This is a genomic window from Streptomyces venezuelae (assembly GCF_008642355.1).
In the GTDB taxonomy this organism is placed as follows: Bacteria; Actinomycetota; Actinomycetes; order Streptomycetales; family Streptomycetaceae; genus Streptomyces; species Streptomyces venezuelae_B.
Genome location: NZ_CP029193.1, coordinates 6,867,769 through 6,925,168, shown reverse-complemented (window position 1 = coordinate 6,925,168; position 57,400 = coordinate 6,867,769). Strand labels below are relative to the sequence as shown.

Sequence of the window (57,400 nt, the reverse complement as noted above, 5' to 3'; positions counted from 1 at the left end):
GGGTGCGACGAAGCCGCCGAAGCCGACGACAAGATCGGTCTACCGCGCCCCGGTCGCACGGACAAGCGCCCGCGCATTCCTTCACCGTGCATTCGATACGTCGATGCCCCGAGGCCGCCGACTACCGCCGCGGCAGCGCCAGTTCGCACCACACCGTCTTGCCCGTCCGCGTACGGCTGGTCCCCCATTCCTTCGCGAGGCCGCTCACGACGCGCAGGCCACGCCCGAACTCGTCCCCCGGGCCCGCGCTGAGCAGCGTCGGCAGGGTCTGGTCCTCGTCCTCGACCTCGCACACCAGGACGCCGGAGCGGACCATGCGCAGGTCGATCCTGCTGCTGCGGGAGTGGCGCACGACGTTGGTGACGAGCTCGCTGACGACCAGCTCGGCGGTGTCGCTCAGCCCCTCCAGGGACCAGCCGCGCAGCTGGGCGCGGACCATGTCGCGGGCCCTGCCCACCTCGGCGGGGTCGACGGCGAGCCGCCAGTGCGCGACGTTCTCGGCGGGGATTCCGTTGAGCCTCGCCATCAGGAGCGCCACGTCGTCCTTGCGGCCGCCGCGCGTGTTGAGGGCGCGGATGATCGTGTCGCAGGCGTCGTCCATGGAGGCGGCCGGGTGCGCGGCGGACTCGGTGAGCGTGGCGAGGCCGACACCGATGTCCTCGCCGCGGACCTCGACCAATCCGTCCGTGCACATGAGCAGCCGGTCGCCGGGCGCCACCCGCAGCGTCACCGACTCGAAGGGCACACCGCCGACGCCGATGGGCGCCCCGGTGGGCAGGTCGAGGAGTTCGCTGCGGCCGTCGGCGGCGCGCACCAGGACGGGTGGGATGTGTCCCGCGTTGGCGAGGTGCAGCTCGCCCGCGATCGGGTCGTAGACCGCGTACAGGCAGGTCGCCAGATAGTGCTCGCCGAGGCGCTGCGCAAGGTCGTCGAGGTTGCGCAGGAGCTGCTCGGGCGGCAGGTCGAGGGCGGCCATGGTCTGCACGGCCGTGCGCAACTGGCCCATCATGGCGGCCGAGTTGAGGCCGTGGCCCATCACGTCGCCGACCACGAGTGCGGTTCGGGAGCCGGGCAGCTTCACGGAGTCGAACCAGTCGCCGCCGACCCGGCCGAGGAGCGTGCCGGGGAGGTAGCGGGTGGCGATGTCGCAGCCGGACATCCGTGGCTGGATGTGCGGCAGCATGCTGTCCTGGAGGGTGTCGGCGACGCTCTCCTGGTACGTGTACATGCGGGCGTTGTCGAGCACGAGGCCCGCACGGGCGGCCAGTTCGGCGCCGGTGACGCGGTCCATGTCGTTGAAGACGGGCCGCTCCCGGTGCCGCAGCAGGATCATGAAGCCCAGCACCACGTTGCGCGCCTTGAGCGGGACGACGAGCATCGAGCGGTGGTTGATCAGCGGCCGGATGTCGCGTTTCTCGAACTGGGAGGCGATGGCGTTGCCCATCTCCTCGCTGATGCGGGGCACGAGCACCGGGTCGCCCGAGGTCATGCACTGGAAGAACGGCGTGTGGGCGGGGAACGGCATGGACTCGCCGACCGGCACCACGTCGTCCCAGCGGCCGGGCTCGTCGGTGTGCTCCACCGCGACCCGGTGCCACATCGTGGTCTCGTCCGGCGGTCCCTCGGGGAACCCCTCACCGGCGACGACCTGCTCGCGCAGATAGGTGCCCGCGACATCCGTGAAGCGCGGCACGACGGCCCTGCTGACCTCCAGGATGGTCCGCGACAGGTCGAGCGAGGAGCCGATGCGCCCGCTGACCTCGTTGAGGAATTCGAGGCGTTCGCGCACGGCCGCGTACTCGAGGTCCTCGCCCTCGTCGTCGACGGCGTCGGGGGCCACCGGGAGTCCGCGGGCGGCGGCCTGCGCGGCGCGCTGCCTGCGCTCCTTGCGTTCGGCACGGCGGGCGACGCCCCAGTCCGGGGTGACGGGCACCCGGTCGTGGTGGCTGAACTCCAGGACCGGGTAGCCGAGTTCCAGCACCTGGGCGACGATGCGGGCGCTCTCCCCCACGCTCATGCTCGGCAGGATCTCGGGGAGGCGGGCGGCGAGTTCGTCCGCGCCGGGGAAGTCCGTGTGGAGGGCGAAGCCGGGTGCGATGCGCTCGACCTGCACGTCTCGTTCGGTGCGCGCGCCTTCGGGTCCGTCGTACGCCGCCAGTCGCGCGGCGTCCGCCGCGAGCACGAGGAGCCGCTCGGGTCCCGGCCCGATCAGGGGGTACGCCCACCAGAGCACGTCGACCCGGCAGTCGCCGCCGGTCCTCGACCCGGTGAGCCGCGCGCGCCCGGCGGCCGGGTAGGAGATGCGCCGGTCGAGGGAGGTCTCCAGGTCGGGCCCGAGACCGTCGAACGCTCCGTAGGACTCGCGGTCCTCGGGGATGGCGCCGTGCACCGGAAGCAGGTCACCCACCGGGCGGCCGACGGCCTCCTCCTTCTCGTACCCGAAGAGGCGGCGGGCGCCGACGCTCCAGTGCGAGACGAGTCCGGCGCCGTCCACGACGACCACGGCGAGCGGGATGCGGCCGGACGCGGCACTCTGCGTCGGCGGCCCGCCCGGAGTGCCTTGTTCCATGGCTCATGCTCCTTCCCGCGGCAGCGCAAGATCTGAGCCGCCACCAACCACCGTACGGGGGTCGCGGGTTGCCGTGCGGGGCATTGCGGGAATTGGCCCGGACCGCGCGGGGCACCGGCGCACGCCCCCCGGGGGCGCCCCGCCGGTGCCCGCCTTCCGGACCCGCCGACGGAACCCCTCAGTCCTCGTGACCCAGCTGCAGGTCCCGCTCCGTGCGGCCGCCGCCGGCGACCTGGAGGACGGTGGCGACCGGCGGGTAACCCGCCGCGATCACGGTGTACTCGCCGGACGACAGGTCGACGAAACGGAAGGTGCCGTCCGCCTGGGTGGTCAGGGTGTCGACGACGTTCCCCGCCGCGTCGAGCAGGGTCACGCGGGCGTCCTCGACGGGTCGCCCGCCGCCGGCCCGCACCGTGCCGCGCAGCACGGCGCCGCCCGCGAGCTCGACGTCCTGGCGCGTCTCGCGCGAGGCCTGCACGGTGACGGGGAGCGCGGCGGGGCGGAACGCGGGGGCGCTCGCGGCCAGGGTGTACTCGCCCGCCACCAGCTCGGTGATGACGTAGCTGCCCTCGCGCCCGCTGCGGGTGGTGGCGACGACCTCGCCGCGGACGTCGGTGAGGGTGACGGCGGCGTCCCTGACGGGCGTCCCGTCGGCGGTCACCACGGTCCCGGCGAGGCGGCCCGCCCCGCCGAGGACCACGTCGAGCTCGACGGGCCGCTCCCCGACGGTGACGGTGACGGCCTGCGGCTGGTGCCCGCCGGCCGCCGCGATCAGTACGAACGATCCGGCGCCCGGCGTGGCGAGGGCGTACCGCCCGTCCTCACCGCTCGCGCCGCGTCCGATCTGCTGTCCCGCCACGTCGATGAGAGTGAGGGCGGCGCGCGGCACCACGGTGCCGTCGGGGTGCTGCACGGTGCCGCAGACCGGGACCCCTGCGGTGTACGCCGTCGCGCGGGCCTGCGGGACGGCGCCGAGGGTCGCGGTGTCGGCGGCGGGTGCGTTGGTGGAGGTGGCGCTGGACAACAGGGGGGTCTCCTTGAGGAAGAAGGCGAGCAGCATGCCGAGGACGAGCACCGGCACCAGGTAGAGGAAGATCCGCGGCATCGCGTCCGCGTAGGCCTGGATGTAGCCGTCGCGCAGCGGCGCGGGCAGCCCGTGGACGAGCTGCGGGGTGATGGACTCGGCGTCGGGCACGGCCGCGCCGGAACCGGCGGGGAGCCGGTCCGCGAGCGCGTCGGCGAGCCGGTTGGCGAAGAGCGTGCCGAAGATCGCGGCGCCCACGCTGCCGCCGATCTGCCGGAAGTAGTTGTTGGCGCTCGTGGCGGTGCCGAGGTCGGTGGGGCGGACCGCGTTCTGCACGGCGAGCACCAGGACCGGCATGACCAGGCCGATGCCCGCGCCGAGCACCGCCATCCAGATGCTGTACTCCAGCCGGGTCGTGTCCACTTCCAGGCGCGAGAGGAGCCACATGCCGACGACGGAGAGGACCCCGCCGAGGATCGGGTAGATCTTGTAGCGGCCCGTGTGACTGATGAGCTGCCCGGAGATGATCGACGCCCCGACGATGCCGCCCATCATCGGCAGCATGAGGAGTCCTGACTCTGTGGCGCTCGCGCCGTCGACCATCTGCAGGAAGGTCGGCAGGTAACTGGCCGCTCCGAAGAGGGCGATGCCGACGACCATGCCGATGAGACCGGTGAGGTTGAAGACCGGATCACGGAACAGGCGCAGCGGGATGATCGGTTCTGCCGCGAACTTCTCGGCGACGAGGAAGAGCACGCTCGCCACGACCGCACCGGCGCCGAGCCCGAGGATGACGCGGTCGCCCCACGCGTACTCGGTCCCGCCCCAACTGGTCAGCAGGACGAGGCAGGTGGAGGCGGCGGCGAGCAGCAGCGCGCCCAGGACGTCGATGCGGGCCTTCGCGGTGGGCTTGGGCAGCTTCAGGACGAGCGACACGACGAGGAGGGTGACGAGCCCGAAAGGCACGTTGAAGTAGAAGCACCAGCGCCAGGAGGCGTGGTCGGTGAAGAAGCCGCCGAGCAGGGGGCCCGCGACCGAGGCGAGGCCGAACGCGGCACCGATCAGACCCATGTAGCGCCCGCGCTGCCGGGGCGGCACGATGTCCGCGATGATCGCCTGGACGCCGATCATGAGGCCGCCCGCGCCGACCCCCTGGAGGGCGCGGAAGGCGATCAGCTGGTCCATCGTCCGTGACCAGCCGGCGAGCGCCGAGCCGATGACGAAGACGACGATCGCGAACTGGAAGACGCCCTTGCGCCCGAAGAGGTCGCCGAGCTTGCCGTAGATCGGCAGGCCGATGGTGGAAGTGAGCAGGTAGGCGGTGATCGCCCAGGACATCTTGTCGAGGCCGTGCAGCTCTCCGACGATCTTCGGGAGCGCGGTGGCGACGATCATCTGCTCCAGCGCGGCGAGGAGCAGCGCGAGCATGAGCCCGACGAACACCATCCGGACGCGGCCGGGGCTGAGGTGTTCGGCCGCGGAGTCATGGGGCGCGGGTGGCGGGGGTGGCCCGGGTGGCACCTCTCCGGCGCTCCGGCCATCCGTCCCGCCGTCCGACCGGCCGCCCGGCGAGGGGGCCGGCCCGGCCGCCTCGTTCCGCCGTTCGTCCCGCTCGGCGACCTGCACCAGCGTCGTCCCGCCCACGTACTGCTCCCCTCGTCGCGCTTGCGCCGCCCATTTCTCGCATTACGCGACAACTGGGAGCAAGCGCGACGAGTCGGCGTCGCGTGGGGCCCCGCGGGCGTATGCGCCGGTCGGAGCCCTACGGCGTACAACGGAGCCGAACAGAAAACCACTCGAAACGGTGAGCGTGACAACAACCCTGATGGCGTAGGCGGGAGTTGGCGGCTCACCCCGTCCGGGAGCTACTTCTCGACCTCGGCGGCGAGGTTGGTGAGCACGGCGTCGTAGATCCGCCCGAGGCCCTTGGGCGCGAAGGTCTTCTCGAAGAAGCCGCCGATGCCGCCCGCGCCGTTCCACACGGTGGTGACGACCACGCGGGACTTGCCCTCGCCCGCCGGGGTCACCGTCCAGGTCGTGACCATGGAGGAGTTGCGGTCCTTCTCGACCAGTTCGCCGTCGGTGGGCTCGCTGACCTCCAGGAGGCAGTCGCGGATGCGCTTGCTGGTGGCCTGGAGCTTCCAGTGGACGAGGGTCCCTTCGCCGTCGCCGCCCTCGCGCACCTCGTACTCGCTGAAGTGCTCCGAAAGGAGCTTCTCCCGCGTGCCGTTGTAGTCGGCCAGCGCGTCGAAGACATCGTCCGGCTGTGCCGTGATGATCCGCTCGGTGACCGCCTCGACCTGCGCCATTGCACTTCCTCCAGCAGTTGTGACTCGGGGACTTCGCGGAAAGCCAACCACCCGCCGCACCGGCCTCCCAAATCGGGGGTCCCGCGAGGGCCGTGCTCAGCCGGGCAGGAGGCGCAGGGAGACCCAGAGCGCGAGGGTGGAGAGGACGAGGGCGGCAGGGGTGGTGAGGAGTCCGAGGCGGGTGAACCGCACGAGGCTGACGTCGTGTTCGTGCTGGTGGGCGATGCGGCGCCACAACAGTGTGGCGAGCGATCCGGCGTAGGTGAGGTTGGGTCCGATGTTCACGCCGATGAGCACGGCGAGCACGGCTCCGGGTCCCGCCGGGGCGGCCAGCGGGACCAGGGCGAGGACGGCGGGCAGGTTGTTGATCAGGTTGGCGAGCAGCGCGGCGACGGCGGCGGTGCCGAGCAGCGCGGGCAGCGCGGTGCCGTCGGGCAGGACGTGGCCGAGGGCGTCGCCGAGGCCGTTGTCCACGACGGCCCTGACGACGATGCCGAGGGCGAGGACGAAGGCCAGGAACGGCAGCTGGGCCGAGCGCAGGAGTGCCACGGGGGTCGTACGACGGCGCAGCAGGGCCCGTACCGCGAGGACGGCCGCACCGGCCGCGGCCGACCAGGCGGGTTCGATGCCGACGGCGGAGGCGACGGCGAAGCCGGCGAGGGTGGCGGCGACGGTCACCAGGGCGAACCGCGGCATCCGCGGCGGTTCGGTGGGCTCGGTGCCCTCGGCGGGCGCGTCGAGGTCGGTGGCGAAGAACCGCCGGAAGACGACGTACTCGACGGCGATGGCGACCAGCCAGGGCAGCGTCATGAGCAGCGCGAAGCGCGTGAAGCTCAGCCCGGTCGCGGTGAAGGCGAGGAGGTTCGTCAGGTTGGAGACGGGGAGCAGCAGCGACGCCGTGTTGGAGAGGTGGGCGCTCGCGTAGACGTGCGGCGCGGGGCGGGCCCCCATGCGGGCGGCGGTGGCGAAGACGACGGGGGTCAGGAGGACCACGGTGGCGTCCAGGCTCAGGGTCGCGGTGATCAGTGAGGCCAGGGCGAAGACGGCGCCGAGCAGGGTGCGGGGCCGTCCCGCGGCACGGCGTGCCATCCAGTTGCCGCAGGCGCGGAAGAGCCCGTCGTCGGCGCAGAGCTTGGCGAGGACGAGGACGCCCGCGAGGAAGCCGATGACGGGCCCGAGCCGGGCGGCCTCCTCCCGTACGTCGTCGAGCGGGATCGCCCCGGCCAGGATCACGGCACCGGCGGCGGGCACGGCGAAGGCGGCCTCGGGCCAGCGGAAGGGGCGGACGACGGCGCAGACGAGGACGACGGCCAGGGCTGCGACGGACAGGGACTCGACGAGCATGCTTCCGATCATCCATCGCGCGGCGGGACCGCCCGACGGCGGACCGGTCGTAACGGGTCCGGCGGCGGTCCGCGCCGCCGCCGGGCCCGGGATCCGCTGCTTCGAGGACGGTGCCGGTTCGAGCGACTCGTGCGGCCCGGCGCGGGGTCGCGCTTGGCGGAACGCGGTGAACGGCCGAGGGTCGCACGATCAAGGGAACGTATGTTCTATTCTGTGGTCAGTGCTACCGAGGAGGCGTCATGCGCTGGGAGAACCTTTCCGACGGGCCGCGCCGCGGCACCGCGGACGCCGCGCTGTTCGGCGCGGACGCGGTGACGACGAGGGTGTTCGACACCCCGGAGTTCAGAGGGATCACGTTCCACGAGATACGGGCCAAGTCGATCGTGAACCGCGTGCCGGGCGCGTCCCGCATGCCGTTCGAATGGACGGTCAACCCGTATCGGGGGTGCACGCACGCGTGTGTCTACTGTTTCGCGCGCAAGACGCACAGCTATCTGGACCTGGACACGGGCCTCGGATTCGACAGCCAGATCGTCGTCAAGGTCAACGCCGCCGAACTGCTGCGGCGCCAGCTCGCCTCGCCGCGCTGGCACGGCGACCACATCGCCATGGGCACGAACGTGGACTGCTACCAGCGCGCGGAGGGCCGCTACCGGCTGATGCCGGGGATCATCGCGGCCCTGCGCGACCGCGGGAACCCGTTCTCCATCCTGACCAAGGGCACCCTGATCCTGCGCGACCTGGACCTGCTGCGGCAGGCCGCCGCGGTGACCGACGTCGGGATCTCCGTGTCCGTCGGCTTCGTCGACGAGGAGCTGTGGCGCACGGTCGAGCCGGGCACCCCGGCGCCCGAACGCCGCCTCGACGCCGTGCGCACCCTCACCGAGCACGGCATCGGCTGCGGCGTCCTGATGGCGCCGGTCATCCCCTTCCTGGGCGACCATCCGGACCAGCTGCGCGCGACGGTGCGGGCCGTGGCCGAGTCGGGGGCGACCTCGGTGACGCCGCTGGTGCTGCATCTGCGGCCCGGGGCGCGGGAGTGGTTCATGGCGTGGCTGGGTCGGCACCATCCGCACCTCGTGCGGCGGTACGAGCGGTTGTACGCGGAGGGCGCGTACGCCCCCAAGTGGTATCAGCGCCGTATCACCCGCCACGTGCACGAACTGGCCGAGGAGTTCGGCATCGGTCCCACGCGCGCGGGCGTCGCCCGCCGGATCCGGGTCCCGGAGGAGCCCGAACCCGCCGCGGGACCCACTCAGCTCACGCTGCTCTGACCGGCTTGCCCCGTTCGGGTTGTTCCCGGCGGGGACGGGCGCTCTTCAGGGAGGCGGTCCGGGAGGATGCGCCGGAGATCGCGGCCCCCCCGGGGCGCGAACCCGCCGCTCTGGGAGGCCGGATGAAGAAGAGTGCCCTCGTACTGTGCGCGGTCGCCGCCGTGACGGCGACGCTGGCCGCGGCGGTGCCGTCCGCGTCGGGAGCACCGGCGGAGCGCGGCCCGCTCGCATGGCAGGAGTGCGCCACCAAGAGATATCCGACGCTCCAGTGCGCCTCCCTGAAGGTGCCCCTCGACCACCGGGCGCCGCACGGGCGCCAGATCACCCTCGCCCTGTCCCGCGTCCCGCACACCGCGAAGACCTCCCAGGGGCCACTCCTGGTCAACCCCGGAGGCCCCGGCGGCAGCGGCCTTTCGATGGCGGGGTTCGTCGCGAAGTCGCTGCCCGAGAAGACAGCCGCGCAGTACGACATCGTGGGCTTCGACCCGCGCGGGGTCGGCAGGAGCAGGCCCGCACTCAACTGCAGGCCGGGCCACTTCGACCCCGTGCGCCCCGCCTCCGTCCCGGCAACGGCCGCCCTGGAGCGCGAGAACCTGCGCAGGGCGCGGGCGTTCGCGACGGCGTGCGGCACGAAGTACCGCGACGTCCTGCCCTTCATCGACTCGGTGAGCGCGGCCCAGGACATGGACGCCATCCGCGCGGCACTCGGCGCGGAGCGCATCAACTTCTTCGGCTACTCCTACGGCACCTACCTGGGCGCCCTCTACGGACGGCTCCATCCGCACCGCGTGCGGCGCATGGCGCTCGACTCCCTCGTCGACCCGACGGGTGTCTGGTATGACGACAACCTCCGCCAGGACCGCGCCTTCGACGACCGCCACAAGGCGTTCATGGCCTGGATCGCCCGCCATGACGCCACCTACGGGCTCGGCAAGGACCCCGGCGGCGTCGAGGCGAAGTGGTACGCGATGCGCGGGGCACTCGCCGAGAAGCCCGCGGGCAAGAAGGTGGGCGCCGCCGAACTGGAGGACACGTTCCTGCCGGGCGGTTACTTCAACGGCTACTGGCCGCGCCTGGCCGCCGCGTTCGCCGCGTACGTGAACGACGGGGACAGCGCACCGCTCGTAGCGGCGTACGACACGTTCGGTGCGGTGGACGCCGCGGGCGAGAACGGCTACAGCGTCTACAGCGCGGTGCAGTGCCGGGACGCGCAGTGGCCGCGCGACTGGCGGACGTGGCGCGACGACAACGTCCGGATGCACGCGAAGGCCCCGTTCACGACCTGGAACAACGCCTGGTACAACGCACCGTGCGCGTTCTGGCCGACGCACCACCTGAGCCCGCCGGACGTCGCCAACACCGAACTCCCGCCCGTCCTGCTGTTCCAGGGCACGGACGACCCGGCCACCCCGTACGACGGAGCCGTGAACCTGCACCGCAAGCTGCGGGGCTCACGCCTGGTGATCGAACAGGGCGGCGGCAACCACGGCGTCACGCTCAGCGGAAACACCTGCCTCGACCGGCACTTGGCGGTCTACCTGACGGACGGCAAGGTGCCGACCGGCGACGGCGAGGCCGCGGCGGTGTGCGAGGCCAGGCCGGCCCCGGAGCCGCAGCCCTCGCGGAACGCGAGGCCGAGGGCACTGTCACACCCGTGGTCCACGATGGGCACATGAGCCGACTGACCCACATCCACGCCCCCGAGGGCGTCGCCCCCGCCACCGCGTACACGCACGTCGTCACGGGATCGGGCCGCTTCGTCGCGATCTCCGGCCAGTTGGCCCTGGACGAGGACGGCAGGCCGGTCGGCGAGGGCGACCCGGCCGCGCAGGCACGGCAGGTCTTCGAGAACCTCCGGCGGTGCCTCGCGGCGGCGGGCGCCACCTTCGACGACGTCGTGAAGTTGACGTACTTCGTGACGGACATGGCGCACCTGCCCGCCGTGCGCGCCGCGCGGGACGCCTTCCTCGACCCCGAGCGACTCCCCGCGGCCTCGGCGGTGCAGGTGGCGTCGCTCGTGGGGCCCGAGTTCCTGATGGAGATAGAGGCGTTCGCCGTGGTGCCCGAGTAGCCGTCGCTCCGCACCAGTCGTCAGCCGGAGCAGCCGACAGCCGGAGCAGCCGTCAGCCGGTGCGGTCGTCGTCCTGCGGGAGGCGGGCCAGGGCCGCCGAGGCCGCCGCCGCCAGGCGGGGGTGGCCACGCGCGGCCATCAGGACCGGCCTGGCGCGGGCGTCGCCGAGCGCCCCGAGTCCCTCCACGCAGGCCAGCGCGATCTTGCCGAAGGGGTCGTGCGGGGCCAGTCTGCGCTGGAGCGTGGTGATCAGCGCGGGCGCCGACTCCGGGGCGCGCAGCTCCGTGAGCAGCCGCACGGGATACAGGGCGTAGGCGACGCGGAGTTCGTTCGTGGCCAGAGCGGCGGCCGCGCGTGCCGTGCGCGGGTCGCCGAGGCGGGCCAGGGCGTGGGCCGCGGCGGCGCAGCGTGGTGGGTCCCGGTGGTTCAGGAGGAGGACGAGCGACTCGAAGGCTCTGCGGTCACCCGCGACGCCGAGTCTGACCGCGGCCAACTCCCTGGCCCACAGGGGCTGCCCCGGCGAGACGAGCACCTCGGCGAGCTCGTCGGGATCCTCCGCGGCGAGCAGCCTCTCGTACTCCTTGGATCCGCCCGCCTCGGCCCGTAAGCGTTCCGTCACCGTCCGCAACTCCTCATCCATGGTCGCGAGCCTAAGCCTTACCGGTGGTCGCGATGTAGATCACAGGCACGGGAAAACACCGCGGGCTGGCGCGCTCGTTACTCGCCGGTTAGTCTCATGTGAGCGGGGCACACTCCCCGTAGCAGTTCTTTCCTCGCGGTGGCCTGGTGACGCAGCCGCCGTGAGTGTTGGTCGGTTCGGTACTTCACGTACCTCAGTACGACGTGGCTCCGGGACAGAGCCGGTCGACTTTCTTCACCGGGCGTGCCCTGCGTGCCGCCCGGACACGACACGCACCACCTCCCGCCCGCCGTGCGGCAGTTGCCGTACCCGCGCGCCCCTCAGTCGTCACTCTCTTCCTGGAGTCCACGCATGGACGCTCCCCTGAATGCTCCCCTGAACACCGTCGCCGTCATCGGCCTGGGCACGATGGGCACCGGCATCACCGAGGTCCTGGCCCGCGCGGGCCGCGAGGTCATCGGCATCGACATCTGCCAGGCCGCGGCCACCCGCGCCGTCGAGTCCCTGGAGGCCTCGACCGCCCGCGCCGTGCGCCGAGAGCGCCTCACCGAGGAGGAGCGCCGCGGCGTCCTCACCCGCTTCCGCACCTTCACCGACCTGCGCGCCGCCGCCGACGCCGACCTGGTCATCGAGGTCGTCCCGGAGTCGTACGAGATCAAGCAGCAGGTCGTCCGCGAGCTCGACGCCGTCGTGCGCCCCGAGACGATCATCGCGACCGGCACCAACGCGCTGTCCGTGACCCGTCTCGCTGCCGAATCGGCGCGCCCCGAGCGGGTGTTGGGCCTGCACTTCTTCAATCCGGCGCCCGCGATGAAGCTGGTCGAGGTCGTCTCGTCCGTGCTGACCGCGCCCGCCGCCGTCGCCGCGGTGACCGATCTGGCGATCGCCCTCGGCAAGGAGCCCGTCGCGGTCGGCGACCGGCCGGGCTTCGTCGCCGACGGGCTGCTCTTCGGCTACCTCAACCAGGCCGCCGCGATGTACGAGGCGAAGTACGCGTCCCGCGAGGACATCGACGCGGCGATGCGGCTCGGCTGCGGCCTGCCGATGGGCCCGCTCGCGCTGCTCGATCTGATCGGCGTGGACACCGCCCGCACGGTCCTCGACGCCATGTACGCCGAGTCGCAGGACCGGCTGCACGCCCCCGCGCCGATCCTCAAGCAGCTGAGCGAGGCAGGTCTGACCGGGCGCAAGGCGGGCCGCGGCTTCTACACGTACGCGGAAGCGGGCAGCTCGGAGGTGGTGCGCGACGCGCTCACCCCCGTGGAGGACGAGGAGCGCGCCCCGGGCCGCACGGTCCGCTCGGTCGGTGTCGCGGGTTCGGGGACGATGGCGTCCGGCATCGCGGAGGTCTTCGCCAAGGCGGGCTTCTCCGTGGTGCTCGCCGCGCGGACCGAGGAGAAGGCGGAGACCGCCAAGTCCCGCATCGGGAAGTCCCTGTCCCGCTCCGTGGACAAGGGCAGGATGACGGCGGAGGCGGCGGCGCAGACGCTGGAGCGGATCACGCCCGCGGGGTCGTACGAGGCGTTCGCGGACGTCGATCTGGCCCTGGAGGCCGTCGCGGAGGACCTGGACATCAAGCGGCAGCTGTTCGCGACGCTCGACAAGGTCTGCAAGCCGGGCGCGATCCTGGCGACCACGACGTCCTCGTTGCCGGTCGTCGCCTGCGCCCGCGCCACGTCGCGGCCACGTGACGTGATCGGCATGCACTTCTTCAACCCGGCTCCGGCCATGAAGCTGGTCGAGGTCGTCCGCACGGTCGTGACCGGGGACGACGTGCGGGCCACGGTCCGCGAGGTGTGCACGAAGATCCGCAAGCACCCGGTGGACTGCGGCGACCGCGCCGGCTTCATCGTGAACGCGCTGCTGTTCCCGTACCTCAACAACGCGATCAAGATGGTCGAGGAACACTACGCGTCGCTGGACGACATCGACGCCGCGATGAAGCTGGGCGGCGGCTACCCCATGGGGCCCTTCGAGCTCCTGGACGTCGTCGGCCTGGACGTGTCGCTGGCCATCGAGAAGGTCCTGCACCGCGAGTTCCGCGACCCGGGCCTGGCCCCGGCGCCGCTGCTCGAACACCTGGTGGCCGCGGGCTGCCTCGGCCGCAAGACGGGCCGTGGCTTCCGCGAATATGCGCGGCGCTGAGCAGGCCGAGGAGCGACCGGGGGAACGGACGGACTGGGGCGGGCTGCTCGAACCCTCGGGCAGCCCTGTCCCTCAGGAGCACCGTGGCGCGCATATGCAGTACGTTCATGGCATGTCCAAGGCCGCCAAGTCCTCACGCAACGCAACCCCCGACGCTCCCGAGAGTGCCGCGGGCAGCCGTGCCGCCGCTCAACGGCTCAAGATGCGCAGGGAGCTGGCGGCCGCTGCCATGGAGCTCTTCGCGTCCAAGGGGTACGAGGCGACGACGGTCGACGAGATCGCCGCGCAGGCCGGGGTGGCCCGCCGGACCTTCTTCCGGCACTTTCGCTCCAAGGAAGAGGCGATCTTCCCTGACCACGACGACACCCTGATCCGCGCGGAGGCCGTCCTCAACGCGGCCCCGCCGCACGAGCACCCGCTGGACACGGTGTGCCGGGGCATCAAGGAAGTCATGAAGATGTACGCGGCGTCGCCCGCGGTCTCCGTGGAGCGCTACCGCCTCACCCGTGAGGTCCCGACGCTCCGCGAGCGCGAGATCGCCTCGGTGGCCCGCTACGAGCGGCTGTTCACGCGCTATCTGCTGGGCCACTTCGACGAGCAGGCGCACCACGACGGCAACGACGACCCGCTGCTCGCCGAGGTCGCCGCGTCGGCGGTCGTCACCGCCCACAACCACGTCCTGCGGCGGTGGCTGCGAGCGGGCGGCCAGGGCGACGTGGAGACCCAGCTGGACCACGCCTTCGCGATCGTCCGGCGGACCTTCGGCACCGGGATCGGCGCGGGCCGCGACACGATGCCTGCGTCCACGCCCGCGGCGGTGTCCGAGCAGGGTGAGGTGCTGGTCGCCGTGGCGCGTACGGACGCGCCGCTGGACGAGGTCATGCGGACCATCGAGAAGGCGCTCAGGGAGCGTTCCTGACGTCTTCACGGGGGCTCCCGGCGCGTTCGTTCGGGTGTTCCTAGGCAGGTTTTGATCCGCCTTCATGCGTGGCTTAGAAGGGGGCGCTACCGTTCGGTAGCGCCCCCTTCGTCGTGCACGCCACCCCCTCTGACCTGCGGTGATCGATCATCGGTCAAAAAATAATGGCACCCAGTGTCTTGCCCGTTGGCACGCGGTGCCATACGTTGATGTTGTCCGGGCGGCCGGCGTGCAGAGATCTCGCGTACGTCGGCTGTCCCCACAAGCCACGGCTTGCGCGCCCGGACGCCTGCGTCACAGGCACCTCCCGCGCCACACCAAGGCGTTGCCGAGCACCACCCTTCGCCGAACCGACGGCACACCCCTCCAGAGCATCGCAACAAACCCCGACGTATCCCCCTCGAAAAAAGCGCCCCCTCAGCGCTTCCGCCGGAGGTAAACCGTGAAGGAAATCCTGGACGCGATTCAGGCCCAGACCGCGACCGCGAGTGGCTCGGCCACGGTCACATCCGCAGATTTCGCCGCTCTCCCGCTGCCCGAGTCGTACCGCGCGATCACCGTGCACAAGGAGGACGCGGAGATGTTCGCGGGCCTCGAGACCCGCGACAAGGACCCCCGCAAGTCGCTCCACCTCGACGACGTGCCGATCCCCGAACTCGGCCCCGGCGAGGCCCTGGTGGCCGTCATGGCCTCCTCGGTCAACTACAACTCCGTGTGGACCTCGATCTTCGAACCGCTGTCGACCTTCAGCTTCCTGGAGCGCTACGGCAAGCTCAGCGAGCTCACCAAGCGCCACGACCTGCCGTACCACATCATCGGGTCCGACCTCGCGGGCGTCGTCCTGCGCACCGGACCCGGCGTGAACGCCTGGAACCCGGGCGACGAGGTCGTCGCGCACTGCCTGAGCGTCGAACTCGAGTCGTCCGACGGCCACAACGACACGATGCTCGACCCCGAGCAGCGCATCTGGGGCTTCGAGACCAACTTCGGCGGCCTGGCCGAGATCGCGCTGGTCAAGTCCAACCAGCTGATGCCCAAGCCGGGCCACCTCAGCTGGGAGGAGGCCGCCTCCCCCGGCCTGGTGAACTCCACCGCCTACCGCCAGCTGGTCTCCGGCAACGGCGCCGGCATGAAGCAGGGCGACAACGTGCTGATCTGGGGCGCGAGCGGCGGACTCGGGTCGTACGCCACGCAGTTCGCGCTCGCCGGCGGCGCCAACCCCATCTGTGTGGTGAGCAGCCCGCAGAAGGCGGAGATCTGCCGCGCCATGGGCGCCGACGCGATCATCGACCGCAACGCCGAGGGCTACAAGTTCTGGAAGGACGAGCGGACCCAGGACCCCAAGGAGTGGAAGCGCTTCGGCAAGCGCATCCGCGAGCTCACCGGCGGGGAGGACATCGACATCGTCTTCGAGCACCCCGGCCGCGAGACCTTCGGCGCCAGTGTCTACGTCACCCGCAAGGGCGGCACCATCACCACCTGCGCGTCGACCTCGGGCTACATGCACGAGTACGACAACCGCTACCTGTGGATGTCCCTCAAGCGGATCATCGGCTCGCACTTCGCCAACTACCGCGAGGCGTGGGAGGCCAACCGCCTGATCGCCAAGGGCAAGATCCACCCGACGCTCTCCAAGGTCTACTCCCTGGAGGACACCGGACAGGCCGCCTACGACGTCCACCGCAACCTCCACCAGGGCAAGGTCGGCGTCCTCGCCCTCGCGCCCGAAGAGGGCCTGGGAGTGCGCGACCCGGAGATGCGCGCCGAGCACATCGACGCGATCAACCGCTTCCGCAACGTCTGAACGCACTGAGGAGCAGCGCAAGATGACAGAGCGTCAGAAGGACCGGCCGTGGCTCATGCGGACGTACGCCGGTCACTCCACGGCGGAGGCGTCCAACGAGTTGTACCGGCGCAACCTCGCCAAGGGGCAGACGGGCCTCTCGGTCGCGTTCGACCTGCCCACGCAGACCGGCTACGACCCCGACCACATCCTCGCCCGCGGCGAGGTCGGCCGGGTCGGTGTGCCCGTCTCGCACCTCGGTGACATGCGTCGGCTGTTCCAGGACATCCCCCTGGAGCAGATGAACACCTCGATGACGATCAACGCCACCGCCATGTGGCTCCTGGCGCTCTACCAGGTGGTCGCGGAGGAGCAGGGTGCGGACATCACCAAGCTCCAGGGGACGACACAGAACGACATCGTCAAGGAGTACCTGTCGCGCGGGACGCACGTCTTCCCGCCGGGTCCCTCCCTGCGCCTCACCACCGACATGATCACGTACACGGTGGCGCGGATCCCGAAGTGGAATCCGATCAACATCTGCAGCTACCACCTCCAGGAGGCGGGGGCCACACCGGTCCAGGAGATCGCGTACGCGATGTCCACCGCCATCGCGGTTCTCGATGCCGTACGCGACTCGGGGCAGGTTCCCGAGGAGAAGTTCGGGGACGTCGTGGCCCGCATCTCCTTCTTTGTGAACGCGGGAGTCCGGTTCATCGAGGAGATGTGCAAGATGCGGGCGTTCGGGCGGATCTGGGAACAGGTCACGCGCGAGCGGTACGGCATCGAGAACCCGAAACAGCGCCGGTTCCGCTACGGCGTGCAGGTCAACTCCCTCGGTCTGACCGAGGCCCAGCCGGAGAACAACGTCCAGCGCATCGTGCTGGAGATGCTGGCCGTCACCCTCTCCAAGGACGCACGCGCGCGTGCCGTGCAGCTGCCCGCCTGGAACGAGGCGCTGGGTCTCCCCCGGCCCTGGGACCAGCAGTGGTCGCTGCGCATCCAGCAGGTCCTGGCGCACGAGAGCGACCTGCTCGAGTACGAGGACATCTTCGCGGGCTCGCACGTCGTCGAGGCCAAGGTGGCCTCGCTCGTCGAGGACTCCCTGGCGGAGATGGACCGCATCGAGAAGATGGGCGGCGCGATGGCCGCCGTCGAGTCCGGCTACCTCAAGTCGCAGCTCGTCTCCTCGCACGCGGAGCGCCGGGCCCGGATCGAGTCCGGCCAGGAGAAGATCGTCGGCGTGAACTCCTACGAGTCCACGGAACCGAGCCCGCTCACCTCCGATCTGGACGCCGCGATCATGACGGTCGACCCGGCGGTCGAGGCCCGTGTCGTGGACGCGCTCAAGCAGTGGCGCGACACCCGCTACCAGCCGCCGTTCAACCACCCCCGCCCCTGCAAGGCCCTGGAGCGGCTCAAGGAGGTGGCAGCCGGGACGGGCAACCTCATGGAAGCCACCCTGGAGTGCGCACGCGCCGGTGTGACGACCGGCGAGTGGGCGGGGGCACTCCGGGAGGTCTTCGGGGAGTTCCGGGCCCCTACGGGCGTCTCCAGCGCCCCGGTGGCCGTCGCCGCCGAGGAGGGCACGCCGCTCGCCCTCGTCCGCGAGAAGGTCGCACGGACGGCCGAGGACCTCGGCGGCGGCCGGCTCCGCTTCCTCGTCGGCAAACCGGGCCTCGACGGGCACTCCAACGGCGCCGAGCAGATCGCGGTCCGCGCGCGTGACGCCGGCTTCGAAGTGGTCTACCAGGGCATCCGGCTCACGCCCGAGCAGATCGTCGACGCGGCGCTCGCCGAGGACGTCCACGCGGTCGGCCTGTCGATCCTCTCCGGTTCGCACGCCGAGCTCGTCCCCGACGTCCTGGAGCGGCTCCGCAAGGCCGGCGCCACCGACATCCCCGTCATCGCCGGCGGCATCATCCCCAACAGCGACGCCGAGGCCCTGAAGGCGGCGGGCGTGGCCGCCGTCTTCACCCCCAAGGACTTCGGCATCACCGAGATCATCGGCCGTATCGTCGACGAGATCCGGAAAGCGAACAACCTCGACCCCCTGGAGGTCCCCGCATGACTGCGCCCACCGCGCCCATCAACCGCCTGCGTCCGCGCCGCTCCTGCCTCGCGGTCCCGGGGTCGAACCCCCGCTTCCTGGAGAAGGCCCAGGGCCTCCCCGCCGACCAGGTCTTCCTCGACCTGGAGGACGCCTGCGCGCCGCTCGCCAAGCCCGAGGCGCGGCACACCATCGTCAAGTTCCTCAACGAGGGCGACTGGACGGGCAAGACGCGCGTCGTGCGCGTCAACGACTGGACGACCGAGTGGACGTACCGCGACGTCGTGACCGTCGTCGAGGGCGCGGGCCAGAACCTCGACTGCATCATGCTGCCGAAGGTGCAGACGGCCGAGCAGGTGGTCGCCCTCGACCTGCTGCTCACCCAGATCGAGAAGACGATGGGCTTCGAGGTCGGCAAGATCGGCATCGAGGCGCAGATCGAGAACGCGCAGGGCCTCAACAACGTCAACGCGATCGCCGAGGCCTCCCAGCGCGTCGAGACGATCATCTTCGGCCCGGCCGACTTCATGGCGTCCATCAACATGAAGTCCCTGGTCGTCGGCGAGCAGCCGCCCGGCTACCCGGCGGACGCCTACCACTTCATCCTGATGAAGATCCTGATGGCCGCCCGCGCCAACAACCTCCAGGCGATCGACGGCCCCTACCTGCAGATCAAGAACGTCGACGGCTACCGCGAGGTCGCGAACCGCGCCGCGGCGCTCGGCTTCGACGGCAAGTGGGTCCTGCACCCCGGCCAGGTGGAGGCCGCCAACGAGGTCTTCTCGCCCTCGCAGGAGGACTTCGACCACGCCGAGCTGATCCTGGACGCGTACGAGTACTACACGTCCGAGGCGGGCGGCAAGAAGGGCTCGGCGATGCTCGGCGACGAGATGATCGACGAGGCCAGCCGGAAGATGGCCCTCGTCATCTCCGGGAAGGGCCGTGCGGCAGGGATGACCCGCACGTCCAAGTTCGAGGCCCCGGAGGCGTAAGACACATGCAGTTCGGCCGCACCTACGAAGAGTTCGAAGTCGGCGCCGTGTACAAGCACTGGCCCGGAAAGACGGTCACCGAGTACGACGACCACCTCTTCTGCCTGCTCACCATGAACCACCACCCGCTCCACATGGACACGAACTATGCGGAGAAGACGACGGACTTCGGGAAGAACGTCGTCGTGGGCAACTACATCTACTCGCTGCTCCTCGGCATGTCCGTGCCCGATGTCTCCGGCAAGGCCATCGCCAACCTGGAGATCGAGTCGCTGAAGCACGTGGCTCCGACCTTCCACGGCGACACGATCTACGGCGAGACGACGGTCCTGGACAAGACGCCGTCGAGGTCCAAGAGCGACCGCGGCATCGTCCACGTGGAGACCAAGGGCTACAAGCAGGACGGCACGCTCGTCTGCGTGTTCCGCCGCAAGGTGATGGTGCCCACAGAGACGTACATCAAGGAGCGCGGCGGCGAACAGCCCGGCCGCCCGGAGCTCGACGCCCCGTCGAAGAACGCGGAGAAGTGACCCCATGAGCCGACTCGCGCAGACCGCCGGTCTCACCGACATCCAGCAGGAGATCCTCGCCACGGTCCGGGACTTCGTCGACAAGGAGATCATCCCTGTCGCGACCGAGCTGGAGCACCGTGACGAGTATCCGCAGCAGATCGTCGACGGCCTCAAGGAGTTGGGTCTCTTCGGGCTCATGATCCCGGAGGAGTACGGCGGTCTGGGCGAGTCGCTGCTCACATACGCGCTGTGCGTCGAGGAGATCGCGCGTGGCTGGATGTCGGTCTCCGGCATCATCAACACCCACTTCATCGTCGCTTACATGCTCAAGCAGCACGGCACGCAGGAGCAGAAGGAGACGTTCCTGCCGCGGATGGCGGCCGGCGAGGTGCGGGGCGCGTTCTCGATGTCGGAGCCGGGGCTCGGCTCCGATGTGTCGGCGATCACGTCCAAGGGCGTGAAGGAGGGCGACGAGTACGTTCTCAACGGTCAGAAGATGTGGCTCACCAACGGCGGAACGTCGACCCTGGTGGCCGTTCTGTGCCGGAGTGACGAAGGACACCCGGAGGGCACGGCACCCCACAAGTCGATGACGACCTTCCTCGTGGAGAAGGAGCCCGGCTTCGGAGAGGTCCGGCCCGGCCTCACCATCCCCGGCAAGATCGACAAGATGGGTTACAAGGGCGTCGACACGACCGAACTCATCATGGACGGACTGCGAATTCCGGCCAATCGTGTGCTCGGCGGGGTCACCGGCCGAGGGTTTTACCAAATGATGGACGGCGTCGAGGTCGGACGCGTCAATGTCGCAGCTCGTGGCTGTGGAGTCGCTCAGCGTGCCTTCGAACTGGGTGTCTCGTATGCCCAGCAACGTCACACTTTCGGCAAGGCGATCGCCCAGCACCAGGCCATCCAGTTCAAGCTGGCCGAGATGGCTACCAAGGTCGAGGCCGCCCATGCGATGATGGTGAACGCAGCGCGCAAAAAGGACTCCGGGGAGCGAAACGACCTCGAAGCAGGCATGGCGAAGTACCTCGCCTCCGAGTACTGCAAGGAAGTCGTGGAGGACGCGTTCCGGATCCATGGTGGATACGGCTTCTCGAAGGAGTATGAGATCGAGCGCCTCTACAGGGAGGCACCCATGCTGCTGATCGGTGAAGGTACCGCCGAGATCCAGAAAATGATCATTGGCCGACGGCTACTCGAAGAGTATCGATTCCAGGGCTAGATGCCCGGTTTGGGCCACTTTCGCCGAGAAGAAGATCACACCCTGTCAACACTCTTCAGCCGCGGACTCGGCTTCCTGGCTTGCCCAGTTGTGGCTCGCAACCGATAACATCCGGAAAAGCCGCCGTCCCCCATTCCCTGCGCGGCCTCATCCGCTACGAAGGTCATCCATGCCCCACAGCCAAACCTCTGCACCACGCGACGGCATTCTCCAGGGACGCCTTGCCCGCGGAGCATCGCCGTGGCTCCTGCCCACCGTCGCCACCGCGGCACTCAGCCTCGCCCGCGCTCGCCGTTCCAAGGGCGCCGCGGCCGTAGCCGTCCCTGCCACCGCTCTCGCGGCCGGCATGCTGTGGTTCTTCCGCGACCCCGAGCGCGAGATCGCCCAGGGCCGCGTCATCTCTCCGGCCGACGGTGTGGTGCAGAGCATCATGCCGTGGAAGGACGGGCGCACCCGCGTCGCGATCTTCATGAGCCCGCTGAACGTCCACGTCAACCGCGCGCCCCTGGCGGGCACCGTGACGTCCGTGGAGCACATCCCCGGCGGGTTCGTCCCGGCGTTCAACAAGGAGAGCGAGAACAACGAGCGCGTTGTCTGGCACTTCGACACCGAGCTCGGCGACATCGAGATGATCCAGATCGCGGGCGCGGTCGCGCGGCGCATCGTGCCGTACGTGCCGCAGGGCACGAAGGTGGAGCAGGGCGAGCGGATCGGCCTGATCCGTTTCGGCTCGCGCGTCGACATCTACCTCCCCGAGGGTGTCGAGGTGGACGTCGAGGTCGGTCAGAAGACCGTGGCTGGGGTGACTCGCATTGACCGTGGTTGATCCAGAGACACAGGCGGGCTGGGTGCCCGAGGCGGTGGAGGACGAGGCCGACGAGGAGATGCCTCTCTCACTGCGCCTCTCGATAGCGGACACCCTCACGCTCGGCAACGCCACGTGCGGGTTCATGGCGGTGTACTTCACCACCACGGGCATCCTCATCCCGCACCTCCAGGGCAGCAACGAGAGCGGCATGGCGCGGCACTCCGCCGCGACCGCCGTGATCCTGATGCTCTGCGCGGCCGTCTTCGACCTCTTCGACGGTCTCGTGGCCCGCAAGCTGCGCTCCTCGCCGATGGGCGCGGAGCTGGACAACCTGTCGGACCTGATCAGCTTCGGTCTGGCCCCGGCGTACTTCGTCCTGGTCTACGGCATGGTCGCCGACGACGCGCACCAGCGGGTGGCGGCGGTCGGCGCGATCGTCGTGCTGTTGGCGGTGGTGCTGCGGCTTGCGCGGTTCAGTTGCGTGACGGTGAAGGACGGCACCTTCCAGGGCATGCCGTCGCCCTTCGGAGCGTTGACGGTCGTCTCGATCGTGCTCCTGGAGCTGCCGTTCGTGGCGACACTCCTCGCGATCATCGGCACGGCCTGGCTCATGGTCAGCCGCGTCGAGTACCCGAAGCCGCGCGGCCCCCTCGCGGTGGCCATGCTCTCCTGGATCGTCGCGGCGATGGGGCTGCTCGCGGCGTGGGCGTTCGAGGCTCCCGGCGGCCAGCTGCTCCTGCAGACGGGCTGCGCGCTGCAGCTCGTCCTGGGCGCGGTGATCCCCCTCTTCGCCACGGCTCGGAGGGTGAACAACTTCCGCGGAAACCGACGTGAGGCGCGAGCCGCGCAGTTGCCGTAGCGGCGCTTGTACGACGCCGAGGGGCCCGAACCATATGGTTCGGGCCCCTTTGTGCTGCCGACCGCTCAGCCGCCCGCTGTGTAGCCCTGTGCCGCCTCCGCCGCGCCGGGCTGCCGGACCACCTTCATGCCGCCCGTCGCCTTCTTGTCCGGCTGGAGGATGACGCTCTCCTTCGAAGACGGCGCCTTCGGGTCGCTGAAGTTCTGGGTGACGCCGAAGCCCGCGTCGAAGTCGTCGAGCGTCAGGAGCGCCTTGCCGACGCCCTCGCGCGTGAGGTCCTTCTTGTCGCACGCGGCCTTCAGGGCCTCCCCGAAGACGGACGCGGCCGTCCAGCCCGCCACGACGCCGTTGTCGAGGGAGTCCTTCGGGTGCGCCTTCCTGTAGTCGGCGACGAGCTTCTCCGCCTCCGCCGTGTCCGCGCCGATGGGCAGCGTGGGTGAGGCCACGTAGTAGTTCTTCATCAGGGCCGGACCCGACTGCGTGGCGAGGAGCTGCGGGGCGAACGCCGAGTTGTTGCCGATGACCGGGACGTCGAAGCGTCCCGCCGCCGCGACGCCGACGAGGGAGGCCGCCTGGCGCGGGCCCGCGCTGACCACGACGGCCTTGACGCCGGCCTTCTTCAGGGCGGAGACCTGGGCGGTCATGTCGTTGTCCGTGGGCTTGATCTTCTGCTCGACGACGGTGAGGCCTGCCTCATCGGCCATGTGCTTCGAGCCCTTGAGCGCGCTCTCCCCGTAGTCGCCCTCGAAGTAGACGTGGCCCAGTTTGTCGCCCTTTTTGAGGCCCTTCTCCTTCATCAGGAAGTCGATCGCGTTGATCGTCTCCAGGTCGTACGTGGAGCCGACCACGCGCACGTACGGGCTGCCCAGCAGGTTCGCCGACCAGGCCTGCGGCAGTACCAGGCCCTTGTTGGCGTCGACGCGCTGTTCGACGGCGGCGACGAACGGGGAGCCGATGAACTGGGCGAAGCCGAGGACCTTCGGCTCCAGCTCGGTGTAGGCGGCGACGGCCTTCTGCGGGTCGTAGCCGTGGTCGCGGACGGTGAGCTTCAGCTTCCGGCCGCAGATGCCGCCGTCCGCGTTGGTCTGGTCGACGTAGAGCTGCTGGGCCTGGGTGACGCTCTTGCCGAGGGTGGCGTAGACGCCGGTCATGTCGGTGAGGACGCCGAGGTCGATCGTCTCGCTCGTGACGCCGTCACCGGTCTTCACCCCGCCCGCGCCCTTGTCGCCGTCGGCCCCGTCGTCCTTGGCCTTCGAGCTGCACGCCGTCAGCGCAAGCAGCGCGGCGAGCGCCGTCGTGGCCGCGGTGGCCCTGGTCAGTGCTTTCATGCTTCCTCCCCTGGAGTGCCTGGTCTTGTCCTGCCGCGCCGGGCGGCGATGCGCACGAGGCCGCCGGGCAGGAAGAGCACCACCGCCACGACGGCGGCGCCGTACAGATACCGGGACGCCTCGCCCGGTGAGATCCCGCCGGTGCCGGGTGCCGAGACCAGGGGCAGCGCGTCGCTGTACCGGGTGAGCAGCTGGGGCAGCAGGGAGACGAGGGCGGCGCCCGCGACGGCGCCGGCGACCGAGCCGAGGCCGCCAATCACGATCATGGCGAGGTATTCGAGGGAGAGCGTCATGCCGAAGTAGTCGGGGACGGTGCGCTGGAAGACCAGGGCGAGCAGCACCCCGGCTAGGCCCGCGTACATGGACGACAGGACGAAGACCCCGGCGCGGTAGCGGGCCACCGGGACGCCCATCACGCCCGCGGCGACGCGGTGGTCGCGGATCGCGTTCATGGCGCGCCCCGGACGGCCGCGCAGCACGCCGCGGGCGAAGAGCCCGCAGCAGACGAGCAGCACGAGTCCCGCGTACCAGAGCTTCTCGACGGAGCCGAACGGGACCGCCGCGACCACCACCTCGCTCTCGTCGAAGGCGATGCCGAAGACGTTCAGGGGCGGCACATCACGCCCGTTGGAGCCGCCGGTGAGGTCGTGGGCGTTGAAGAGCACGTGCTGTCCGATGAAGATCAGCGCGAGGGTCGCGATACCGAGGTACGCGCCGCTCAGGCGGCCCGCGATGGGGCTGAAGAGGCCGCCCGCGAGCCCGGCGAGCGCCACGGCGAGGGTCGCGGCGAGCCATGTCGGCAGGCCGAGCCCGGTCAGGCCGTCTCCCCCGTCGCCGGCGAGGACGCAGTATCCGTACGCCCCGATGGCGAGGAAGAACGCGTGCCCCATGGAGAGCTGGCCGGTGGCGCCGGTGAGGAGGTTGATGCCGATCGCGCCGATGGCGGCGGCCATCGCGAAGAGGCCCGCCTGGAGCCAGAAGCGGTCCAGGTAGAACGGCAGGGCGACCAGGAGGACCGTGCCCGCGGCCCACAGGTACGTGCGGGGGCGCGCGAGCGGCGTACGGCGGGCGGGGCGGGCGGCGGGTGCGGCGGCGGCCTCGACGGGCTCGGAGACGGGAGCCTTGGAGACGGGGGCCTCAGACACGGGCGAGCTCCTTCGTGCCGAACAGCCCGGCGGGTCGCATCAGCAGGATGACGGTCATGACGAGGTAGGGCGCGAGGTCGCCGAGGCCGCGGCCGAGGAAGCTGAGCTCACTCTGGTAGCCGGTGGCGAGGGACTCGGTGACACCCACCACGAGGCCTCCGACCAGCGCGCCCGTGGTGGAGTCGAGGCCGCCGAGGATCGCGGCGGGGAACGCCTTGAGGGCGGCGAGCGAAGTGGCGCGCTCAAGACCCGGCGTCGGGAAGACGGTGAGGAACAGCGCGGCCACGGCGGCGAGCGCCCCCGCGACCGCCCATGCGCCGAGTGACACCCGTCCCAGCCGTACGCCCATCAGCGCGGCGGTCTCCGGGCTCTCGGCGGCGGCCCGCATCGCCACGCCCCACGAGGTGTAGCGGAAGGCGAGGAGGAAGACGGTGATGAGCAGGGCCGCGGCGACGAAGGCGGCGATGCGGGTGTGCGCGAGGGAGACCGGCCCGATGGTGAGGACGTCGTCGCCCCACGGGTCGCCGAGCGGCAGGACGTCGGTGCCGAGGCGGCGGGTGAGTTCGGTGGTGAGCAGGATGTCGACGCCGATGGTGACGATGGCGAGCACGCTGTGGTCCGAGCCGCGGTAGCGGCGCATGACGAGGAACTCGACGGCCGCCCCGACCACCGCGGCGCCCGCGATGCCGACGAGCAGCGCCGGCCAGAAGCCGAGGTCGTCGTGGAGGGACGCGGTGATGTAGCCGCCCGCGAGGAGCAGGGAGGCGTGGGCGAAGTTCACGACCTCGGTGGCGCGGAAGATGACGACGAAGCCGAGGGCGATGAGGGCGTAGACGGACCCCATGGAGATGCCGTTGAGCAGGAGCTCGGTGAAGGTGGTCACGGTCGTCCCTCTCCGTTCCCGGTCCGGTCGCCCTCGCCCAGGTAGGCGCGTACGACCGCCGGATCGTTCTGTACGTCGCCGGGGGCGCCGTCGGCGATCCGGCGCCCGAAGTCGAGTACGGTCACCGCGTCCGCGAGCCGCATCACCACCCCCATGTCGTGTTCCACCAGGACGATCGAGATGCCGAGGCTGTCGCGGACACCCGCGATGACGGCCGCGGTGCGGCGCCGTTCGTCGGCGGTCATGCCGGCGACGGGCTCGTCGAGGAGCAGCAGGCGCGGCTCCATGCAGAGGGCGCGGGCGAGCTCGGCGAGTTTCTGCTGGCCGTAGGGCAGGGCGCCCGCGGGCTGGTCGAGCTGGTGTTCCAGGCCGACGAAGGCGGCTATCTCGCGGACGCGTTCGCGATGGCGGTGCTCCTCGCGGGCGGCTGAGGGGAGCCGGAGCCCGGCGGCCAGGAAACCGGTGCGGGTCAGCCGGTGGCGGCCGAGGAGCAGGCTGTCGGCGACGGTGGCGCGGGGCGGCAGCGCGAGGTTCTGGAAGATGCGGGCGACGCCGAGCTCCGCGATGCGGTGCGGGCGCAGTCCGGTGAGCTCGTGCTCCCCGAAACGGACGCTGCCGGAGGTCGCGCGGTAGACGCCGGACAGGACGTTGAAGCAGGTGGACTTGCCCGCGCCGTTCGGTCCGATGACGGCGTGCACGGTGCCGGGGCGGACGGTGAAGCTGACGGCGTCGAGGGCGGTGAGCCCGGCGAAGCGGACGGTGAGGTCGCGGACGTCGAGGGCCGGCACGGATGTCGCGGTCACCGGTCGGCCTCCCAGCGCCGCAGCGTCGGCGGTGCGCCGGTCCCCCGGGTCGCGTCGGCCGCCGCGTCCTCGTCGACGACGCCCAGGTAGCGGCGGCGCACCTCGTCGGAGGCGGCGAGTTCGTCGGCGGGCCCCGACAGGGCGACCTCGCCGACGTCGAGGACGTACGCGGTGGTGGCGAGGCGCAGGGCGAGGGCGGCGTTCTGTTCGACGAGGAGCACGGAGGTGCCCTGCGCGTTGATCTCACGGATGGTGTCGGCGATGCGTGCGGCCATCAGCGGGGCGAGGCCGAGCGAGGGTTCGTCGAGGAGGAGCAGGCGCGGGGAGGCCATGAGGGCCCGGCCGACGGCGAGCATCTGCTGTTCGCCGCCGGAGAGCAGTCCGGCACGCTGGGCGCCGCGGTCGGCGAGTACGGGGAAGAGGTCATGGACGCGGCGCAGCGCGTCCGCCTTGGCGGCGCGCGACCCGGTGGCGCCGAGGGCGCCGGCCCGCAGGTTGTCGGTGACGGTCATCCGGGCGAAGATCTGCCGTCCTTCGGGCACTTGGGAGATCCCGGCGGCGACGACCCGGTCCGCCGCCAGTCCGTCGATGCGCCGCCCGCCGAAGTGGACGGACCCCGAGGTGAGGGCCCCGCCCTGGAAGGAGAGGGTGCGCGAGACGGCCCGCAGCAGCGTCGACTTGCCGGCTCCGTTGCCGCCGAGCACGGCGACGACGGTCCCTTCCGGCAGATCGAGGGAGACCCGCCGCAGCGCCCGCACGGGCCCGTACCCCACGGAAATGTCCCGCACGACGAGCCCCGTCCCGTGCCCGGGGTGACCCCCGCCCCTGTCCTTCACATCCGAGCCGCCCACGTACCGCCCCCCTCGTCCCGTACGGCACGTCCGCCGTCGTGTGGCGCTCACCCCAGCACCGCGGGGGCCGCCCGTCCACGGGCTGCGGGGGAAACGCTGCGGGAGACCACTGGGGGCGCCCCGCCGTTGTGCATGGGCACAACACCGCGTGTCAGGGGCCTGCCGGAGGGGGCGGAGCAATGGCATCCTCCCCAGCAGCGCCGTGCCGACGGCGCCCTGGCGCGCGGCGACGGGGGGAACGATGAGCGGGCTCACGAACGGACGCAGGCCTCGGACCGGACACGACTGGAAGCTCCTCAAGGAGGCGTGCACCGCGCTCCTTCCACGGGTGCCCGAACTGGTCGACCTGCATCTGCGGCAGCTCGGCGAGCACTCGTCGGTGTACGGGAGCGTCCTGCCGTACGACGTGCAGTGGCGGGAGGCCGAGGAGGCCATGCGGATCGGCATCGAGGCGATCTCGGCCCCGCGGGCGTCGCCGCGCCGCGACCTGGAGTACGCGGAGGAGGCGGGGCGCCGCCGTGCCCAACAGGGCCTTCCGCTGGACCTGTTGGTGCACTCGTACCGCAACGCGGGCTATCTCGTGTGGGACTCGCTCCTGGAGGGCACCGCGGGCAAGGACCCGGAGAAGCTCGCGGTCCTGATGCGCTCGGCGACGATGGTGTGGTCGGCGGTGGACGCGCAGGCGGCGGTGGCCTCCGACGCGTACCGCGCGACGGAACTGGAGCTGCGGCGGCGCACGGACGAACAGCTGCAGGCGCTGCTCGACGCCCTCCTGGAGGGCCGGTCGGCGCCGGGGCTCGCCGCGCGCGCCGCCGCCGGGCTCGATCTGCCCGAGCACGGCCCGTACGCGGTGATCGTGCTCCGCGCGGAGCGGCGCGACGGGCGCGAGGCGTTCCACCGGCAGATCCAGCGGGCGGGCTTCCGTTTCATCTGGCGGATGCGGACGGACTGCGAGGTCGGGGTGGTCGCGCTCGGCGCCGACGAGGGCCTCGACGGCCTGGCGCGGCTGCTCGACGGGCGGTGCCCCGGACCGGGCGGCATCAGCCCCGTCGTGGCCGGGCTCGCCGAGCTCGGCCACGCCCGACGGCTCGCGGAGCTCGCGCTGCGGACGTGTCCGCCGGACACGACGGGCATCGTCCGCCTCGACCAGCGGATGCCGACGGCCCTCGTGGTGAGCCAGCCGGAACTCGCGGGGCGGCTCGTGTCGGAGGTACTCGGCGAGGTCCTCGCGCTCGAACCGGCCGACCGTGCCGTGCTGTTGGAGACGCTGGACGCCTGGCTGGCGTGCGAGGGTTCGGCGGGACGGGCGGCCGGGCGCCTCTACTGCCACCGCAACACCGTCTTCAACCGCCTGCGTCGCCTGGAACAGCTGACCTCGCGCTCACTGGCCCGCCCGCGGGACCTGGTGGAGGTGTCACTCGCGGTGGAGGCGCACCGGCTCGCGCAACGGCAGGTCACGCACTGATGAGGTCACGCACCGCTCGGGTCACGCGCTGATCAGGTCCTGGAACGCGGTCGTCGTCTCCGTCGCCGTCCTGCCGAAGGGCGCGTCGAAGTTCCAGACCAGGAAGAGGAGGAAGGCGATCAGGGCGCTGAAGGTGCCCGCGAGCAGCAGTTCCCTGGACGAGCGTCTGATCTGCAGCGTGAAGATCAGTCCGACGGTGACGAACGCCCCGGCGACGAGGCCGAACCAGACCACGCCGGGCAGGGTCTCCTCCGCGTTGTCGGCCCGCGCCCTGCGCGCCTCGTCGGCGGCGGCCACCTGGTCGAGGAGCGGCTGGTAGGTCTGCGCCTCCAGCTCGCTCGCGGGCGTGCGCCGCGCGATGTCCCGCCGCAGCGTGTCGAGGAGTTCGCCGCCCCGGTCGGTGAGCCGGTGCTCCTCGATCATGTGCGGCCACTCGACGGTGGTGACGTGCTCGCTGTAGCGCCGCACGTCGTCTTCGATGCGTTCCCGCGCGTCCGCCGGGTAGACCTGCACGCGCCTGCTGATCTCGTGCAGCGCCTGCGCCTCGTCGCGGGTGCCGTCCTGGGCGGCTCCGCGGGCCTCCCAGACACCGGCGATGGCGAGGCCGAGGACGATCGCGTATACGACGCCGACCATCATGACCATGTACTCCAGGACGTCCGGCGTCTCGCTGGTGTCGTCGTCCTCGGGCACCCTGCGGTGTCTGATCACGGTCACGGCCAGCACGATCGCGCAGGCGAGCACCATGGCCAGACCGAGTACGAACCATTCCGTCACGAGGGGCCTCCGGAGGGCTGGGTGGGGCGGGAACGGGCGCCGGACGTACCGGACGCGGCGGAGCGGGAGCGCGGACGCAGCAGCGCGGCGGCGAGGACCGCGGGCGTGGTGACGACCATCGTGGTGGTGACCATGGACCGCCCGCCCTCGCGCTCGGTCTCCTCGGCGGGCCGGTAGCCGGGCGCCGAGAGAGCGGGCCCGGACGGTGCGCCGGGTGCGGGGCGCGCGGGGCGGGGGCGGGACTCCAGGCGTACGGGAACGTGGAGTTCGCGGATGCGGGGCGCGGCGCGGGGCGGGGGGTCGGTGGGGGGTGCGGGGTCGGCAGGGGGTGTGGGGGGCCTGGCCGCGCGGGGGGTTGCTGTCGCGGGTGGGGGTGGCGGGGTCGTCGGCGCTCCGGGGCCGGGCTGAGCGGGCCGCTCGGGCACGGCATCGCCGGGGACGCCCGGGTCGTCCTCGCGGCAGATCTCCAGCCGCTCCGAGAGGACCACGCCGAGCGTCCCCGCGTACGTGTCCAGACGCGCGCCGATCTGCGCGTCGACGGTCAGCCCCGGCACCGGGCACAGGCTCACGACGATGCCGAGACCACCGCCGAGCCGCACCCACCCGGTCAAGATCGACTCCTTCTCACGTAGAGAAGAAACGATCACGTTCCCGGTTCGACACGGGTGAGACTTTCAAGGCCTGGCCCTGGGCCTTGGGTATCGAGGCCGGGCCCTCAGGCGAGGAAGTCGCGGGCGATGCCCTCCGCCACCGTCTCCAGGATCGGCCCCGCCTCGGCGATGCACCGCGCCACGTCCGGCTCGACGTCGGTCAGGGCGTACGCGCGGCGGATGCCCGCCTTGCCCAGCACCTCGGGGGCGAGCGCGAGGCGGCCGCAGACCGCGACGACCTCGACCCCGGCGGCCCGCGCGGCCGCGGCCACGCCCGCCGGTGCCTTGCCGTGCAGGGTCTGCTCGTCGAGCGAGCCCTCGCCGGTGATGACGAGCGTCGCCCGCTCCAGGGCGGGCGCGAAGCCGAGCACGTCGAGCATGACGTCGATGCCGGGCCGGAAGCCCGCCCCGAGACCGACCAGCGCGCCGTACCCGATGCCGCCCGCGGCGCCCGCGCCCGGCGACTGCGCGTACTCCGCGGCCTTCGGGCCGATGGCCTTCTCCAGGACCGTGGCGTAATGGGCGAGCGCGGCGTCCAGCGCGGCGACGTCCGCGGGCTCGGCGCCCTTCTGCGGTCCGTAGACGGCCGGGGCGCCCTTCGGGCCGGTCAGCGGGTTGTCGACATCGCTGGCGAGGACGATCTCGACGTCCTTCAGACGCGGGTCGAGGCCCGACAGATCGGCGGTCGCCAGGTCCTTCAGCGGGCCCCCGCCGGGCGCGACGGGCTCGCCGTCGGAGTCCAGGAAGCGCGCGCCGAGCGCCGCCAGCATGCCGGCGCCGCCGTCGGTCGTGGCGCTGCCGCCGACGCCGAAGACGATGGTGCGGGCGCCCGCGTCGAGCGCCGCGCGGATCAGCTCCCCGGAGCCGTACGTCGTGGACGTGAGCGGCGCGAAGACACCCTCGGGGAGCAGCTGAAGGCCCGAAGCCTCGGCCATCTCCACCACGGCGGTGCCGTCCTTCAGCGCGTACGCCGCCGTCACCTCGTTGCCCAGCGGTCCCGTGACGCGCACCTCGCGGCGCTCGAAGCCGCCCGCGACGGCCGCGGCGACCGTGCCGTCGCCGCCGTCGGCGACCGGCAGCGCCTCGACCGCGACGCCGGGGGCGACCCGGTGGAGCCCGGCCGTCACCCGCTCCGCGACCTGCACGGCCGTGAGCGACCCCTTGAACTTGTCCGCGGCGATGAGCACGCGCTGCGCCTGCTGCTCGTGTTCCGCCGTGCTTGCAGCGTCCGCCACCTTGCATTCCCCTTGCTTTCCGGGCCTTGCTCGCGTCAAGGCAGTCGCGCCGCTGCGACCATAACCGCAGACAGGGGCCGCTGCCCATGGTCACCGGGACGTGAGACGGCGTGGCCCGCCGGAAAATCGCTCCATATCGCTCCATAGTGGTGCGCCATGAGTACGGAAATGATCGATCAGCCCCGTCCCGGTGACGGTCCGACGGGCTCTCCCCCGGGCGGCCCGGACTCCGCGGAAGGACACCCTCCGGACGGCACCCCCGACTACCTGGTCGTCGGCATCGGCGTCGCCGCGGTGCTCGGGGTGGTCGCCTGGGCGGCGCTCGGCAAGCGCTCCTTCGACCGCGCTTCCGACAGCGCGCTCGGCTGGGTCCTCGACAACTTCGCCTGGCTCTTCGTGATCGCCGCGGACGTCTTCCTCGTCCTGTGCGTGGTCCTGGCGCTGAGCCGCTTCGGCCGGATCCGTCTGGGCACGGACGACGCGCGGCCCGAATTCACCGATCTCGCGTGGATCGCGATGATGTTCAGCGCGGGCATGGGCATCGGCCTGATGTTCTACGGCGTAGGAGAGCCGCTCACCCACTACCTGGACCCGCCGCCGTCCTCGGCCGCCGCGCCCCGTTCCGGCGGCGCGGCCCGCACCGCCCTGGAGTACTCCTTCTTCCACTGGACACTGACGCCCTGGGCGATCTACGGCATCGTGGGCCTCGCCCTCGCCTACGCCGGCTTCCGCAAGGGCCGCGGCAACCGGCTCAGCGCCGTCTTCGTACCGCTCATCGGTGCCCGGCGGGCGGCGGGCCTGCCCGGCAGGATCATCGACCTGCTCGCGGTCTTCGCCACCGTCTTCGGCACGGCGACCAGCCTCGGCGTCGGCGCGCTCCAGGTCGCCACGGGACTCAACCTCACGACGGGCGTGGAGAGTTCGACCACCCTCCAGCTCATCATCATCGTCTCGCTCGGCGCCGCCTTCGTGCTGTCGGCCTTCTCCGGGGTGCACAAGGGCGTCAAGTGGCTCAGCACCCTCAACATCGTGCTGGCCGCCTGCCTGATGCTGTTCGTCTTCGTCCTCGGGCCGACCGTCTACGTCCTGGACGCGATCCCGGCGAGCGTCGGCGGCTACCTCCACCAGCTGCTCCCGATGGCCTCGCGCACCGGCGCCTTCACCGACAGCGGCTGGCTCGGCTCCTGGACGGTCTTCTACTGGGCGTGGTGGCTGTCCTGGGCCCCCTTCGTCGGCACGTTCATCGCCCGCATCTCGCACGGCCGGACGATCCGCGAGTTCCTGATCGGCGTGCTCCTCGTGCCGAGCGGCGCGACCGTCGTCTGGTTCTGCGTGATGGGCGGCACCGGCATCCGGCTCGACGCGACCGGCAAGGTCGACATGGCGGCGAAGGTCGAGGAGGGGGCGGAGTCCTCGCTCTTCGCGATGCTGGACGCGCTGCCGCTGGGCACGGTCACGTCGTGGGTCGCGATGCTCCTGGTGATGACGTACTTCGTCACGAGCGCCGACTCCGCGTCGCTGGTGATGGGCTCGCTCAGCAGCCGCGGCTCCCTGCACCCCCCGACCTGGCTGGTCGTCACCTGGGGCGTCCTCATGGCGGCGGTGGCCGCGGTGCTCCTGGTCGCGGGCGGTCTGGACTCGCTGCAGAGCGCGACGATCCTGGTGGCGCTGCCGTTCGTCGTGGTGATGCTGACGCTGTGCTGGGCGCTCCTGAAGGAGCTTCGCGGCGACCCGGGCGCGGGCCCCGCCCGCGGGCACGCGCTGCACGGACTGCGGGACGCGGTGCGCACGATGGTCGGCGAGGCGATCACCGAGCAGAGCCCGGACCGGCACCACCGGCTCCGCCGGATCGCCAGATCCCGCGGCAAGGACGGCGACTGACCGGGGCCGCCCCTGATGTCGTGACGGGCTCCCCGCCGACCGGAACCTGACCGGCACCCCCGACTACCCTTCCCCCGTGACCATTCAGGACTACACCACGTACATCGCAGGGCTCCCCCGCGTCCTCGTCGGCGCCGCCGCGCTCTTCCGGGACGCCGGGGGCCGGGTCCTGCTCGTCGAGCCCAACTACCGCGAGGGGTGGGCGCTGCCGGGCGGGACCGTGGAGTCGGACGCGGGCGAGACACCCCGGCAGGGGGCGCGCAGGGAGACCGTCGAGGAGATCGGCCTCGACGTCGAGCTCGGCCCGCTGCTCGCCGTGGACTGGGTGCCGCCGGGTCCGCTGCGGCCACGGCCGCCGCTGGTGGCCTACCTGTACGACGGCGGGGTGCTCGGCGCCGCGCAGCTGGAGTCGATCGCCTTGCAGGAGGAGGAGCTCCTGTCGTGGCGCCTGGTGGCTCCGCAGGAGCTCGCGGAGTACCTGCCGAGCGAGCTGGGGCGCCGGGTGTCCGCCGCGCTGGACGTACTGGCACACGGGAACGGCCCCGCGGAGCTGGAGGACGGGCACCGGGTCGGCTGACTCGGACACCGGCACAGAACGCCGACTCGGAACGCCCGCTCAGAACAGCGCGTCCTCGGCCGCCCCGCCCGTCCCTCCCTCGAAGGCGAGCAGCCGCTGCTTGCGGTCGAGGCCGCCGCCGTAGCCGGTCAGGCTGCCGTTGGCGCCGATGACGCGGTGGCAGGGCACGATGACCCCGATGGGGTTCTTGCCGTTGGCGAGGCCGACCGCGCGGGAGGCGTTCGGTTTGCCGAGGGCTTCGGCGAGTTCGCCGTACGTGCGGGTCATGCCGTACGGGATGCGCCGCAGTTCGTCCCAGACCAGTCGCTGGAACGGGGTGCCGTCGAGTCGCAGCGGAACGTCGAACTCCGTCAGCTCCCCGGCGAAGTAGGCCTCCAGCTGGCTGATCGCCTCGCCGAAAGGTGCCGGGTCGCGGTCGCCGAAGGTCTCCTCGGGCGGGCGGTGCCGCTGTTCGGTCATGTAGAGGCCGCTGAGGACGCCGTCGGTGGCGACGAGGGTGAGGGGGCCGTAGGGGCTGTCGACGACGGTGTGCAGGCGTTCCATGGGTACGTCCTCGGGTGAGACCGGCAAGGCGGGCGGGACGGGCGGGGCCGTCATGCGGGGATGACGTTGATGGGGTGGGCGTCGGTGGCCCACAGGTACTGCACCGCGTACGCCCGCCACGGCCGCCAGGCGGCGGCGCGCGCGGTGAGTGCGGCGGGGGTGTGCGGGAGCCCCAACTCCTGTGCGGCGCGCCGGATGCCGAGGTCGGAGGGGAGGAACGCGTCCGGGTCGCCGAGCGCGCGCATCGCGATGACCTCGACGGTCCAGGGGCCGAACCCGGGGAGCTCGGTGAGGCGGGCGCGGGTCTCGTCCCAGTCGCTCTCCGGGCCGAGCCGGAGGCTGCCGTCGGCGAGGTGCTGGACCAGTGTCATGAGGGTGGCGCGGCGGCTGCGGGGCAGCGCGAGGGTCTCGGGGTCGAGCGCGGCCAGCTCCCGCGGGGCGGGGAAGAGGTGCGTGAGCCCGCCCTCGGGGTCCTCGACGGGCCGCCCGTGCGCGGTGACGAGACGGGCCGCGTGGGTACGGGCGGCGGCGGTGGAGACCTGCTGCCCCAGGACGGCCCGTACGGCGAACTCCGCCTCGTCGACGGTGCGCGGCACGCGCCGCCCCGGAGCCTTGTCGACGAGCGGCGCGAGCAGCGGATCGTCCCTCAGCTGTCCGTCGACGGCGGCGGGGTCGGCGTCCAGGTCGAGCATGCGGCGGCACCGGCTGATGGCGAGGGTCAGATCGCGCGGGTCGGTGAGGGAGAGGCGGCAGGCGATGTGGTCGGGGTGCGGGGTGAGCGCGACGATGCCGTGCCCGTGGGGAAGACCGAGCGTTCTGCGGTACGCCCCGTCCCGCCACTCCTCGACGCCGGGCACGGCGGTGGCGATGAGGTGCCCGAAGAGGTTGTCGGGGTTGAGCGGCGCACGGAACGGCAGCCGCAGGGTGAGGGTGCCGCCTGCGGTGGCGGGCGGGGTGACGGGAGGGGTGGCGTTCCGCCCGGAGGGCAGCCGCTTCGGCGCGCGGGCGCGCAGTTCGCCCGGGGACAGGGCGAAGACCTCACGGACCGTGTCGTTGAAGGTGCGGATCGAGGCGAACCCCGCGGCGAAGGCGATGTCCGCCATGGGCAGCGTGGTCGTCTCGATGAGGAGCCGGGCCGTCTGGGCGCGTTGGGCCCGGGCCAGGGCGAGGGGGCCCGCGCCGAGTTCGGCGCGCAGCTGGCGTTCGACCTGCCGGGTGCTGTAGCCGAGGCGGGCCGCGAGGCCGGTGACGCCTTCGCGGTCGACGACGCCGTCACCGATCAGGCGCATCGCGCGGGCGACGAGGTCGGCCCGCTGGTTCCACTCGGGAGAGCCGGGGCTGCTGTCCGGCCGGCACCGCTTGCAGGCCCGGAATCCGGCCTGCTGGCAGGCGGCGGCGCTCGGGTAGAACGTCATGTTCTCGGCCTTGGGCGGCACGACGGGGCAGCTGGGACGGCAGTAGATCCGCGTGGTCACGACGGCCGTGAAGAACCAGCCGTCGAAGCGGGCGTCCTTCGACTGAACGGCGCGTACGCAGCGCTCTGTGTCGGTGTGCATGGCTCCAGCTTCGCGGATGCCACGGGGGCACGGCTGGCGGAAATCCGACATCGACGTGGCTCTGCCAGAGGCTGGGCACAGCCCCGCTACAGGGCCGCCTCGAACGCGGCGTACGCGTCCTGCCCGAGCAGCACGAACCGCACCTCGTCGAAGCGCTCCGGGTCCGCCGCTTCCCGTACCGTCGCGACGGCGATGCGTGCCGCGTCCTCCAGGGGCCAGCGGTAGACGCCCGTGGAGATCGCTGGGAACGCGACCGTACGCGCGCCCAGCTCGGCGGCGACCCGCAGCGACTCGCGGTGGCAGGAGGCCAGGAGCTCGGAGCGGTCCTCCGTGGCGGACCAGACCGGGCCGACGGTGTGGATCACATGGTGCGCGTCGAGCCGCCCCGCCGTGGTCGCGACGGCGCGCCCCGTGGGCAGCCCCTTGCCGTGGTGCTGGGCGCGCAGGCGGCGGCAGTCGGCGAGGATGTCGGGGCCGCCGCGCCGGTGGATGGCGCCGTCGACCCCGCCGCCGCCGAGGAGCGACGAGTTCGCCGCGTTGACGATGGCGTCGGCGCGCTGCGCGGTGATGTCGCCCTGGACGAGGGTGACGGGGGCCGTCACGAGGTGCTCCTGAGCCTGCGCCACACGGCCTTCGCGGCGTTGTGCCCGGACATGCCGTGCACGCCGGGGCCGGGAGGTGTCGCGGACGAACAGATGAAGACGGCGGGGTGCGGTGTCGCGTACGGGAAGAGGGAGAGCTTGGGGCGCAGCATCAGCTGCAAACCGCTCGCGGCGCCGCAGGCGATGTCACCGCCCACGTAGTTCGCGTTGTGCGCGGCGAGTTCCGGCGGGCCGGCCGTGGCGCGGGCGAGGACGCGGTCGCGGAAGCCGGGGGCGAAGCGCTCCAGCTGCCGCTCGATGGCGTCGGTCAGGTCGCCCTGCCAGCCGTTGGGCACGTGCCCGTACGCCCAGAAGACGTGCTTGCCCTCCGGGGCGCGGGAGGGGTCGACGACGCTGGGCTGCACCGTGATCAGGAACGGCGTGTCCGGCGCCCGCCCCTCGCGGGAGGCGGCGCGCAGCGCGGCGCCGATCTCCTTGCTGCTGGAGCCGACCTGCACCGTCCCCGCGCTCCGCGGCTCCCGCGCGGTCCAGGGGACGGGGCCGTCGAGCGCGTAGTCGATCTTGAAGGCGCTCGCGCCGTACCGGTACCCCTCGTACGCGCGGCCGAGACCGGCGATCCTGGCGAGGGCGGTGGGTGAGGTGTCGAAGACGTAGGCGCGGGCGGGCGGCAGGTCGTCGAGCCGCTTCACTTCGTAGTCCGTGTGGACGGAGCCGCCGAGGTCCTTCAGGTACGCGGTGAGCGCGTCGGAGATCGACTGCGAGCCGCCGCGCGCCAGGGGCCAGCCGCGGGCGTGCGCGGCGAGCGCGAAGACCATGCCGACGCCGCCCGTGACGATGCCGTCGAGCGGCGCGATGACGTGCGCGACGAGCCCCGCGAACAGCGCGCGGGCCCGGTCGTCGCGGAAGCGCCGCATCAGCCACGTCGACGGCGGCAGTCCGGCGAGTCCGAAGCGGGCGAGGGTCACGGGGTCGCGCGGCAGCGAGCTCATCGGCAGGGACATGAAGTCCTGGAGGAGCGTGTCCCACTTGGGCAGGAAGGGCTCGATCAGCCTGCGGTACGCCCCCGCGTCGCGCGGCCCGAAGGAGGCGGCGGTCTCGGCGACGGAGCGGGACAGGACGGCGGCGGTGCCGTCCGGGAAGGGGTGGGCCATGGGCAGTGGGGGCTGGAGCCACTCCAGTCCGTACCGGTCCAGGGGCATGCCGCGGAACGCCGGGGAGTTGATGCCCAGCGGGTGGGCGGCGGAGCAGGGGTCGTGCCGGAATCCCGGGAGCGTCAGCTCCTGCGTGCGCGCGCCGCCCCCGACCGTGCTCCTGGCCTCGAAGACGGCCACGGAGAAGCCTCGGCGGGCGAGCTCCACGGCAGCGGTCAGCCCGTTCGGTCCCGCTCCCACGACCACGGCGTCAAGCATCGACGGCACCCGGACTCCTTTGTCAGCCGACGGCCTCTGCCGCCCAGGATAGGACGGACGACCTGCGCTCTTCCTCGAGCCCCTCTCAGGCCGGGCCTCAGGCGCCGGCCGCGAGGAGACCGGCGATCCGGCGGGCCGTGGCGGCGTCGCGGGCCGCGGTGAACGGCAGGGCGTTGCCCCCGCCTATCCGGAACGGCTCCCCCGTGAGCGTCAGGTCGGCGCCCCCGGCCTCCGCCACGAGCAGCAGCCCCGCGGCGTGGTCCCAGGCGAGCTCCCACGAAAAGGCGACGGCGTCCAACTCGCCCCGGGCGATGGCGAGATACTCCAGGCCCGCGGAGCCGCAGGGCCGCGGGCGCACGCCGTCGGTCACGAGCCCCAGCAGGGCGTGCTTCTGCTCCTCCGTGGTGAAGTCCGGGTGCGAGGTCGCCACCTCCACGTCGGCGCCCGGCGCGGGCGCGCCCGCCACCAGCCGCTGTCCGTTCAGCCACGCGCCCTGGCCGCGGACCGCGACGGCCATCTCGTCCAGCATCGGCGCGTACGTCCACGAGGCCTGGACCTCGCCGCCCACCGCGAGGGCGACAAGCATGCAGAACCCCGGGTTCCCGTTCACGAACTGCCGTGTGCCGTCCACGGGGTCGACGATCCAGACCGGCGCGTCGCCGCGTATCGCCTCGTACTTCGACGGATCGGCGTGCACGGCCTCCTCGCCGACGACGACCGAGCCGGGGAGCAGGGCGGCGAGGTCGACCGTCAGCTGCTCCTCCGCCCGTCGGTCGGCGACGGTCACCATGTCGTGCGGGCCGCTCTTCTCCACGACGTCGCCCTCGGCGAGCTGCCGGAAGCGGGGGGTGACCTCCGCCGCTGCGGCCTTGCGGAGGGCTTCCTCCACGTCGCGTACCCCGTGCGTCAAAAACTCTTCGATCATGCCTCCCATGAGAGCACGCCCCACTGACATCCCGTACGCCCCCGCCAAACGTCGGGTCAACTCCAGGGGAACCCCTGGGGCGCCCCCGCCCCAAGGCGCCCCGCCGGAACCCTCACCGCCCCACCGCGTACCCCTGCATCCCCCGCGCGTTCGCCCCCGCCGAAAGCACCCCCGACCCCGGCTCACGGGCCACCGCGCACAACCGGCCTTCCGACCACGCGCCCCCGACCGTCACCACGTGCCCCCTGCGGCGCAGCTCCTCGACCACCTCAGGTGGCGTGCGGGACTCGACCGTGAGGCTGCCCGCCCGCATCTCACGGGGGTGGAAGGAGCCGGGGAACGCCTCCGTGTGCCAGTTGGGGGCGTCGATCGCGCCCTGGAGGTCGAGTCCGCCGCGTACCGCGTCCCGCATGACCACTCCCAGGAAGAAGTGGACCTGCCACTGGTCCTGCTGGTCTCCCCCGGGCGTGCCGAAGGCCAGTACCGGCACCCCGTCCTTGAGCGCCAGCGAAGGGGACAGCGTCGTGCGCGGGCGCCTGCCGGGGGTGAGGGAGTTCGGGAGGCCTTCCTCCAGCCACGTCATCTGGAGCCGCGTGCCGAGCGGGAAGCCGAGTTCGGGCACGACGGGGTTGGACTGCAGCCAGCCGCCGCTGGGCGTGGCGGACAGCATGTTCCCCCAGCGGTCGACGATGTCGATGTGGCAGGTGTCGCCACGGGTCCCCCCGTCACCGGCCACGGTCGGCTCCCCCGCCCCCGCCATCGCCGTGCCGCCCCACGTGTCCGCCCCCGGCGTGTCCCCCGCCGCCACCGCGAGCGCGTGCGCGGAGAGCCGCGGATCGCGCCCGCCGGGGGCGCCGGGGCGCAGGTCGCGCGACGCCTTCTCCCCGATGAGCCGCCGCCGCTCCGCGTTGTACGCGGCGGACAGCAGTTCGCTCGCCGTCACGCGCTCCGCCGCCGCGGCCGCGTCCCCGTACCAGGCCTCCCGGTCCGCCATGGCCAGCTTGCAGCCCTCGACGAGGAGGTGGATGTATGCGGCGGATCCGTACTCCGGGAGCTCCGCGACGCTGCCGGGCAACAGCGCGAACTGCTGCAGGAGCGCGGGGCCCTGGCTCCACAGGCCCGCCTTGCACAGGGTCCACCCGTTCCAGTCGTACGTGACGGGAGCCTCGTACGACGCCTCCCACCCGCGCAGGTCGTCCGCCGTCAGCGTGCCCACGTGCCGCTCGCCGCTCGTGTCCATGGTCGGCCGCCCCGCCTGCCGCACGAGCGCCTCGGCGATGAATCCGTCGCGCCACACCGCCCGCGCGGCCTCGATCTCCGCCTCGCGCGACGCCCCGCCGTCACCACGGGCCGCCGCCTCCGCCTCCGCTGTCAGCCGCCGCCACGTCGCGGCGAGCGCGGGGTTGCGGAAGAGCTCACCGGGGCGCGGCGGTGTGCCGCCGGGCAGGTAGACCTCGGCCGAGGTCGGCCATTCGCGTTCGAAGAGTTCCCGCACCGTCCCCACGGTCTCGCAGACCCGCTCCACGGGGGCGTGCCCGTCCTCGGCGTACCCGATCGCGTACTTCAGGACGTCCGCGAGGGACTTCGTGCCGTGGTCCCGCAGGAGCAGCATCCACGCGTCGAAGGCGCCGGGGACGGCCGCGGCGAGCGGCCCGGTGCCGGGCACCAGGTCGAGGCCGAGCGAGCGGTAGTGGTCCACGGTCGCCCCGGCGGGCGCGACGCCCTGGCCGCACAGCACGCGCACCTCTCCCCCCGCGGGCGCGAGGATGACCGGGACCTCGCCCGCGGGCCCGTTGAGATGCGGCTCGACCACGTGCAGGACGAACCCGGCGGCGACGGCGGCGTCGAACGCGTTGCCCCCGTCCTCCAGAACGGCCATCGCGGACTGCGAGGCGAGCCAGTGGGTGGACGACACCATGCCGAAGGTGCCCTGGAGGGTGGGGCGCGTCGTGAACATGATCGGCAGGCTAACTTCCGCCGTCGCGCCGGTCGACCGGTCACGCCACGGGCCCCGGCGGTCATCCGCCGAAGAGCGACTCGATCCGGTCGGCCGCCGTCCGCAGGCCCGTCAGCCGTTCCACGCCCGGTCCGTAGGTTCCCGCCGCGGGCGACCAGCCCGGCCCCGCGACCAGTACGGCCGGGTGTGTCCGGGCGCCCCGCACGCCCCACTCCGCCTCCGTGATGAGGCGTACGAGCGCGCGGTCCGCGGTGTTGCGCGAGTGGGCCCAGAGCACCACCGCGGAGGGGCCGATGCGTCGGACCGCCTCGTACAGCGCCTCGGCGGGCAGTGCGGCGCCGAACATCCTTGTGGCCACGCCCCGTTCGCCGAGTACGGCGACGAGCGCCTCCAGGGGGAGGGTGTGCTGCTCCCCCGGCACGCACGTGAGCAGCACGGGTCCGGAGGGTGTCGACGCCGGGGTGCCGCGCATGTTCCGGGCGAGCCGCAGGGAGGACGAGACGTGCCAGGAGAGGAGGTGTTCGACCTCCACGTACCGCTCGCCGGACGAGGCCCACTTCCGTCCGATCGCGTGCAGGGCCGGTGCCATGACTTCCTCCCAGCCCGTGGTGTAGCCGTACTCCCCCACGGTGGTGGTCAGTTGGGTCTCGACGGCGGGCGCGTCGAGCCGTACCGCCGCCCTGGCCAGGCCCCGGCACTCCTGGCGTACGTTGCCGAGCGAGAGGTTGCCGGAGTCGCCGCCGCGCCGCTGGCGCGGGAGGGTGACGGGTGACTCCTGGAGGGCCGCGCGCGCGGCCTCGGCGGGCGGTACGCCCAGTGCGGTCAGCCGGCACATCTCCTCCACGCGCCCCACGTCGGCGGGGCTCCAGCGGCGGTGGCGGCCTTGTTCACGGTCGGCGGGGCCGATGCCGTAGCGCCGTTCCCAGGAGCGGAGCGTCGTCGGGGCGACGCCCAGTTTCCTGGCGACGGTTCCGGTGGTCAGCGCGGTGCCCGACGTCGGTGCAGCTGTCATACCGCGACGATACGACGCACAATCGCTGCGAGTTGTCGCCTCTCACGGACTGTCACCAATCTGGGGTCAACTCCGTTCCCTGCACGAGGAGTAGTGCCATGCTGATGGCAGACATGTCCTCTCCGGCCCCAGGACATCCGCTCGGCGACGCCCAGCTCGCCGCGGCCTATCGCCGCTGGGGGCGCCTCGTCCACCAGATCGCCAGGCGGGCCCTCGGGGACGGCCCCGACGCGGAGGACGTGACACAGCAGGTGTTCCTCGCCGCCTGGCGCGGGCGCCACGGGTACCGGCCCGGCGCGGGCGGCCTGGCCGGGTGGCTGGTCGGCATCACGCGGCACAAGGTCGCCGACGCGCTCGCGGCACGGGCGCGGCGTGCCGTGCTCGTGGCGGCCGTGGGCGCCCGGCAGGAGGCGCCGCCCGTCGGCGGGCCGGGGCCCGAGCAGGTGCTCGACCGGGTTCTCGTCCAGCGCGAGCTGGCGCTGCTGCCCTCCTCCCAGCAGCTGGTGCTGCGGCTGGCGTTCTACGGTGATCTGACGCAGAGCCAGATCGCGGAGCGGACCGGTCTGCCGCTCGGCACGGTCAAGAGCCATACGCGGCGCGGACTGCGGGCGCTGCGCGAAGGGCTGGCGCCGGCCGGTCCGCCGCGGCCGGATGTCCCCGAGCCGGTCCGCGGAGAGCGCATCCGATCCGCACGGTCGGCGTGAAGTACCGGGCATCCCCTCAACCTCTCGCCCTGTGGAGGAAGACCCATGGAAATCTCGGGTGCCCGCGTTCTCGTGGTCGGGGCCACCGGTGTACTGGGCGGCCTCATCGCGTGCGCGCTGGCGGAGCGCGGCGCGCGGCCCGCGCTCGCCGGCCGCAACCCCGTGCGTCTGGCGGCTCTCGCACGTGACCTCGGCGGCCCGCCCGCCCGGTGCTTCGAGGCGTGCGACCTGGACCAGTGCTCCGCGCTCGGACCGTGGGCGGAGCGCGCGCTGTCAGGCCTGGACGGAGTGCTCGTGACGGTCGGGGCGGCGGCCTTCGGCGCGGTGGAGGACGTGTCGAACGCGATGGCGGGTCATCTTCTGACGGTCAACGCGCTGTGTCCCATGGCGGTGTTGAGGGGCGCGGCACCGGTGGTGGCGGACAAGGGGTTCCTGCTGGCGATGACGGGTGGGGTGCCCGAACGGGCTCGTACGGATGCCACTGTCGACGTACCGGTCCCCGTGGAGCACCCGGACCGGCCGCACGCGCCCGCACAGGCCGACCACATCGCGGGCACCGCCGACTACACCGCGTCCAAGGAGGCGCTGAGCGGTTGGCTGGGTGTGCTGTCCGAGGAGCTCGCGCCGCGGTCCGTCACGGTCCTCGACATCCGCTCGCCGCACCTGGACACCGGGTTCGTCGAGCGGTCCCTGACCGGGCGGGCGCCCGCGCTGCCGCCGGGAGCCGACGCCCTGAAGGCGGTGCACTTCCTGATGGACAGCATCGCCTCGGCCTGACACTCACTCGAAGAAGCCCCGGGCCCGCCTGAACCGCCGCAATCCCTCGGACAGGTCCACGATGGGCTGCGGGTAGTCGTACTCCGCCCGCGCCGCCTTCGGCAGCTTCCACGGTTCGTGGACCGCCGCGCCGCGCAGACCCGCGAGTTCGGGCACCCAACGGCGTACGTACGTGCCGTCCGGGTCGTAACGCTTCCCCTGCAGCACGGGGTTGAGCACGCGGTTGGGGCGGCTGTCCGTGCCGGTGCCCGCCGCCCACTGCCAGTTGAGCTGGTTGTTGGCGAGGTCGCCGTCGACGAGGAGCCGCTGGAAGTGGCGAGCGCCGATCCGCCAGTCGATGTACAGGGTCTTGGTGAGGAAGCTCGCGGTGAGGAGCCTGCCGCGGTTGTGCATCCAGCCCTCGTGCCGCAGCTGGCGCATGGCGGCGTCGACGACCGGGTAGCCCGTGGCCCCGTCCTGCCAGGCGCGGATGTCGGCGTCCGCCGACCTTCCCGTGCGCCAGCGGTCACCGCGCGTGCGGTAGTCGGCGGCGGCCGCGCGCGGCCGGGCGGCGAGCACCTGGTGGTGGAAGTCGCGCCAGCACAGTTGCCGGACGAAGTCCTCGGCTCCGCCCGAGGCCCGCCTGCGGGCGCCGTGGACGAGTTCGGCGCAGGACAGTGTCCCGAAGTGCAGATGCGGCGACAGTCGTGATGTGGCGTCGCCCGCCAGGTCGTCGTGGTTCTCGGTGTACTGGTCGATGCCGTCGCGCAGCCACGCCTTCCACAGGGCGCGGCCCGCGCTCTCACCGCCCTCGGGGAGGCCCGGCGAGAGGCCGTCCATGTCCTCGCGGGAGGGGTACGGGTGGGAGCGGACGTGGTCCGGGACGCGCACGGTGCGCGGGGCAGCGAGCACGGCCCGTACGCCTTCGGCGGTCCAGCGGCGGAAGTACGGCGTGAAGACCGCGAAGTGGTCGGAGTTGGCGGGGGTCACGGCGCCGGGGGCGACGGCGGTGACCACGGCGTCGTGGACGTAGAGACGGCGGCCGTCCCGCTCCAGGGCCTCGCGCAGCCGCCGTTCGCGGGCGTGCGCGTACCGGCTGACCCCGGCCGCCATGTGGACCTCGTCGGCGTCGGCCGACTCGACGACCGACAGCACCTGTTCGACGAGGTCACCGGCGCGCACCACGAGTCGCCCGCCGAGTTCCCGCAGCCGGCGGTCGAGGTCGGCCAGGCAGTCGGCGAGGAACGCCTCCCGGTTCGGGCCCGCGTCGCCCAGGTCGGCGATGGCCCGGTCACGGACGAAGAGCGGCACCACGGCGTCGGCACCGGAGACGGCGGCGCGCAGCGGCGGATGGTCGTGCACCCGCAGGTCCGAGGTGAACAGGACGACCGAGATGTGCATGGTGCGGGCTCCAGGGGGCGGGGTGGCGCGCGGGGTGGTGCTTCTCCTTTTCTTCGGACGGTCAGCGGTCGGCGGATGCGCCGACCGGGGCACGGTCCCCCGCACGGAGCACACAAGGAGGACATTCCCTCTCTCGGTTAGCGTTGGGGGATGATTCGGAACACGGTGGCCGCGGCTGACGCGGCGTGGAGGCGGCACGGTGCACGGTGAGTACAAGGTCCCCGGCGGCAAGCTCGTCGTCGTGGATCTGGACGTCGAGGGCGGCGAGCTGCGGAACACCCGCGTGGCCGGTGACTTCTTCCTGGAACCGGACGAGGCGCTCGACGCGATCAACGGCGCGCTGAACGGCGCCCCGGCCGACACGAACGCCCCGGGCCTCGCCGCCCGCATCGAGGCCGCGCTCCCCGAGGGCACCGTCATGTACGGCCTGACGTCGGAGGGCATCGGGGTCGCCGTCCGCCGCGCCCTCGCGCACGCGACGGACTGGACCGACTACGACTGGCAGCTGATCCACGAGGGTCCGCAGCCGCCCGCGCTGCACATGGCTCTCGACGAGGTGCTGACGCAGGAGGTCGCGGCGGGCCGTCGGCCGCCGACGCTGCGCGTGTGGGAGTGGGCGTCGCCCTCGGTGATCATCGGCAGTTTCCAGTCGCTCGCCAACGAGGTGGACGCACAGGGTGCGGCCCGGCACGGCATCGACGTCGTGCGCCGGATCTCGGGCGGCGGCGCGATGTTCGTGGAGCCGGGCAACACCATCACGTACTCGCTCTCCGTCCCCGACGCCCTCGTGCAGGGCCTCTCCTTCCAGGACAGCTACGCCTACCTGGACGACTGGGTGCTCGGGGCCCTCGCCGACATGGGCATCAAGGCGTGGTACCAGCCGCTCAACGACATCGCGACGGACGCGGGGAAGATCGCGGGGGCCGCGCAGAAGCGGACGGTGGCGCCGGGCGGCGGGCCGGGCGCGGTGCTGCACCACGTGACGATGTCGTACGACATCGACGCGGACAAGATGCTGGAGGTGCTGCGCATCGGCAAGGAGAAGCTCTCCGACAAGGGCACGCGGAGCGCCAAGAAGCGCGTCGACCCGTTGCGCCGCCAGACCGGACTGCCCCGCGAGGCCGTCATCGAGCGCATGGTCGACTCGTTCCGCGGCCGGTACGGCCTCGCCGAGGGGAAGGTCACCGACGAGGAGATGGCGCGCGCGCAGGAGCTCGTGCGGACCAAGTTCACGACGGAGGAGTGGACGGCCCGCGTGCCCTGACGGTTGTCGGGTGCCGACGGCTCAGGAGAGCCGCGGGATCACCGAGGAGCCGTACGCGTCGATGACGTCCTCGCGCGCGTCGTGCATCGCGTACACCGCGAACTGGTCGACGCCCAGCTCTCGCAGCTCACGCAGCCGTTCGAGGTGCGCGTCGACGGGGCCGAGCAGGCAGAACCTGTCGACGATCTCGTCGGGCACGAACGCTGTGTCGGGGTTCCCCGCGCGCCCGTGGTGGCTGTAGTCGTAGCCTTCACGCGCCTTGATGTACGAGGTGAGGGCCTCCGGCACCATCGACGAGCGCTCGCCGTACCTGGTGACCAGGTCGGCGACGTGGTTGCCGACCATGCCGCCGAACCACCGGCACTGTTCGCGGGCGTGCGCGAGGTCGTCGCCGACGTAGGCGGGCGCGGCCACGCAGATCTTGACGTCGGCGGGGTCGCGTCCGGCGTCGGCGGCCGCGTCCCGTACGGCCCTGACCATCCACCGCGTCAGATACGGGTCGGCGAGCTGCAGGATGAACCCGTCGGCCTTCTGTCCGGCGAGCGCGAGCGCCTTCGGGCCGTACGCCGCCATCCACACCGGCAGCCTGCCGTCCCTGACCCACGGCAGCCGCAGCGTCTGCCCGCCGATGTCCGCCTCACGTCCCTCGGCGAGGTCACGGATGACGTCGATGGCCTCGCCGAGCCTGGCCAGGGTGTGGGGCTTGCGTCCCGCGACGCGCATCGCGGAGTCGCCGCGCCCGATGCCGCAGACGGTGCGGTTGCCGTACATGTCGTTGAGGGTCGCGAAGGTCGACGCGGTGACTTCCCAGGTGCGGGTGCCGGGGTTGGTGACCATGGGGCCGACGGTCAGCCGGGTGGTGTGTTCGAGGATGCGGCTGTAGATGACGAACGGCTCCTGCCACAGCACGGACGAGTCGAAGGTCCAGCCGTAGCGGAAGCCGTTGCGCTCCGCGCGCCGCATGAGGCCGACGACCTCCGACGCGGGCGGGTCGGTCTGCAGTACGAGTCCAAAATCCATGGCCTTCGCTCCTCACTCCGATCGAAGGTCGTCCGAGGAGGGACAATCCTGGACGTGTCGCCGGAGCTTGGCAAGAGGGACTCGGGGGCATCCCTCGCGGACCTGAGTGGACGTCAGAGCGCCATGGCGGCCGGGCCGTCCGTCGCGGAGTCGAGGTCCTCGGGGGTGGCGGGGCGGATCCGGCCCCGGTCCAGGGTGACGATCTCGTCGGCGCCCGCGAGGCCCGCGCGCTCGTGCGTGACCAGGAGCGTGGTGCGGCCGCGGGTGGCGTCGAGGATGTCGGCGAGCACCTCGGCCGCGGTGTCCGGGTCGAGGCCTTCGGTGGGTTCGTCGAGGACGAGGACGGGTGGGTCGGCGAGGAGCGCGCGGGCAAGCAGCAGGCGGCGGCGCTGGCCGCCCGACATGGTGGCGCCGTCCCCGCCGAGCACGGTCTCCCACCCCTCGGGCAGCGACTCGATCCAGTCCAGGATCCTGGCCCTGCGGGCGGCCTCGCGCAGGTCGGCGTCGGTGGCGCCGGGGGACGCGAGGAGGAGGTTGGCGCGGATCGTGGCGTGGAAGACGTGTGCGTCCTGCGTCATGCCGGTGATGGCGCGGCGGGCGTCGGCGCCCGAGCAGTCGTGGAGTTCGCGTCCGCCGACGCGGATGCTGCCCGCTTCGTACGGCACGAACCGCATGAGTGCCGCGATCAGGGTGGATTTACCGGACCCGCTGGCCCCGATGAGCACCACTCGGCGGCCGGCCGGCAGTCGCAGGCTCGCTCCGTCCAGGGCCGGGGGGTTGTCCTGGACGTGGCGGACCCGCAGGTCGGTGATGGTCACGTCGAGGGGTGCGTCGGTGGGCAGCGGGTCCGGGGTCTGTGGGTCGGCGACGGGCGCCGGGGTGTCGAAGAGGTCGGCGAGCCGCCGCGCGGAGGCGCGGACCTCGACGAAGCGCCGGGCGGCGGCGGGCAGCGGCGCGAGCGCCTCGAAGGAGACGAGCGCGAGGACGGCGAGGACGGTGAGCTGGACGGCGGGCAGGTCGCCCGCCGCGTGGGCGCGCAGCGCGAGCCAGGTCACGCCGACGGTCGCGGTGCCCTGCAGGACGAGCACCAGCGCCTGGGCGAGCGACGTGGTCAGTGCCTTGCGGCGCTCCAGTTCGGCGATGCGCGCGGTGACGGCGCGGGCCCGGTCGTGGGTGCGGCCACGGGCGCCGTACGCGGCGAGGTCGGCGGCACCCTGCGTCAAGTCGACGGTGACGGCGGCGAGTTCGGCGCGGGCCGTCTTCTCGATGTGGCCCGCGCGGCGGGACAGGACGAGGACCGCGGCGGGCACGAGGATTCCGGCGACGGCCAGCAGCAGTCCGAGCAGCACGCCCGCCCCCGGCAGCAGTACGGCGACGGTGCCGGTGGCGGCCGCGGCGACCACGAACGCCGCCGTGGCCGGGATCATCACCCGCAGCAGCAGGTCCTGCGCGGCGTCCACGTCGTCGACGAGGCGGGTCAGGAGGTCGCCGCTGCGGAAGGCGGGGGTGCCGGCCGGTGCGAGCGGCACGAGCGCCTCGAACACCCGGGCGCGGAACCCCGCGACGGCGTGCAGCACGCCGTCGTGCCCGAGGAGCCGGTCGACGTACCGGAGCGCGCCGCGCCCGAGGGCGAGGGCCCGCACGGCGACGATCGCGACGCTCACCGCGGCGAGGGGCGGCTGCTCGGCGGCGCGGGTGATGAGCCAGGCGGCGGTGGCCATGAGCGCGGCGGCGGCGAGCTCGCTGCCTGCCGCGGCGAGCGCGGCGGGCAGCAGCCTGCGCCAGTACGGCAGGAGGTGCTGGAGGAGACGCACGGTGGGCCCGGCTCCCCGGCCGGTTGCGGCCCCGTGGCCGGCGGCGGCTCTGGGACCGGCGGCCTTGACGTACGAGCTCATGAGACCACCAGCTTTTCCGGGGTGACGGGGTCGAGGGAGTCCGAGGGGATCAGGGAGGGAGCAGGGGTGGGGGCCGGGGGCGGTTCCGGCGCGCGGGACAACCGGTTCGTGGGCGCCGGGCCCTGCGGGGATGCGGCGGCCGCACCGGGAGTGGCCGGGGCGGGGGCGCTCACCGGGGCCGGCGAGGGTGTCGCCGTCGGGGCGGGTCCCGTGGCGGGCCCGTCAGTGGCGGCGACCGTGCCCGCTCGGACCGTGATGATGCGGTCCGCGTACGGCAGCAGGCTCGTGCGGTGGGCGACCACGACCGCCGTGCGGCCGCGCATGAGGGCGACCGTGGCGCGCGTGACGGCGGCCTCGCTCTCCGGGTCGAGGTGTGCGGTCGGCTCGTCGAGCAGGAGGACCGGCGCGTCCTTGAGGAACGCGCGGGCCAGCGCGATCCGCTGGCGCTGACCGGCGGAGAGCCCCGCGCCGTGCTCGCCGAGAACGGTGTCGTACGCGTGGGGAAGCTCGTCGACGAAGAGGTCGGCGGAGGCGGCGCGGGCCGCTTCCCGTACCTCGGCGTCGGTCGCGTCCGGCCTGCCCAGCCGGATGTTCTCGGCGACGGTCCCGGCGATCAGGTGCGGGCGCTGCGGCACCCAGGCGACCTGGGCGCACCAGTCGTCGGGGTCGAGTCCCGCGAGGTCGGTGCCGCCGGCCGCGACCCGGCCCGACGCCGGGGTGACGAAGCCGAGGAGCAGCGAGAGCAGCGTGGACTTGCCCGCGCCGCTGGGGCCGACCAGGGCGATGTGCTCGCCGGGGGCGATGGCGAGGGAGACGTCGCGGAGGGCGGGCTCGGTGCGGCCCGGGTAGTGGACGGTGACGTCGTGGAGGGTGAGGGCCGCCGTGCGGGCGTCGGGCGCGGGGGCGCGCTCGGCGGCGGGCCGGTTTGTGACCTCGTCGTCGAGTGCGGCGAAGACGCGTTCGGCGACCGAGATGCCTTCGGCGCTGTCGTGGAAGGCGGCGCCCATGGCGCGCAGCGGCAGGTACGCCTCGGGGGCCAGGAAGAGGACGACGAGGGCGGTGTGCAGGCCCACGTCGCCGTGCAGGAGCCGCAGTCCGACCGGGACGGCGACGAGGGCGACGGAGAGGGTGGCGACGGTCTCCAGGACGAGGGAGGAGAGGAACGCGACGCGCAGGGTCCGCATGGTGGCCCGGCGGTGGGCGTCGGCCATGTCGTGGACGACCTTGGTCTGGTGGTGTTCGCGGCCGAAGGCGCGGAGCGTCGGCAGTCCGGCGACGACGTCGAGGAAGTGGCCGCCGAGCCGGGACAGCAACCGCCACTGGCGGGCGGTGCGTTGGGCGGTGTGCATGCCGACCAGCGCGCCGAAGACGGGGATGAGCGGCAGGGTGATGACGATGATGAGTGCCGAGGTCCAGTCGGTCCACGCGACCCAGGCGACCACGGTGAGCGGGACGACCGCGACGGCCGCCCGTGTGGGCAGGTAGCCGACGACGTAGGGGTCGAGGGCGTCGAGCCCGCGGGTGAGCAGGGTGGCCGTCTCGCCGTGGCGGCGGTCGGCGAGCCGAAGCGGCCCCGTCCGCTGCAGCTGTCCGGTGATCCGGTCGCGCAGGGTCGCCTTGGCGCCGGCCGCGGCGCGCTGGGCGAGCGCGCCGCGGACCCAGGTGAGCAGGGCGCGCAGGGCCATGACGGCACCGAGCGCGGCCAGTGTGCCGGTGCGGATGCCGTGTCCCGCGAAGCCGTCCGCGAGGGCCGTCGCGAGCAGGACGGCCTGGGTGACGATGAGCCCGGCGCCCGCCAGGGCCAGTACCGAGGAGTACGTCATGTGGCGCCGCAGCACTGGGATGTCCCGCATGAGGCGGCGTTCGACGGGCTTCATCGTGGGGTACCTCTCGTCGCTTTCCGGGGGGTCAGAAGTAGCTGGGGTGACGCTGTCCCGTCCGCCCCCGGAAGGCCCACCAGCTCCAGAACTGGTAGGCGAGGATCGTCGGGATCACCAGGACCCCGAAGCCGCTGAGGATCTTCAGCGTGGCGTCGTCCGTGATGGCGTGGTCGATGTCCAGGCCCGCGCCGGCCTCGGTGATCAGGAGGTACGGGTAGTGGCCCGCCCCGAGGAGCAGCACCGGCAGCGCGGTGGCACAGCAGGTCGCGGCGAACGCGAGGACATTGTTGCCGCGGCCGAGGTGCCACCAGGCGGCGCCGAGCGCGGCGACGATCAGGGCGGCGATGATCCACGACGTCGTGCGGTTCGTCATGGAGGCGCCCGCGCCGAAGACCGTGAGGAGCAGGGCGAGGGCGCCGACGGCGGCCACGCCGACGAGCAGGCTCGCGGCCATTTTCCGTGCCCGGTCGGCGAGTTCGGGCTCGGAGCGCAGGGCGACGAAGGTCGCACCGTGTGCCGCGAAGAGCAGCACGGTGGTGACGCCGCAGACGAGCACGAACGGCGAGAACACCTCGCCGAGCCCGATGTGGAAGCTGCCGTCGGCGCGGCGCGGCACCCCGTGGAGCAGCAGCCCCACGACGAGTCCCCAGCACACGGCGGGGACGGCGCCGCCGATCACGATCAGCACGTCCCAGGCCCGGCGGCCGCGGGCGCTGCGGGAGCGGCGGCGCAGTTGGACCGCGGCGTTGCCGAGGACCAGGCCGGCGAGGATCGCGACGATCAGCGGGTACATGCCGGACAGGAGGGTGCCTTCGAGGTGCGGGAAGGCACCGAACATGACTCCGGCGAAGGCGACCAGCCAGACCTCGTTGCCCAGGAAGAACGGCGCGATGGCGTCGAGGGCGGCGTTTCCGCTGGTGCGCTTCTCCTCCTGACCGTCTCGGCCGAGGAAGGGGTGCAGCATCTGTGCGCCGTAGTCGTAGCCGCCGAGTACAAAGTACCCGGCGAGTAGCAGGCCGAGGAGGGCCAGCCAGACGGTCTCCAGACTCATCTCGCTCAACTTTCCGTTACAGCAGGGGAGATCTTCCGTGGCGGAGGAGATCTTCTGTGGGGGTTCCGGGGGCCGCCCGGCTCAGAGAGCGGGTACCGGCTGCTTCTCGTCGGCGCTGCCCGCCGGGCCCTCGGGGAGGTCGTCCGGGAGCGGCTCGCTGACGCCGAGCTGGGTGGCGTCGGGGCCGCGGAGCGCGAACTTGGTGATCAGCGTCCAGTTCGTCACCGCGAGGGCGACGAAGATGGCGATGAAGAGGATGCAGGACAGCAGCAGCGAGGTCTTCCCTACGTGGGAGAGCGCGTCCTCGACGGTCAACTCGCCGTACACGATCCACGGTTGGCGTCCGACCTCGCGGACGATCCAGCCGCCCACGGAGGCGATGAACGGGAAGGGGATGGTCGCGACGAGGATCCACGAGGCCCAGCGCCAGCGCATCAGCCGGTTCTTCCAGAGCAGGATGAGGGCGATGAAGGTGATGGTGGACACCGTGTTGCCGATGAGCGTCATCACGTCCATCGAGATCCGCATGGTGTCCTGCCAGGGCACGTAGTTGCCCGGCCCGTGCTCCTTGACGAGCTGCGCCTGCACTTCGGCGACGCCGCTGTTCTCCAGGACCGCGTCCTTCATGGGCTGCGTGCGCTCGATGATGGGGCGCTGCATCTCGCCGACGACGACGACGAAGAACGAGGCGACCGTCGACACCCAGAGCCCGAGCTTCAGGGAGGGCCGGAAGAGCTCGGTCTCCTTGGTGCCGCGCAGGTAGTGCCAGGCGCTGACGCCGGCGACGAAACAGCCACCCGTCGTCAGGGCGCCGAGCGAGAGGTGGAAGAGCGCCATCAGGGCGCTGGAGTTGGTGAGCAGCGCCCCGAAGTCGGTCAGGTAGGCGGCGCCGTCGCGCACTTCGTAGCCGACCGGGTGCTGCATGAAGCCGTTGGCGATCAGGATCCAGTACCCGGAGGCGTACGCGGTGAGGGCGACCAGCCAGATGAGCGTGACGTGCACGCCCCTGCGCAGCCGGCCCCAGCCGAAGATCCACATGCCGAGGAAGGTGGACTCGGCGAAGAAGGCGATGAGGGTTTCGAGGGCCAGCGGGGCGCCGAAGACGTTGCCCGCGAACTTGCTGAGGCCGCTCCAGCTGAGCCCGAACTGGAACTCCATGACGAGGCCGGTGACGATGCCGACCGCGTAGTTGATGACGTAGAGCTGACCCCAGAAGCGGGTCATGCGCTCCCGGACTGCTCTTGTGGCGGGATCACGGGTGAACGCGGCCCGGGTGTGCATGATCGCGACGATGGGGACGAGTCCCATGGTGAGGATCACGAACAGCCAGTGGATGCCGGTCGTGGCCGCGAACTGGAGTCGGGCCAGATCCGCAGCGCTCATGATGCGACCTTCCTGGGGGGACGGTTGCCGGTGGGACGGCTGGGGGGTTCGGTGTGCCGGTCGTTTCGGACGGTGGACGGTGGGGCCGCCGCTTCGCGTGTGCAGGTGCCGGGCCGCGTTGCCCGCCACCTGTGCGGTGACCTCGATGAAAACCGTAGAGAGAAATCTTTATGCAATCCAAGACCGGTTCAGCCATGTGATGATGCCCTGGAAGGCATAAGTGAAGGTGGATCATGGATCTTCTGCAGTTGCGCTACTTCCAGGCCGTCGCCCGTTACGAGCACATCAGCCGTGCCGCGGAGGAGCTGCACGTCGCCCAGCCCTCCCTGAGCCGCACCATCGCGCGCCTGGAGGCCGAGCTCGGCACCCCCCTCTTCGACCGGCAGGGCCGCCGCATCCGGCTGAATCAGTACGGCGTGGTGTTCCTGCACCACGTGGACCGCGCCCTGAGCGAGCTCGACGACGCCCGCAGGGTCCTGAGCGACGCCCGGGACACGGCGTTCGGCCGGGTCAGCGTCGCCTCCGAGACCCTCCTGACGATCACGCATCTCCTCGGCAGCTTCCGGGCCGCGTACCCCCGCGCCGACGTGCGGCTCTTCCAGTCGAACGCGGAGGAGATGGACCGCCAGCTGCGCGCCAGGGAGGTCGACTTCTGCGTGGCGTCGCAGCCGCTGACCGGCACGAACCTGGAGATGATCGAGCTGGCCCGCGAGGAGGTGCTGCTCGCGGTCCCGCGCGGTCACTGGCTCGACGGCCAGGAGAGCGTGACGATCCGTGAGATCGCCACCGAGCCGTTCGTGACGACCCGCATCGGCCAGTGGCAACGCACGCTCCTGGACCGCCTCTTCGCGTCCGAGGGCCTCACTCCGATGATCTCCTGCGAGGGCGACGAGCCGGGCGCGAGCCAGGACATGATCAGCGCGGGCCTCGGCATCGGCCTGATCCCGGCCATCTCCCGCCAGGCAGGCACGGATTCCCAGGTCCCCGTGGCCTGGGTGCACTTGAACGCGCCGGACTGCCACCGGGTGCTCACGCTGGTGTGGAGCCGCGACACCTACCTGTCCGACGCCGCGGTGAAGTTCCGGGAGTTCACGACCAGCAGGCCCTTCATGACGCACCGGCTGCCCGACAAGCGCCGCGGACGCGGACGTCAACCTTGAGTCACGCCTGAGTCAAGGCCGGGTCAACCCCCGCTCCCCCGGCGGGTCCTGGCCCGGCCTGAATCGGTTTGGTACTCTCCAACCGCTGCCACAGCCCTGGCCCAGGACGTCGCGTGTCCCGACGGCCAGCGAGTGATGGCGAGCCGACAGGGGTGTCCGCGTTCCCCCTCCGGCCGTCGGCACGCCGTCTCCACCTTCCGTTTTCCACTTGCCAGGCCATCCGCACCACGGCCCGCGCTCGCGCACGCACGTCCGGATGCCATCAAGGAGTTCCGTCATGCCCAAAATCACGTACGTCGCCGTCGACGGCAACCAGACCACGATCGACGTTCCCGAGGGTACGAGCGTCATGCGCGGCGCCGTCTTCAACGACATCGACGGGATCGTCGCCCAGTGCGGCGGCAACATGCAGTGCGCGACCTGCCACGTCTACGTGGACGAGACCACGCTGGACAAGCTGGAGCCGCCGAAGGAGCGCGAGGACGAGATGCTCGACTTCACGGCGTGCCCGCGCAAGCCCAACAGCCGGCTGAGCTGCCAGCTCAAGTCCAGCGACGCCCTCGACGGCCTCATCGTCCACACCCCGGAACGGCAGAACTGATGACGGACCGCACACAGCCCGACTCGGTCGTCGTGGTGGGCGCCGGACAGGGCGGGTACCAGACCGCGGCGTCCCTGCGGGAGCACGGCTACGAAGGGTCCATCACGCTCATCAGCGCGGAGGACGCGCTGCCCTACGAGCGTCCGCCGCTGTCCAAGGCGTACCTCAAGGGCGAGGCGGACGAGGCCATGCTGTGGCTGCGCCCCGCGACGTACTACGTACGCCAGTCGATCGACCTGGTCTCCGGCACCGTCACGGAGATCGACCCGGCCGCCCGCTCGGTGCGGCTGGCCGACGGTTCCGCCTACACCTACGGGCATCTCGTCCTCGCCACCGGCGCCACGCCCCGCACGCTCGACGTGCCGGGCAAGGAGCTGCGCGGCGTGCACACCCTGCGCACCGCGCAGGACGCCGTCGCGCTGCAGTCGTCGCTGACCGGCGCGCGGCGCGCCGTGGTGGTGGGGGCCGGGTTCATCGGACTCGAATTCGCCGCCGTGGCGCGGGAGGCGGGCGTCGAGGTGACGGTCGTCGAGGCGCTCGACCGCCCGCTGGCCCGCGTCGTGTCGGCGCCGACCGCGGAGCACTTCACGTGGCTGCACCGGAGCAACGGCACGGAGCTGCTGTTCGGGCGGGGCGTCAAGGCCCTGCACGGCGACGGCCGTTCGAACGTGACGGCGGTGGAGCTGGCGGACGGCAGCAGGCTGCCCGCCGACCTGGTCCTGATCGGCGTCGGCGTCACCCCGCGCACGGAACTGGCCGCGGCGGCCGGCCTCGAGGTCGACGGCGGCATCACCGTCGACGCCCATCTGCGGACCTCCGATCCGCACATTTCGGCGATCGGTGACTGCGCGGTATTCCCGCTGGCGCGCTCCGGCAGTCGGCGGCGGCTCGAATCCGTGCAGAATGCCGTCGGGCACGCGCAGGCGGTCGCGGGCCGACTCGCGGGATCGCCTCGCGCGTACGACGAACTGCCCTGGTTCTGGAGCGATCAGTTCACCACGACCGTGCAGATCGCGGGATTCAACGAGGGGCACGAGACCGAGGTCGTCCTCGGTACCGATCCGGACGCTTTCTCGGTACTCCTTTTCCGCGGCGACGATCTGCAGGCGGTCGAGTCCGTCAACCGGCCCGCCGATCATCTCGCGGCACGCCGCCTCCTGGCGCAGGGCACGGATCTGACGCCGACGGAGGCCACGGCGCCTGGGTTCAGCCTCAGAACGTACCTCCGGAGCCTCGCCGAGCGTGGGACGGAGGCGCCGGTGGCCCTGTGACGGCGACGGACGCGCGCGACGGGAATTACTCATTCCGAATTCCCGTCGCGTGCCGCTCCACAGCGGATCGCCGGATATTTGTTGCTTAATTTCCTTGAGGTCTGACCTCGTAATTCTTGAATGCGCACCGAGGGTCGGTTCAAGCATGCCGTCACGCGGGCGCATTTCGTCTTGTGTTCAGAAGTAAAACGTCAAAACACTATTGCTTCGATTTGTTCAGTCAGGCAGGATCGACCCCAGGCCAACGGGGGCTCTCGATACATTCTTGTCTGAGCGTGACTTCATCGCTGAATCTGCGAGCGCACCCCGCCGGAAGACCGACCGGAGCACTGTGCGCAGAACGCGCTCCGCGCCATTCCAGCGGGATTCAGTTTGGATCAAAGATCGATCGCGCATCGTAGGCATCGTTCCGCACCACCCCATGAACCGCCGGGCCGGCGTCCTCCCCCGAGCGCCGGCCCGGCACCTCGACAGTGGAGAGCTGATGCACAACTACGTAGTGGTCGACGCGTTCGCCCGAGAGCCTCTCACCGGCAACCCGGTCGCGGTGTTCTTCGACGCCGACGACCTGAGCGCCGAGCAGATGCAACGCATCGCCCGGGAGATGAACCTCTCGGAGACCACGTTCGTCCTCAAGCCCAAGCAGGGCGGGGACTTCCACGTGCGGATCTTCACGCCGGTCAACGAACTCCCCTTCGCCGGACACCCGTTGCTGGGCACCGCCATCGCGCTGGGGCAGCGCACCGACGCGGACGGGCTGCGGATCGAGACCGCCATGGGTGAGATCCCCTTCGAGCTGCAGCGCGTCGGCGGGAAGGTCGTCTCGACGAGCATGCGCCAGCCGGTGCCCGTCTGGGAGCCCTTCGACCGCGCCGACGAACTCCTCGA

48 protein-coding genes (1 of these 48 cut by a window edge) are annotated in these 57,400 nt (G+C 71.9%); 22 read left to right on the top strand and 26 right to left on the bottom strand.

Features of this window, described 5'->3' with window-relative positions:
- Positions 1–121: 121 nt before the first annotated feature.
- The 4 genes from DEJ47_RS31675 to DEJ47_RS31660 all read right to left on the bottom strand — a co-directional run bounded on the left by DEJ47_RS31675 (position 122) and on the right by DEJ47_RS31660 (position 7,246).
- Positions 122–2,569 (bottom strand): SpoIIE family protein phosphatase, encoded by a 2,448-nt coding sequence (locus DEJ47_RS31675; protein WP_150174042.1) that lies wholly within the window; start codon positions 2,567–2,569, stop codon positions 122–124.
- Positions 2,570–2,747: 178 nt separating this feature from the next.
- A complete protein-coding gene (locus DEJ47_RS31670) occupies positions 2,748–5,237 on the bottom strand; it encodes an MFS transporter (RefSeq protein WP_398338377.1) in 2,490 nt (829 codons plus the stop codon).
- A gap of 221 nt (positions 5,238–5,458) precedes the next feature.
- Positions 5,459–5,902: an SRPBCC family protein gene (locus tag DEJ47_RS31665; protein ID WP_150174040.1), complete on the bottom strand. Its 444-nt coding sequence runs from the start codon at positions 5,900–5,902 to the stop codon at positions 5,459–5,461.
- Between the two features lie 96 nt (positions 5,903–5,998).
- Positions 5,999–7,246: an SLC13 family permease gene (locus DEJ47_RS31660; RefSeq protein WP_150174038.1), complete on the bottom strand. Its 1,248-nt coding sequence runs from the start codon at positions 7,244–7,246 to the stop codon at positions 5,999–6,001.
- Between the two features lie 239 nt (positions 7,247–7,485).
- Between DEJ47_RS31660 and DEJ47_RS31655 the strand changes: the two genes are divergently transcribed.
- The 3 genes from DEJ47_RS31655 to DEJ47_RS31645 all read left to right on the top strand — a co-directional run bounded on the left by DEJ47_RS31655 (position 7,486) and on the right by DEJ47_RS31645 (position 10,591).
- Positions 7,486–8,520, top strand: a complete 1,035-nt coding sequence (locus DEJ47_RS31655; protein ID WP_150174036.1) for an Rv2578c family radical SAM protein — start codon at positions 7,486–7,488, stop codon at positions 8,518–8,520.
- 122 nt (positions 8,521–8,642) lie between these two features.
- Positions 8,643–10,196 carry an alpha/beta hydrolase gene (locus tag DEJ47_RS31650; RefSeq protein WP_150174034.1) on the top strand — a complete coding sequence of 518 codons (1,554 nt, stop codon included), beginning with the start codon at positions 8,643–8,645 and terminating at the stop codon, positions 10,194–10,196.
- Entirely contained in the window at positions 10,193–10,591 is a 399-nt protein-coding gene (locus DEJ47_RS31645) for a RidA family protein (protein ID WP_150174032.1), read from the top strand. Before DEJ47_RS31650 ends, DEJ47_RS31645 begins: the two co-directional genes overlap by 4 nt.
- Positions 10,592–10,643: 52 nt before the next feature.
- Here DEJ47_RS31645 and DEJ47_RS31640 read toward each other — a convergent pair whose 3' ends face one another.
- Complete coding sequence (locus DEJ47_RS31640; RefSeq protein ID WP_150174030.1) at positions 10,644–11,231, bottom strand: adenylosuccinate lyase; 588 nt, start codon at positions 11,229–11,231, stop codon at positions 10,644–10,646.
- A gap of 351 nt (positions 11,232–11,582) precedes the next feature.
- Between DEJ47_RS31640 and DEJ47_RS31635 the strand changes: the two genes are divergently transcribed.
- From DEJ47_RS31635 to pssA, 9 genes are all read left to right on the top strand, one after another.
- Entirely contained in the window at positions 11,583–13,376 is a 1,794-nt protein-coding gene (locus tag DEJ47_RS31635; protein WP_150174028.1) for a 3-hydroxyacyl-CoA dehydrogenase family protein, read from the top strand.
- Positions 13,377–13,488: 112 nt separating this feature from the next.
- On the top strand, positions 13,489–14,295 hold the full coding sequence (locus tag DEJ47_RS31630) for a TetR family transcriptional regulator (protein WP_190415661.1): 807 nt from the start codon (positions 13,489–13,491) through the stop codon (positions 14,293–14,295).
- 442 nt (positions 14,296–14,737) lie between these two features.
- A complete protein-coding gene (gene ccrA / locus DEJ47_RS31625) occupies positions 14,738–16,099 on the top strand; it encodes a crotonyl-CoA carboxylase/reductase (protein WP_398338382.1) in 1,362 nt (453 codons plus the stop codon).
- Between the two features lie 22 nt (positions 16,100–16,121).
- Entirely contained in the window at positions 16,122–18,149 is a 2,028-nt protein-coding gene (locus DEJ47_RS31620; protein ID WP_150174026.1) for a protein meaA, read from the top strand.
- On the top strand, positions 18,146–19,120 hold the full coding sequence (locus DEJ47_RS31615) for an HpcH/HpaI aldolase/citrate lyase family protein (protein WP_150174024.1): 975 nt from the start codon (positions 18,146–18,148) through the stop codon (positions 19,118–19,120). The genes DEJ47_RS31620 and DEJ47_RS31615 overlap by 4 nt, the downstream gene beginning before the upstream one ends.
- A gap of 5 nt (positions 19,121–19,125) precedes the next feature.
- Positions 19,126–19,650, top strand: a complete 525-nt coding sequence (locus tag DEJ47_RS31610; protein WP_150174022.1) for a MaoC family dehydratase — start codon at positions 19,126–19,128, stop codon at positions 19,648–19,650.
- Positions 19,651–19,654: 4 nt separating this feature from the next.
- Entirely contained in the window at positions 19,655–20,860 is a 1,206-nt protein-coding gene (locus DEJ47_RS31605; protein WP_150174020.1) for an acyl-CoA dehydrogenase family protein, read from the top strand.
- 169 nt (positions 20,861–21,029) lie between these two features.
- The gene (locus DEJ47_RS31600; RefSeq protein ID WP_078593758.1) at positions 21,030–21,686 is read left to right on the top strand and encodes a phosphatidylserine decarboxylase; all 657 of its coding nucleotides are present in this window, start codon (positions 21,030–21,032) and stop codon (positions 21,684–21,686) included.
- Positions 21,673–22,527, top strand: coding sequence for a CDP-diacylglycerol--serine O-phosphatidyltransferase (gene pssA / locus DEJ47_RS31595; RefSeq protein ID WP_150174018.1), 855 nt, complete (start codon positions 21,673–21,675; stop codon positions 22,525–22,527). Before DEJ47_RS31600 ends, pssA begins: the two co-directional genes overlap by 14 nt.
- Before the next feature lie 65 nt (positions 22,528–22,592).
- Here pssA and DEJ47_RS31590 read toward each other — a convergent pair whose 3' ends face one another.
- The 5 genes from DEJ47_RS31590 to DEJ47_RS31570 are packed head-to-tail and all read right to left on the bottom strand — an operon-like array spanning position 22,593 to position 27,474.
- Positions 22,593–23,855 (bottom strand): ABC transporter substrate-binding protein, encoded by a 1,263-nt coding sequence (locus tag DEJ47_RS31590; protein WP_150174016.1) that lies wholly within the window; start codon positions 23,853–23,855, stop codon positions 22,593–22,595.
- Positions 23,852–25,000 carry a branched-chain amino acid ABC transporter permease gene (locus DEJ47_RS31585; protein ID WP_150174014.1) on the bottom strand — a complete coding sequence of 383 codons (1,149 nt, stop codon included), beginning with the start codon at positions 24,998–25,000 and terminating at the stop codon, positions 23,852–23,854. Before DEJ47_RS31585 ends, DEJ47_RS31590 begins: the two co-directional genes overlap by 4 nt.
- Positions 24,993–25,883 carry a branched-chain amino acid ABC transporter permease gene (locus DEJ47_RS31580; protein WP_150174012.1) on the bottom strand — a complete coding sequence of 297 codons (891 nt, stop codon included), beginning with the start codon at positions 25,881–25,883 and terminating at the stop codon, positions 24,993–24,995. The genes DEJ47_RS31585 and DEJ47_RS31580 overlap by 8 nt, the downstream gene beginning before the upstream one ends.
- The gene (locus tag DEJ47_RS31575; RefSeq protein WP_223828563.1) at positions 25,880–26,686 is read right to left on the bottom strand and encodes an ABC transporter ATP-binding protein; all 807 of its coding nucleotides are present in this window, start codon (positions 26,684–26,686) and stop codon (positions 25,880–25,882) included. Before DEJ47_RS31575 ends, DEJ47_RS31580 begins: the two co-directional genes overlap by 4 nt.
- On the bottom strand, positions 26,683–27,474 hold the full coding sequence (locus DEJ47_RS31570; protein ID WP_150174009.1) for an ABC transporter ATP-binding protein: 792 nt from the start codon (positions 27,472–27,474) through the stop codon (positions 26,683–26,685). The genes DEJ47_RS31575 and DEJ47_RS31570 overlap by 4 nt, the downstream gene beginning before the upstream one ends.
- 304 nt (positions 27,475–27,778) lie before the next feature.
- Here DEJ47_RS31570 and DEJ47_RS31565 point away from each other — a divergent pair, with 304 nt between their 5' ends.
- Positions 27,779–29,002, top strand: coding sequence for a PucR family transcriptional regulator (locus DEJ47_RS31565; RefSeq protein WP_150174007.1), 1,224 nt, complete (start codon positions 27,779–27,781; stop codon positions 29,000–29,002).
- Positions 29,003–29,023: 21 nt separating this feature from the next.
- Here DEJ47_RS31565 and DEJ47_RS31560 read toward each other — a convergent pair whose 3' ends face one another.
- From DEJ47_RS31560 to DEJ47_RS31550, 3 genes are all read right to left on the bottom strand, one after another.
- A complete protein-coding gene (locus DEJ47_RS31560; protein WP_150174005.1) occupies positions 29,024–29,779 on the bottom strand; it encodes a DUF4239 domain-containing protein in 756 nt (251 codons plus the stop codon).
- On the bottom strand, positions 29,776–30,390 hold the full coding sequence (locus tag DEJ47_RS31555) for a hypothetical protein (RefSeq protein WP_150174003.1): 615 nt from the start codon (positions 30,388–30,390) through the stop codon (positions 29,776–29,778). Before DEJ47_RS31555 ends, DEJ47_RS31560 begins: the two co-directional genes overlap by 4 nt.
- Positions 30,391–30,494: 104 nt before the next feature.
- A complete protein-coding gene (locus tag DEJ47_RS31550) occupies positions 30,495–31,664 on the bottom strand; it encodes a glycerate kinase (protein ID WP_150174000.1) in 1,170 nt (389 codons plus the stop codon).
- 156 nt (positions 31,665–31,820) lie between these two features.
- On the opposite strand from DEJ47_RS31550, the gene DEJ47_RS31545 reads away from it, so the two are divergent.
- Together DEJ47_RS31545 and DEJ47_RS31540 are read left to right on the top strand one after the other, a co-directional pair.
- Positions 31,821–33,545, top strand: coding sequence for a BCCT family transporter (locus DEJ47_RS31545; RefSeq protein WP_150173998.1), 1,725 nt, complete (start codon positions 31,821–31,823; stop codon positions 33,543–33,545).
- Positions 33,546–33,621: 76 nt separating this feature from the next.
- Complete coding sequence (locus DEJ47_RS31540) at positions 33,622–34,122, top strand: NUDIX domain-containing protein (RefSeq protein ID WP_150173996.1); 501 nt, start codon at positions 33,622–33,624, stop codon at positions 34,120–34,122.
- Positions 34,123–34,161: 39 nt separating this feature from the next.
- On the opposite strand, the gene DEJ47_RS31535 is transcribed toward DEJ47_RS31540, so the two are convergent.
- The 7 genes from DEJ47_RS31535 to DEJ47_RS31505 all read right to left on the bottom strand — a co-directional run bounded on the left by DEJ47_RS31535 (position 34,162) and on the right by DEJ47_RS31505 (position 42,126).
- A complete protein-coding gene (locus tag DEJ47_RS31535; protein WP_150173994.1) occupies positions 34,162–34,665 on the bottom strand; it encodes a methylated-DNA--[protein]-cysteine S-methyltransferase in 504 nt (167 codons plus the stop codon).
- A gap of 50 nt (positions 34,666–34,715) precedes the next feature.
- The gene (locus DEJ47_RS31530; protein ID WP_150173992.1) at positions 34,716–36,221 is read right to left on the bottom strand and encodes an AlkA N-terminal domain-containing protein; all 1,506 of its coding nucleotides are present in this window, start codon (positions 36,219–36,221) and stop codon (positions 34,716–34,718) included.
- A gap of 86 nt (positions 36,222–36,307) precedes the next feature.
- Complete coding sequence (locus tag DEJ47_RS31525) at positions 36,308–36,823, bottom strand: O-acetyl-ADP-ribose deacetylase (protein ID WP_150173990.1); 516 nt, start codon at positions 36,821–36,823, stop codon at positions 36,308–36,310.
- The gene (locus DEJ47_RS31520) at positions 36,820–38,232 is read right to left on the bottom strand and encodes a phytoene desaturase family protein (RefSeq protein ID WP_150175991.1); all 1,413 of its coding nucleotides are present in this window, start codon (positions 38,230–38,232) and stop codon (positions 36,820–36,822) included. Before DEJ47_RS31520 ends, DEJ47_RS31525 begins: the two co-directional genes overlap by 4 nt.
- A 97-nt stretch (positions 38,233–38,329) precedes the next feature.
- Positions 38,330–39,157: an inositol monophosphatase family protein gene (locus DEJ47_RS31515; RefSeq protein ID WP_150173987.1), complete on the bottom strand. Its 828-nt coding sequence runs from the start codon at positions 39,155–39,157 to the stop codon at positions 38,330–38,332.
- A 112-nt stretch (positions 39,158–39,269) separates the two neighbouring features.
- Positions 39,270–41,114, bottom strand: coding sequence for a gamma-glutamyltransferase family protein (locus DEJ47_RS31510; RefSeq protein WP_150173986.1), 1,845 nt, complete (start codon positions 41,112–41,114; stop codon positions 39,270–39,272).
- A 61-nt stretch (positions 41,115–41,175) separates the two neighbouring features.
- Entirely contained in the window at positions 41,176–42,126 is a 951-nt protein-coding gene (locus DEJ47_RS31505; protein WP_150173984.1) for a MerR family transcriptional regulator, read from the bottom strand.
- 98 nt (positions 42,127–42,224) lie between these two features.
- Here DEJ47_RS31505 and DEJ47_RS31500 point away from each other — a divergent pair, with 98 nt between their 5' ends.
- Together DEJ47_RS31500 and DEJ47_RS31495 are read left to right on the top strand one after the other, a co-directional pair.
- Positions 42,225–42,830: an RNA polymerase sigma factor gene (locus DEJ47_RS31500; protein ID WP_150173982.1), complete on the top strand. Its 606-nt coding sequence runs from the start codon at positions 42,225–42,227 to the stop codon at positions 42,828–42,830.
- Positions 42,831–42,875: 45 nt separating this feature from the next.
- Positions 42,876–43,607, top strand: coding sequence for an SDR family NAD(P)-dependent oxidoreductase (locus DEJ47_RS31495; protein ID WP_150173980.1), 732 nt, complete (start codon positions 42,876–42,878; stop codon positions 43,605–43,607).
- A gap of 3 nt (positions 43,608–43,610) precedes the next feature.
- On the opposite strand, the gene DEJ47_RS31490 is transcribed toward DEJ47_RS31495, so the two are convergent.
- The gene (locus tag DEJ47_RS31490; RefSeq protein WP_150173978.1) at positions 43,611–44,987 is read right to left on the bottom strand and encodes a cryptochrome/photolyase family protein; all 1,377 of its coding nucleotides are present in this window, start codon (positions 44,985–44,987) and stop codon (positions 43,611–43,613) included.
- A gap of 199 nt (positions 44,988–45,186) precedes the next feature.
- Here DEJ47_RS31490 and DEJ47_RS31485 point away from each other — a divergent pair, with 199 nt between their 5' ends.
- The gene (locus DEJ47_RS31485) at positions 45,187–46,251 is read left to right on the top strand and encodes a biotin/lipoate A/B protein ligase family protein (RefSeq protein ID WP_150173976.1); all 1,065 of its coding nucleotides are present in this window, start codon (positions 45,187–45,189) and stop codon (positions 46,249–46,251) included.
- Positions 46,252–46,272: 21 nt separating this feature from the next.
- On the opposite strand, the gene DEJ47_RS31480 is transcribed toward DEJ47_RS31485, so the two are convergent.
- The 5 genes from DEJ47_RS31480 to DEJ47_RS31460 all read right to left on the bottom strand — a co-directional run bounded on the left by DEJ47_RS31480 (position 46,273) and on the right by DEJ47_RS31460 (position 53,480).
- On the bottom strand, positions 46,273–47,271 hold the full coding sequence (locus DEJ47_RS31480; RefSeq protein ID WP_150173973.1) for a TIGR03842 family LLM class F420-dependent oxidoreductase: 999 nt from the start codon (positions 47,269–47,271) through the stop codon (positions 46,273–46,275).
- A 113-nt stretch (positions 47,272–47,384) separates the two neighbouring features.
- Positions 47,385–49,085 (bottom strand): thiol reductant ABC exporter subunit CydC, encoded by a 1,701-nt coding sequence (gene cydC, locus DEJ47_RS31475; protein WP_223828562.1) that lies wholly within the window; start codon positions 49,083–49,085, stop codon positions 47,385–47,387.
- Between the two features lie 77 nt (positions 49,086–49,162).
- Complete coding sequence (gene cydD / locus DEJ47_RS31470; protein WP_223828561.1) at positions 49,163–51,043, bottom strand: thiol reductant ABC exporter subunit CydD; 1,881 nt, start codon at positions 51,041–51,043, stop codon at positions 49,163–49,165.
- A gap of 31 nt (positions 51,044–51,074) precedes the next feature.
- Entirely contained in the window at positions 51,075–52,097 is a 1,023-nt protein-coding gene (cydB, locus tag DEJ47_RS31465) for a cytochrome d ubiquinol oxidase subunit II (protein WP_150173969.1), read from the bottom strand.
- 81 nt (positions 52,098–52,178) lie between these two features.
- Positions 52,179–53,480 carry a cytochrome ubiquinol oxidase subunit I gene (locus tag DEJ47_RS31460; protein WP_150173967.1) on the bottom strand — a complete coding sequence of 434 codons (1,302 nt, stop codon included), beginning with the start codon at positions 53,478–53,480 and terminating at the stop codon, positions 52,179–52,181.
- Positions 53,481–53,713: 233 nt separating this feature from the next.
- On the opposite strand from DEJ47_RS31460, the gene DEJ47_RS31455 reads away from it, so the two are divergent.
- From DEJ47_RS31455 to DEJ47_RS31440, 4 genes are all read left to right on the top strand, one after another.
- Positions 53,714–54,640, top strand: coding sequence for a LysR family transcriptional regulator (locus tag DEJ47_RS31455; protein ID WP_150173965.1), 927 nt, complete (start codon positions 53,714–53,716; stop codon positions 54,638–54,640).
- Between the two features lie 277 nt (positions 54,641–54,917).
- Complete coding sequence (locus DEJ47_RS31450; RefSeq protein WP_150173963.1) at positions 54,918–55,241, top strand: 2Fe-2S iron-sulfur cluster-binding protein; 324 nt, start codon at positions 54,918–54,920, stop codon at positions 55,239–55,241.
- Complete coding sequence (locus tag DEJ47_RS31445) at positions 55,241–56,512, top strand: NAD(P)/FAD-dependent oxidoreductase (RefSeq protein ID WP_150173962.1); 1,272 nt, start codon at positions 55,241–55,243, stop codon at positions 56,510–56,512. The genes DEJ47_RS31450 and DEJ47_RS31445 overlap by 1 nt, the downstream gene beginning before the upstream one ends.
- A 484-nt stretch (positions 56,513–56,996) precedes the next feature.
- Positions 56,997–57,400, top strand: partial view of a PhzF family phenazine biosynthesis isomerase gene (locus DEJ47_RS31440; RefSeq protein WP_150173960.1) — the 5' end (the start) only. The gene runs 433 nt beyond the window's last position; the window shows 404 of its 837 coding nt (coding positions 1–404); the start codon lies at positions 56,997–56,999; its stop codon lies beyond the right edge, outside the window.

Coding starts and splice junctions, on each gene's coding strand:
- DEJ47_RS31675 (WP_150174042.1), bottom strand. CDS start 2,569: ATGGAACAAGGCACTCCGGGCGGGCCGCCGACGCAGAGTGCCGCGTCC.
- DEJ47_RS31665 (WP_150174040.1), bottom strand. CDS start 5,902: ATGGCGCAGGTCGAGGCGGTCACCGAGCGGATCATCACGGCACAGCCG.
- DEJ47_RS31660 (WP_150174038.1), bottom strand. CDS start 7,246: ATGCTCGTCGAGTCCCTGTCCGTCGCAGCCCTGGCCGTCGTCCTCGTC.
- DEJ47_RS31655 (WP_150174036.1), top strand. CDS start 7,486: ATGCGCTGGGAGAACCTTTCCGACGGGCCGCGCCGCGGCACCGCGGAC.
- DEJ47_RS31650 (WP_150174034.1), top strand. CDS start 8,643: ATGAAGAAGAGTGCCCTCGTACTGTGCGCGGTCGCCGCCGTGACGGCG.
- DEJ47_RS31645 (WP_150174032.1), top strand. CDS start 10,193: ATGAGCCGACTGACCCACATCCACGCCCCCGAGGGCGTCGCCCCCGCC.
- DEJ47_RS31640 (WP_150174030.1), bottom strand. CDS start 11,231: ATGGATGAGGAGTTGCGGACGGTGACGGAACGCTTACGGGCCGAGGCG.
- DEJ47_RS31635 (WP_150174028.1), top strand. CDS start 11,583: ATGGACGCTCCCCTGAATGCTCCCCTGAACACCGTCGCCGTCATCGGC.
- DEJ47_RS31630 (WP_190415661.1), top strand. CDS start 13,489: ATGTCCAAGGCCGCCAAGTCCTCACGCAACGCAACCCCCGACGCTCCC.
- DEJ47_RS31620 (WP_150174026.1), top strand. CDS start 16,122: ATGACAGAGCGTCAGAAGGACCGGCCGTGGCTCATGCGGACGTACGCC.
- DEJ47_RS31615 (WP_150174024.1), top strand. CDS start 18,146: ATGACTGCGCCCACCGCGCCCATCAACCGCCTGCGTCCGCGCCGCTCC.
- DEJ47_RS31610 (WP_150174022.1), top strand. CDS start 19,126: ATGCAGTTCGGCCGCACCTACGAAGAGTTCGAAGTCGGCGCCGTGTAC.
- DEJ47_RS31605 (WP_150174020.1), top strand. CDS start 19,655: ATGAGCCGACTCGCGCAGACCGCCGGTCTCACCGACATCCAGCAGGAG.
- DEJ47_RS31600 (WP_078593758.1), top strand. CDS start 21,030: ATGCCCCACAGCCAAACCTCTGCACCACGCGACGGCATTCTCCAGGGA.
- DEJ47_RS31590 (WP_150174016.1), bottom strand. CDS start 23,855: ATGAAAGCACTGACCAGGGCCACCGCGGCCACGACGGCGCTCGCCGCG.
- DEJ47_RS31565 (WP_150174007.1), top strand. CDS start 27,779: ATGAGCGGGCTCACGAACGGACGCAGGCCTCGGACCGGACACGACTGG.
- DEJ47_RS31545 (WP_150173998.1), top strand. CDS start 31,821: ATGAGTACGGAAATGATCGATCAGCCCCGTCCCGGTGACGGTCCGACG.
- DEJ47_RS31535 (WP_150173994.1), bottom strand. CDS start 34,665: ATGGAACGCCTGCACACCGTCGTCGACAGCCCCTACGGCCCCCTCACC.
- DEJ47_RS31530 (WP_150173992.1), bottom strand. CDS start 36,221: ATGCACACCGACACAGAGCGCTGCGTACGCGCCGTTCAGTCGAAGGAC.
- DEJ47_RS31520 (WP_150175991.1), bottom strand. CDS start 38,232: ATGCTTGACGCCGTGGTCGTGGGAGCGGGACCGAACGGGCTGACCGCT.
- DEJ47_RS31515 (WP_150173987.1), bottom strand. CDS start 39,157: ATGATCGAAGAGTTTTTGACGCACGGGGTACGCGACGTGGAGGAAGCC.
- DEJ47_RS31510 (WP_150173986.1), bottom strand. CDS start 41,114: ATGTTCACGACGCGCCCCACCCTCCAGGGCACCTTCGGCATGGTGTCG.
- DEJ47_RS31505 (WP_150173984.1), bottom strand. CDS start 42,126: ATGACAGCTGCACCGACGTCGGGCACCGCGCTGACCACCGGAACCGTC.
- DEJ47_RS31500 (WP_150173982.1), top strand. CDS start 42,225: ATGCTGATGGCAGACATGTCCTCTCCGGCCCCAGGACATCCGCTCGGC.
- DEJ47_RS31495 (WP_150173980.1), top strand. CDS start 42,876: ATGGAAATCTCGGGTGCCCGCGTTCTCGTGGTCGGGGCCACCGGTGTA.
- DEJ47_RS31490 (WP_150173978.1), bottom strand. CDS start 44,987: ATGCACATCTCGGTCGTCCTGTTCACCTCGGACCTGCGGGTGCACGAC.
- DEJ47_RS31480 (WP_150173973.1), bottom strand. CDS start 47,271: ATGGATTTTGGACTCGTACTGCAGACCGACCCGCCCGCGTCGGAGGTC.
- cydD (WP_223828561.1), bottom strand. CDS start 51,043: ATGAAGCCCGTCGAACGCCGCCTCATGCGGGACATCCCAGTGCTGCGG.
- cydB (WP_150173969.1), bottom strand. CDS start 52,097: ATGAGTCTGGAGACCGTCTGGCTGGCCCTCCTCGGCCTGCTACTCGCC.
- DEJ47_RS31460 (WP_150173967.1), bottom strand. CDS start 53,480: ATGAGCGCTGCGGATCTGGCCCGACTCCAGTTCGCGGCCACGACCGGC.
- DEJ47_RS31455 (WP_150173965.1), top strand. CDS start 53,714: ATGGATCTTCTGCAGTTGCGCTACTTCCAGGCCGTCGCCCGTTACGAG.
- DEJ47_RS31450 (WP_150173963.1), top strand. CDS start 54,918: ATGCCCAAAATCACGTACGTCGCCGTCGACGGCAACCAGACCACGATC.
- DEJ47_RS31445 (WP_150173962.1), top strand. CDS start 55,241: ATGACGGACCGCACACAGCCCGACTCGGTCGTCGTGGTGGGCGCCGGA.